The organism is Kitasatospora sp. NPDC056273, assembly GCF_042268845.1.
GTDB lineage: Bacteria > Actinomycetota > Actinomycetes > Streptomycetales > Streptomycetaceae > Kitasatospora.
Genome location: NZ_JBHJSJ010000003.1, coordinates 1 through 57,671, shown reverse-complemented (window position 1 = coordinate 57,671; position 57,671 = coordinate 1). Strand labels below are relative to the sequence as shown.

The following is a 57,671-nucleotide window of genomic DNA, read 5'->3' as shown; positions in this document are numbered from 1 at the left end:
CGTCGCCCAGTCCACTGCACCAGGAGGACCGTTGAGCACCACCCCCAGCAGCTGGCTCGCCAGCGCCCAGGACTCGCCGTTCGGCGTGCACAACCTGCCGTACGGCGTCTTCACCGCCGCCGACCAGCCCGGGCGGCGCCGGATCGGCGTGCGCGTCGGGGACTTCGTGCTGGACGCCGGGGCGGCCGCCCGCGCGGCCGGAGCGCCGTCGGTGCTGCTGGACGCGGACTCGCTCAACCCGCTGATGGCGGCGGGGCGCCCGGTCTGGAGCCGGGTGCGGGCGGACCTCACCACCTGGCTCACCGACGAGTCCTTCCGCGAGGCCCTGTCGCCGGCGCTGCTGCCGGCCGACGAGGTGGAGCTGCACCTGCCGTTCGAGGTCGCCGACTACGTCGACTTCTACGCCTCGGAGCACCACGCCACCAACCTGGGCCGGATCTTCCGCCCGGGCTCGGAGCCGCTCACCCCCAACTGGAAGCACCTGCCGATCGGTTACCACGGGCGGGCGGGCACGGTCGTGGTCTCCGGCACGCCGGTGGTGCGGCCGTCCGGGCAGCGCAAGGCGCCCGCCGACGCCGCGCCGACCTTCGGGCCGTCGCGCCGGCTCGACATCGAGGCCGAGGTCGGCTTCGTCGTCGGCACGCCGTCGGAGCTGGGCCGGCCGGTCGCGCTGGACGACTTCCGCGAGCACGTGTTCGGCGTCTGCCTGCTCAACGACTGGTCGGCGCGCGACATCCAGGCCTGGGAGTACGTGCCGCTCGGCCCGTTCCTCGGCAAGTCCTTCGCGACCTCCATCTCGCCGTGGATCGTGCCGCTGGACGCCCTGGACCACGCCCGGGTCACGCCGCCGGAGCGCGACGTCGAGCCGCTGGCGTACCTGGACGACCGGGGCGGCGAACCGTGGGGCCTGGACCTGGCGATGGAAGTCCGGCTGAACGGGCACCAGGTCTCCCGGCCGCCGTTCGCCACCATGTACTGGACGGCGCAGCAGCAGCTGACCCACATGACGGTCAACGGCGCCTCGCTGCGCACCGGCGACCTGTTCGCCTCGGGGACGGTCAGCGGGCCGGAGCGGGACACCCGGGGCGCGCTGATCGAGCTGACCTGGAACGGCGAGGAGCCGCTGAAGCTCCCGGACGGGACGACCCGGACGTTCCTCGAGGACGGCGACGAGGTGACCATCACCGCCACGGCGCCCGGGCCGGACGGCACCGTGATCGGGTTCGGCGAGGTCACCGGGCGCGTGCGGGGCTGAGGGCTCACGACCAACAGCTGACAGATAACAGCTGACAGATTTCATCATCTGTCAGCTGTTATCTGTCATCCCACCGCCGGCGGCTCCCGCCTACAGCCGCGAGCCGCCGGTGGCGTCGACCACGCGCCCCGTCATCCACCGCGCGTCGTCCGAGGCGATGAAGGCGACGACGTCCGCGATGTCCTCCGGCGCCCCGACCCGGCCGAGCGCGGCGACCGAGGCCGCCCAGGCCCGCGCCTCCGGATCGCCCAGGAACTCCGCATTGAGGTCGGTGTCGATGATCCCGGGCGCCACGGAGTTGACGGTGATCCCGCGCGGCCCGAGCTGCTGGGCGAGGTTGAGCGAGAAGGTGTCCAGCGCGCCCTTGGTGGCGCCGTAGGCCATGATCTCCGGCATGGCGAGCCGGGCCAGGCCGCTGGAGATGTTGATGATCCGGCCGCCGTCACGCAGTCGCTCCAGCCCGTGCTTGACGATGAAGAACGGTGCGCGGACGTTGACCGCGAAGACCTCGTCGAACTCCTCCTCGGTCAGGCCGGCGAGGTCGGAGCTGCGCCCGATCCCGGCGTTGTTCACGATGATGTCGACACCCCCGGCCGGCGCGTACTCGCCTATCCGCACGTCGAAGGCCTCCCACAGCGCGACGGCGTCGCCGTGCCGCCCGAGCGCGGCGGGCAGCGCGAAGGCCCGCCCGCCGTCCGCCCGGATGCCCGCCACCACCTCCTCCGCCGCCACCGCATCGCGGGCGTAGCCGACGGCGACGGTGGCGCCGTCCCGCCCGAGTCGGCGGGCGATGGCCCGGCCGATCCCCCTGCTGCCCCCCGTGACCAGTGCCGTCTTGCCCTGAAGCCTGTCCGCGCCCATGTCCGAGCCCCCTCCTGCCGCGTCATTTATTTCTTGAGCGATCGATCAAGAAATACGCTAGCACACACTTCTTGAGTGAGTGCTCTAAAATTCAGCGCATGACAGAGGCGCACGCGGCGACAACGGCATCCCCGGACGGGCCCACCGGCCCGCCGCGCACTCCCCGTCGCGGACGCCCGCCGGCCTTCGACCGCGCCGAGGCCCTGGCCGCGGCCACCCGACTGTTCTGGCAGCACGGCTACGAGGCCACCTCCGTCACCGACCTCACCACCGCCATGGGCATCCGCCCCGGCAGCCTGTACGCGGCCTTCGGTGACAAGCGGTCGCTGTTCGAGGAGGTGGTCCGCCAGTACGGCCACTCCCCCGCCGGCGAGTTCGCGGCCGTCGCGCTGGCGGAGGAGCCCACCGCGTACGGCGCCTTCGCCCGCATCCTGCGCGAGGCCGCCGCCGTCTACGCCGACCCGTCGCATCCGGCCGGCTGCCTGGTGATCTCCGCCGCCACCAATGTGACCCCGCAGGACGCCGTCATCCAGGACCAGCTGCGCGAGCGACGCAACGGGAACCTGCGCACCTTCGAGGAGCGGCTGCGCCGGGCACAGCAGGACGGCGAACTGCCGCCGGAGGCCGACCCGAAGGGGCTGGCCGGCTACTTCGGTGCGGTCCTCCAGGGCATGTCCCAGCAGGCCCGCGACGGCGCCACCCCCGCCGACCTGGCCCGCACCGCCGAACTCGCCCTGCGCGCCTGGCCGTAGCGCCTCCCGCGCACCGCGGAGCGCCCCTGGAGCGCCCGTCGGGAACATGATCGCCGGGCGAGTGATCACAACGGGCGCCCGCCCCGGTACGGTGGACGGCGGGAATCGGCATCGCCGACGACATCACCGAGGAACGGGAGCGGGCCCGATGAACGCAGAGGTGGCGGAGGTCCAGGCGTTCCTGGACGGCGGCGTCGGACGGCTCGTGCTGAACCGCCCCCGGGCGCTCAACTCGCTGACCCACGGCATGGTCACCGCCCTGCGCGCCACCCTGGACGACTGGGCCGCGGACGACCGGATACGCGCCGTCGTGCTGACCGGCGCGGGCGAGCGCGGCCTGTGCGCGGGCGGCGACATCCGCGCGATGCACGACGACGCCAAGGCGGGCGGGGCCGGCACCCGGGCGTTCTTCCGCGACGAGTACCGGCTGAACGCGCTGATCGCCCGCTACCCGAAGCCGTACGTCGCGGTCATGGACGGCATCACCATGGGCGGCGGCGTCGGCGTGTCCGCCCACGGCGCGGTGCGGATCGTCACCGAGCGGTCCACCGTCGCGATGCCCGAGACCCGGATCGGGATCGCCCCGGACGTCGGCGGCAGTCGGCTGCTCGCCCACGCCCCGGGCGAGTTGGGCACCCACCTCGGGCTCAGCGCGGCCTCGATGGGCCCGGGCGACGCCCTGCTGTGCGGGTTCGCGGACCACTTCGTGCCCTCGCGGCGCATCCCGGACCTGCTCGACGCCCTGGGCCGGAGCACCGCCACGGCGCCCGACACCACCACCGCCGGCACCACCGCCGTCGCCTCCGCCGTCGCGGCCGTCGTCGCCGCGCACGCCGAGCCCGCGCCGCCCGCCGCACTGGCCGCCCAGCGCCCCTGGATCGACGCCTGCTACGCGGCCGACACGGTCGAGGAGATCGTCGACCGGCTGCTGAACTCCGGTGTCCCGGAGGCGAAGGAGGCCGCCGAGGCCGTCCTGGCGAACTCCCCCACCGCCGTGAAGACCACCCTGGCCGCGCTGCGCCGCGCCCGTGCGCTCCCCTCGCTGGAGGCCGTGCTCGACCAGGAGTACCGGATCTCCTGCGCCGCGCTGGAGGGCCACGACATGGTCGAGGGCGTCCGCGCGCAGGTGATCGACAAGGACCGCAACCCCCGCTGGAAGCCCGGCACCCTCGCCGAGGTGACGGAGGCGGACGTCGCCCGCTTCCTCGCCCCGCGCGAGGGCGACGAACTGGGCCTGGCCTGAGCCCCACCCCTTCCCCACTTTCACGGCACACCTGGAGCCCGCCATGAACCACCCGGTCCCGCCGCCGACTCCGGCCGGGGGCACCGACCCGCTGTCCCGGGTGCCGCTGGGCGAGCAGGTGCGCGGGCTGCTGCTGGAGGGCCTGCTGAACGGCCGCTGGCAGCCCGGGGACCGGATCGTCGAGCGGCGCCTGGCCGCCGAGTTGAACGTCAGCCAGGCGCCGGTCCGCGAGGCGCTGCGCGCGCTCCAGACCCTCGGGCTGCTCGACGCCGAGCCCAACCGGGGCGTGCGGGTGCGCGAGATCGGACCGGCCGAGCTGCGCGAGGTCTACCAGGTGCGGGCCGCGCTGGAGCGGCTGGCCGCCGAGTCGGCGGTGGTCCGGCTGGCCGGGGACACCACCGCGCTGGAGCGGCACGCCGAACGGATGGCGGCGGCCGCGGCGGCGGGCGACGCCCTCGGCCAGGCCCGGCACGGGGTGGCCTTCCATCGCGAGATCGTCGCCGCCTCCGGCAACGGGACGCTGCTGCGGGCCTGGGAGGGCCTCGGGGTCGAGGTGTGGACGGTGCTGTCGCTGCACCGGGTCCGGCCGGAGCTGCACGAGAACGCCGCCGACCACCGGCCGCTGATCGAGGCCTTCCGGCGGCAGGACCCGGCGGTCGGCCGGCTGCTGGCCGAGCACGTCCTGGAGTACGCCCGGCACTCCGACTGAGCCGCTCGGGCCGGGGTTGCCCTTCCGCATAAAGTTCGCATAGAGATGATCGATCATCGCTCAAACTACCCGCCAGTAGCGGTTGACGGGCCACCCGATCACTCTCTACCGTCCAAATAGTTCCATGGAGAGAAATGCTATTCCGCATCCTGGAATAAGCACCCTGAAGCGCACCGGTAAAGGGGAACCACCCGTGTCCCAGCTCGACCAGCTTCCCGACCACGACCCCGAGGAGATCGCGGAGTGGCGCGCGTCCCTCGACGCCGCCCGCGACTTCGGCGGACCGAACCGCGCCGCCCACCTGCTGCGCCGCCTCGTCGAGCACGCCGAGCTGCAGCGGCTCGACGTCCCTCCGCTGCTGGACACCCCGTACGTCAACACCATCCCCACCGCCGCCGAACCGGAGTTCCCCGGCGACGAGGAGATGGAGCGCCGGATCACCGCCTGGAACCGCTGGAACGCCGCCGCCATGGTGACCAGGGGCAACCACCGCGGCGGCCTGGGCGGGCACATGGCCACCTACGCCTCCGCCGCCTGGCTGTACGAGGTCGGCTTCCAGCACTTCTTCCGCGGCAAGGAGGCCGACGGCTCCGGCGACCAGCTGTACGTGCAGGGCCACGCCGCCCCCGGCGTCTACGCCCGCGCGTTCCTGGAGGGCCGGGTCTCCGAGGCCCAGCTGGACCGCTTCCGCCAGGAGGCCGGCGGCGACGGCCTGCCCTCCTACCCGCACCCGCGCCGGCTGCCCTGGTTCTGGGAGTTCCCGACCGTCTCGATGGGCCTCGGGCCGCTCTCCGCGATCCACCAGGCCCGGTTCAACCGCTACCTGACCGCGCGCGGGATCAAGGACACCTCCGGCTCGCACGTGTGGGCCTTCCTCGGCGACGGCGAGATGGACGAGCCCGAGTCCACCGCCGCGCTCGCGTTGGCCGCCCGGGAGGGCCTGGACAACCTCACGTTCGTCGTCAACTGCAACCTGCAGCGCCTGGACGGGCCGGTGCGCGGCAACGGCAAGATCGTGCAGGAGCTGGAGCGCCGCTTCCGCGCGGCCGGGTGGAACGTGGTCAAGTCGTTGTGGGGCGAGGCCTGGGACGAGCTGCTGGCCCGCGATACCACGGGCGCACTGGTCCGCCGGCTCGGCGAGGTGCCGGACGGGCAGTTCCAGACCTACGCCGCCTCGGACGCCGGGTACGTCCGCGAGCACCTCTTCCACAGCTCGCCCGAACTGCGGGCGCTCGCCGACACCGTGGACGACCGGCGGCTGATCGAGACGGTCGCCACCTCCCGGGGCGGCCACGAGCCGCGCAAGGTGTACGCGGCCTACCGTGCGGCGCTGGAACACCGGGGCGCGCCCACCGTGGTGCTGGTGCAGACCGTCAAGGGCTGGACGCTCGGCCCCGGCTTCGAGTCCCGCAACGCCAACCACCAGATGAAGAAGCTCTCCGGAGCCGAGTTCCGGGCCATGCGCGACCTGCTCGAACTCCCCATTCCGGACGCCGCGTTGAACGACCCGCTGCCCCCGTACGCGCACCCCGGCCCGGACTCGCCGGAGGCCCGCTACCTGCGCGAGCGCCGCGCCGCACTGGGCGGGCCGGCGCCCGCCCGCAGGGTGCGCTTCACCCCGCTGCCCACCCCGCCCGCGAAGCCCTTCGAGACGCTGTTCAAGGGCTCCGGCAGCCAGGAGATCGCCACCACCATGGCCTTCGTCCGGCTGGTCAAGGACCTGTTGCGGGACAAGGCGACCGGCCACCGCTGGGTGCCGATCGTCCCGGACGAGGCGCGCACCTTCGGCATGGAGTCGCTCTTCCCGACCGCCGGGATCTACTCCCCGCTCGGGCAGTCCTACGACCCGGTCGACCGCGACCAGCTGCTCCACTACAAGGAGTCGGCGACCGGCCAGATCCTCAACGAGGGCATCACCGAAGCCGGTTCGATGGCCTCGCTGACCGCCGCCGCGACCTCGTACGCGACCCACGGCGAGCCGGTCGTCCCGTTCTACATCTTCTACTCGATGTTCGGCTGGCAGCGCACCGCCGACCAGATGTGGGCGATGGCCGACCAGTTGGGCCGCGGCTTCCTGATCGGCGCCACCGCCGGCCGCACCACCATGACCGGCGAGGGCCTCCAACACGCCGACGGGCACTCCCAGTTGATCGCCTCCACCAACCCGGCCGCGCTCTCCTACGACCCGGCGTTCGGCTACGAGGTGGCCGTGATCGTCCGCGAGGGCCTGCGCCGGATGTACGGCGGCAGCGAGCAACACCCCCACGGCGAGGACGTGTTCTACTACCTCACCGTCTACAACGAGCCGCTGGTGCAGCCCGCGCTCCCGGACGGCGAGGAGGTCGTGGACGGCATCCTGCGCGGCCTCTACCGCTACCGCACAGCGGACGCCGCCGCGTCGTCCGCCACCCCGGCCGTCGACCTGCCCGCCGACCCGCCGCGGCTCCAACTGCTCGCCTCCGGCACCGCCGTGCAGTGGGCCCTGACGGCGCAGCGGCTGCTCGGCGAGGAGTGGGGCGTGGCGGCCGACGTCTGGTCCGCACCCTCCTGGACGGAGCTGCGCCGCGAGGCGCTGGACTGCGACGCGGCCAACCTGGCGCAGGCCGCGGCCGGTACCGGCGCGGCGGCCCGCGTCCCGTACGTGACCAGGGCGCTGGCCGGGGCACCCGGGCCGGTGCTGGCGGTCAGCGACTGGATGCGCGCGGTGCCGGACCAGATCCGCCCGTGGGTGGAGCAGGACTGGACCTCGCTGGGCACCGACGGCTTCGGCCTCTCGGACAGCCGGGCGGCGGCGCGGCGGCACTTCGGGGTGGACGCCGAGTCGGTGACGGTCGCGGCGCTGGCCGCGCTGGCCCGCCGCGGCGAGGTGAAGGCGGAGACCGTACGGCAGGCGGCGGAGCGCTACGGCGTCCGTTTCTGACCGGCCCGGCGTCCGTCCGGCCGGCACTCCGTCCCGGCGCCGCCTCCGTCCCGTCGCCCGTGCCGCCGCCTCCGTCCCCTGGTGACCGGCGTCTCGCATACCAAGACTGGCGCGAGGCGGGGCGCGTCGTAGATCGTTGGGTGGTCAGGGCGCGCCCACGGGCGCCGAGCAGCGGAAATGGGAGTCGACGGCGATGACCGAGACCGAGACCTACGAGACGATCCTGGTCGAGCGCAAGGGCCGGGTGGGGCTGATCACGCTCAACCGGCCCAAGGCGCTCAACGCGCTGAACACCCAGCTGATGAACGAGGTGGTCGCCGCCGCGACCGCCTTCGACCGGGACCCGGAGATCGGCTGTCTGGTGATCACCGGCTCGGAGAAGGCCTTCGCGGCCGGCGCCGACATCAAGGAGATGCAGGGCAACCGGTTCCCGGACGTCTACCTGGACGACTGGCTGGGCCCGTGGGACCGGCTCGGCGCCCTGCGCAAGCCGGTGATCGCGGCCGTGGCCGGGTTCGCGCTGGGCGGCGGCTGCGAGCTGGCCATGCTGTGCGACGTCCTGCTGGCGGCGGACACCGCGAAGTTCGGGCAGCCGGAGATCAAGCTCGGCGTCATCCCGGGCATCGGCGGCTCGCAGCGGCTGACCCGGGCGGTCGGCAAGGCGAAGGCCATGGAGCTGTGCCTGACCGGTCGGATGATGGGCGCCGAGGAGGCCGAGCGGGCCGGACTGGTCTCCCGGATCGTCCCCGCCGACCAGCTGCTGTCCGAGGCGCTGGCCACCGCCGAGACGATCGCGGCGATGTCCGCCCCGGCCGCGATCATGATGAAGGAGAGCGTCAACCGCGCCTTCGAGACGACGCTCGCCGAGGGCGTCCGCTTCGAGCGCCGGCTCTTCCACGCGGCCTTCGCCACGGCGGACCAGAAGGAGGGCATGACGGCCTTCGCCGAGAAGCGCCCGCCGGAGTTCCAGAACCGCTGACGGCCGAGGACGGCTGACAACTGACGGCCGACGGATAACAGCTGACAGATTTCAGATTTCAGATGTTGAAATCTGAAATCTGTCAGCTGAACCCCGTCCGAGGACAGCCCCGCTCAGCCCTGCTCCTCCACCGCCACCGTGTTCAGCCGGGCGAGCCCGCTGCGGGTGGCGGCGACCACGATCTGGTCGCCCGGGGCGAGCCGCCGGGTGCGGTCGGGGAAGTTCCACTGCAGCTGCCCGCCGTGGGCGAAGCGCACCGCGATCACCCGGACGCCGCCCGGGTCCTCCAGGTCGTGCCGGTTCAGCCCGATCAGCCCGCTGCCGTCCTCCACCGTCAGCTCGGCGATCAGCAGCACGTGCCGGAGCACCGACAGCGTCCCGCGCACCTCGCGCCCCATCAGCGCCGCCGCGAAGGCGGGCGCGGCCAGGTAGGACACCGACCGGGAGGCCGCGTTGTCCAGCGTCTTGTAGAAGTGACTCGCGAAGTCGTCCTCGAACAGCCGCACCACCACCCGGACCTCGGGATTGCCGTGGCGCGCTTCCAGGGCCGCCTCCAGGTTGGTGGCGTCGTCCCCGCTGACCGCGACCAGCGCCCTGCTGTGCTTCAGCCGGGCCCGGCGCAGCTGCTGTTCGAACGGGCCGTCGCCCATCACCACCGGGATCCCCAGTGCCCGTACGGCGGCGATGCCGCGCGCCTGCGGGTCCCGCTCCATGCAGACCACCGGCACGCCCATGGTGTGCAGCTGGGTCGCGACCCGGGTGCCGACGTTGCCGAGGCCGACGACGATCACGTGGTCCCGGGTGCCCGCCCCGGGGTTGCGCGGCTGCCCGCGCCGCCCGGAGCCCAGCACCTCGACCGCGATCGCGGTGGCGACCGGCGCGAAGGTGATCCCGCAGATGGTGATCACCACCTGCGCGACCCGCTGCCAGAACCCGCCGGTGCCCGCCCCCGTCCCGGCGGCGACGTCGGAGAGCTGGTCCGGCTGGGCGGCGCCGGCCAGGTCGAGCAGCGCGATGTAGACGGTCCAGCCGAAGTTCCGGTTGAGGTACCAGAGCACGCCGAAGGCCAGCAGCACCGCCGCGAGGGCGGTGAGCAGCACCAGGCGCATCCGGGCGCTGGTGAAGAAGCGCATGGTGTCGAGCAGCCGCCAGCGCAGCCGTCTCATCCAGTCGATCGGTTCCCGGGGCTCGATCCGCAGCACCTGGAGCGCCGCCCGGCCGCCCGGCTCCCCCTCCCGGGCGGGGCCGGGCGACGGCACCGGACCGGCCGCCGGCATCGGCCCGGCCGAAGGCTCCGGTTCGGCCGAAGGCTCCCGGTCGGCCGCCAGCGTTGGTTCGGCCGCTGGCGCCGGTTCGGGCCGTACGCCACCGGGGCGGATCGGCCCCTGGTCGCCGAACTCGGCGGCGAGCCGGACGAATTCGGCCGAGTCGCCCTGCTGCTCGGGCAGCAGCCGGATCCTTCCGAGGTCCTGCCGGTCGATCTGGTCGGCGACCACGCAGATCCGGTCGGAGGTGATGTCGTCGTCGAACGCGATGTGCAGGTAACGCCCCTCGATCTCCACCGAGTTGGGCCGCCCGAGCGCCGCGGAGGCGAAGGCCGGGGCGGCGGTGGCGGAGCCGGAGAGCGCGGCACCGTTCCTGAGCAGCCGTTCGATGTTCTCGCCGAGCCGCTGGTTGAACATCCGGAACACGATGCGGATGTCCGGGTTGTGGTTCTGCGCGCTGAGCGCGGCGTGGATGTTCTCCTGGTCGCTCCCCTCGACCAGGGCGAGACCGCGCGCGGTGCCGATGGACACCGCGCGCAGCGCCTCCTCGGTGACGCTGGTGTACTCCACGACCGCCGCCACGCCGGAGAGTTGCTCGATCTGCGGCGCGTGGTCGCGGGTCCGGTCGGCGACCAGGACGACGACCGGCACCTCGTAGTGCTCGACGAGTTCCAGGACCAGTCGGTGTGCCAGCGCGTTGCCCCCGCAGACGATGTAGTGCTGGCTGATCGGCTCGACCGGAGGGGTCCCCCACCCTTCAGAAGTCATACCGACGGATGGTATCGACGGCAAGTGTCCGGAGGGTGACGTTCCGGCGACCGCGGCGAATCCCCCGAACGGCCGTATCCGACGCGCGGTCCGACCGTGGCGCGGAGAGGCTGGGGTTCGTTCCCTGCCCGTCAGCCGGCCGCCCCGGCGTCAGCCCCGAGGAGTACGCCACCGTGGCCCCTCCGATCATCACCCCCGACGGCACCCCGGTCCAGGGTCCGCTCGGACTGCTCGCCAAGGCCGCCTGGCAGGTCCTGCTGGTCGCCGGACTCGCCTCGCTCGCCCTCGGGATCGTGGTCTTCGCCTGGCCCCGGGAGACGCTCCTGGTGGTGGGCGTGCTGTTCGGCCTCTACCTGCTGGTGATCGGCATCGTGCAGCTGATCGCCGCGTTCGGCACCCACTCCACCACCGCGCTGCGGGTGCTGGCCTTCATCAGCGGCGCGATCTGCGTGCTGCTGGGACTGCTCTGCTTCCGCAGTGCGGTGCAGTCGCTGCTGCTGCTCGCGCTCTGGATCGGGATCGGCTGGCTGTTCCGCGGCATCACCCAGCTCGCCGCCGCGATCTCCGACCCGATGATGCCCGCCCGGGGCTGGCAGGCCTTCGCGGGCGTGGCCAACACCCTGGCCGGTGTGCTGCTGATGGTGTGGCCGGTCGGGTCGATCACCGCGCTGGCCGTACTGTCCGGGTGCTGGCTGGTGATCCTGGGCCTGGTCGAGATCGTGACGGCGCTCCAGGTCCGCAGCCGGGCCAAGCAGATCCCGTCCGGGGTCTGACAACAGCCGTCCGGTACACCGAGGCCGCGTCCCGCCGGGGCGCGGCCTCAGCGCTGGGCGGAACGGCTCACGGACGCGGAGCGGCTCACGGGCACGGAACGGCTCACGGACGCGGGGCGTAGCCGATCCGGAAGGTCGCGGCCTCCAGCCGTTCCGGGTCGAGCCGGACGTCGGTCAGCCGCTCGGCGAGCGCGAACGCGGCTTCGCCGCACAGGTCGTACGCCTCCGTCTCCAGCTCGAAGCCGCAGGCGGTCAGCAGCTCGGGGATGCCGGGCGCCTCGGCGTCCGTGCCGTCCCGCTGGTCGGGGAAGAGCGGCTCGAAGTGCAGCCGCTGGATGCCGTGCTCCCACCAGTGGAAGTGGTCGGCCCCCAGGGCGTTGCGGTAGTGCGAGACCAGCCGGGTGCCCTCGGCGAGCCGGAGGATCTCCGCGTCCAGGGTGCCGAGGTAGCCGAAGGGCTCCACCGCGAGCGCCCAGCCGTCGAGTTCGGTGACGGCGACGAGCAGCCGGTCCTCGGCGGGGTCGAACAGCTCCCTGGCCTCGGCGTCGGCCCCGTTCGTGTAGGAGCTCCAGCGGGCCACCACCTCCTCCAGCCCGACGGCGCCCGTCCCCGGCAGGGCGTTGAAGCGGCACAGCAGTTCACCGGCCTCGAGCCCCTGCACCTGGGTGAGGCAGCAGGCCTCACCCAGGACGGGGTAGCGCCGGGTGAACCAGGTGTAGTCCGTGGCGTGTGCGGTCATGACGGCGATGCTGCCAGACGCCTCGGACAGCGCCCGCCCGAGGCCGTCAGAGCCAGACCGGCTCGTCCGTTCCCCAACGCCCCGGCGGGCGCGACCAGTCGGCGGGCGCCCCCTCGTACCCGATCGGCGGCAGGGCGTGGCGCAACCGCCCGTACGGGGAGTCGACCTCGGCCAGCCGGCGGGCGGGGTCGTAGGGCTCGGACGGGCCTCCCCGCGGCGTCTCCGGTTCGATGCCGTGCAGCAGCCAGGAGGCCGTGCCGGCGAGGGAGAAGCGCAGGTGGCGGCCGCCGGGGCGGCGGGTGCGCTGGTCGGTGAGGGAGCGCAGCACGGCGGCGGCGACGAGGTAGCCGGTGCCGTGGTCGAGGGCCTGGGCGGGCAGCACGCCGGGGCGGCCGCCGGTGGCGGATCCGGTCTCGGGGGCGGCCTCGTGGGCGGCGATGCCGACACCCGCCTGGACCAGGCTGTCGAAGCCGCGCCGCCCGGCCCAGGGGCCGGTCCAGCCCCAGGCGCAGAGCTGGGTGAGGATCAGGTCCGGGCGACGGGCGAACAGCGCGTCGGGGCCGAGGCCGTGGGCGTCGAGGGAGCCGGGGCGGTACGCGGAGACGACGACGTCCGCGGTGGCGAGCAGGCCGTCGAAGACGGCGCGGTCGGCGGGCTCGGCGAGGTCGAGGCGGGTGGAGCGCTTGCCGAAACCGGTGTCGGCGTGGGCGTCGTCGGCCTCGGGCAGCCGGGGCGAGTCGACCCGCAGGACGTCGGCGCCGAGCAGGGCGAGGGTACGGGTGGCCACCGGTCCGGCGATCACGCGGCTCAGGTCGAGGACCCGGATCCCGGCGGCGGGCCGGTCCACCGGGGCCTGGCCGAGCGGGCGGACCGGCGCGGTTCCGGCAGCGGCGCCGACCTCCAGGTGCTCCACGAGGGGGTGCACGGCGCTGCTCACCGGCACGACGGCCACCGCGAGCGCTCCCGCCGCGTACGCACGCTCCTGGATCCGCTCGGCCGGCAGCCTGCCGAGCACCTCGGCGAGCTGCTCGGGCCCGGCGTCCGCGGCGAGGCCGAGGGCGGAGAGCAGCCGGGTCCGGTGGTGCGGGTAGTTGGCGTGGGTGCGCACCCAGCCGTCGGCGGTGCGCCAGAAGCCGGAGTGCGGGGCGAAGTTGACGGGCGCGCGGCCGTCGACCGTCAGGTGCCGCTCACTGACGAAGGCGGTGGCGACGGCCCCCTGGTCCACCCGGACGGCGGGGACGGACGCGGCCAGGGGCGCAGAGCCTCCGGTGCGGTGGGACGCGAGCTCGGCGGCGGCCAGCGAACAGACCGCCACGGTGGCCCGGGCGAGCCGGCGCACCGGCAGCCCGGAGGGCAGGACGTCCTCCGGGCCGTGGAAGGTCACCCGCTCCAGCAGCTCGGGCGGTCCGCCGAGAGCCGCCCAGGCGTGGGCGGTCGGGCGGTCGACGGCTCCGGCGGCTGCCGCCGTCCCGGTGGTTCCAGTGGCCGCGGTGGTTCCTTCTGGCAACGGGCGCTCGGTCATGCCCGGCATTGTGCTCCCGTTCTCAGGCGCTCGCTGTGACGCCCGCCACCAGCATCAACAGCACCGCCGAGACCATGGTCATCCGGCGGGCCGCCTGCGGGGTGCCGCCGAACCGGCCGCCGAGCCGCCCACTGGCGTACGCGACCAGCCCGTACACCACCGCGCAGGCCAGCACGTTGAGCGAGCCGAGCGCGAGCACCTGGCCGCCGACCGGCAGGGCGGCGTCCGGGTCGACGAACTGCGGCACCAGGGACAGGTAGAGCAGCAGGCCCTTGGGGTTGAGCAGCGCGGTCAGCATGCTCTGGCGCAGCACCGTCGCGGTGGGCTGCGGCTTGGGCGCGGTGAGGGCGGCCGCGCCCCCGCTCTTGCGCAGCGCCAGCAGCATCATGACGGCCAGCACCAGCAGGTACGCGGCGCCGGTGAGGCGCAGCACGGGCAGGGCGGCCGGGACGGCGCGCAGCGCGGCGGCCAGTCCGGCGCTGGAGAGCAGCGTGTGGACGGCGTACCCGGCGCAGACCCCGCCGACCGCGATCAGCGCGGCACGGCGTCCCTGGCCGAGGCCGCGGGCGGCGATGTAGAGCCAGTCGGGGCCCGGGGTGCAGACCAGCAGGAGGTCGACTCCGAGGAAGAGGAGGAGGGCGTGGGTGTCCATGGGCGTGGGCGTGGCCTGTCGTGCTCGTCGCGGTGTGGGCCCGGCGGATCGGCCAGGGGTCGTTCCGGCGGGTCGGCCGGAGGTTGTTCCAGCGGCCTGCCGGGGTGCCCCGGGGATCTGCCGGAGTGACCCGGCAGCGGGTTCGGTCACTGAAGGTAGCCGGATCGGGCTGGCACGCGATGGCGACTTCGTGCTGGTCGGAGCGGCGTTTTGGCAGAATGTTGCGCCATGGACCGAATCGACCGCAGAATCCTCCGCGAGCTCCAGCAGGACGGGCGCCTGACCAATGCCGAGCTGGCCTCCCGGGTGGACCTCACCCCGTCCCCCTGCCTGCGCCGGGTGCGCCAACTGGAGCAGGACGGTGTGATCCGCGGCTACCGGGCGGTGCTGGACGGCGCGGCGGTCGGGCGCGGGTTCCAGCCCTTCGTGACGATCACCATGCGTCACGAGGACCAGGTGACGGTCGCCGAGTTCGAGCGCCGGGTGGCCGAGCTGCCGGAGGTGGTGGAGGCCCACCGGCTGTTCGGCGAGCCCGACTACCTGCTGCGGATCGCGGTGGCCGACATCGCCGCGTACGAACGCTTCATCACCGACGTGCTCTCCGGCCTGCCGGGCATCGCGCAGGTCAACTCGCACCTGACGATGAAGCAGGTGAAGGCCGACCGGGGGCTGCCGGTCGGCGGGTAGGGTGCGAACGGGGGGCCCGCGCGGCCGCCCGTACGGGGGCAGAGCGACGCACTGCGACATGGGGGCTGAATTGCACGTGATCCGCCGTCTCGACCTGGGGTACTTCGTCCGACCGGCCACCGAAGTGGGCGGCCCGGAGCCGCGCGTGGAACCGGTGCTCGCGTACCTGGTCCGGCGTCCGGAGGGGCTGCTGCTGTTCGACACCGGGATCGGTGGCGGCGAGCCGGAGACCGAGGCGCACTACCGCCCGGTCCGCCGCCCGCTGCCGGAGGCGCTCGCGGCGGCCGGGGTCGCCGTCGCCGACATCGACCTGGTGGTCAACTGCCACCTCCACTTCGACCACTGCGGCGGCAACCCGCTGTTCGCCGGCACGCCCGTCCTGGTCCAGGCCGAGGAGCTGGCCACCGCCCGGCGCGGCGGGTACACCATCGACGCGCTGGTCGACTTCCCCGGCGCCGAGTACCGCGAACTCGACGGCGAGGCCGAGGTCTGGCCGGGCGTCCGGGTGCTGCCCACCCCCGGCCACACCGGGGGCCACCAGTCGCTGCTGGTGGACCGCCCGGGCGGCGGGCCGGTCCTGCTGGCCGGGCAGGCCTACGACTTCGCCTCCGAGTACGGGCAGGCGGTGCTCGCCCGGCGGGCGGTGCGCGAGGGCGTGGCCCCGCCGCTGCCCGGGTACCGGGCCTGGCTCGACCGGGTGGCCGAGCACGGGCCGCACCGGGTGCTGTTCGCGCACGACAACGCGGTCTGGGAGCCGGCCGAGTAGCCGCCGGAGCCCCGGCCGTCCGGAGGGGACCGGTCGCTCAGGAGGCCCGGAGCGTCCGGGGCGGCCTGGACCTCCGGGGCGCCCAGGGTGGCCGGGGCAGCCGGGACATCTAGGGCGGCCGGGGCGCTCAGGAGGCTCAGAAGGTGAAGCGCAGCGAGCGGACCCGGTGGTCGAAGCTGGACGGGACGAGCTGCGGCTCGCCGACCGACCGCGCCTCGGGAAGGCGGGTGAACAGCTCGCGGAACAGCGTCGTCATCTCCTGCCGGGCCAGGTGCGCGCCGAGGCAGTAGTGCGGACCGCCGCCGCCGAAGCCGAGGTGGGCGTTGGGCGTGCGGGTGATGTCGAAGACGTCGGGGTCGGGGAAGACCTCCTCGTCGCGGTTGGCCGAGCCGTAGAACAGCGCGACCTTCTCCCCCGCGCGCAGCAGCGGGCCGCCGGAGCCGCCCAGCTCGTGGTCGACGGCGAGGGTCCGGTTGAACTGGATGATCGGCGTGGCGTGGCGGACCATCTCGTCCACCGCGCCGCCGAGCCGTCCGTCGAGGTCCTCGAGCAGCAGGGCGCGCTGCTCGGGGTGGACGGTCAGCAGGTGCAGGCCGTGGGCCAGCGCGTTGCGGGTGGTCTCGACCCCGGCGACCAGCAGCAGGCTGAAGAAGGCGCCCAGCTCGCGTCCGGTGAGCCGGCGGCCGTCCACGTCGGCGGTGACCAGCGCGGAGATCAGGTCCTCCTCCGGCCGGCGACGGCGACGGCGGCCGATCCCGGTGACGATGCCCTGCATCCGGGCGAGCGCCCGCAGCCCGCGCCCCGGCACCCGCAGCCGGCGGCGCAGCGGCCGGGCCACACCGATGTCCTCGGAGGTGCGGTTGACCAGGTCGAGGATGGTGCGGCGCGGCCGCTCCGGGATGCCCATCATGGTGCAGATCACCTGGAACGGGAGTTCGGCGGCGACCGCAGTCACGAAGTCCTCCGGCCGCTCCCGCTCGATCCGGTCGACCAGCTCGGTGCTGATCCGCCGGACGTCCTCCTCGACCCGGTCGAGCAGCCGCGGGGTGAACGCCCGCGAGACGATCCGGCGCAGCTGGGCGTGGCGGGGGTCGTCCAGGTTGACCATCGAGTCGCCGAACAGCAGCCGGACCCAGCGGGCCGGGACGGGGGTGGTCACACCGGGGCCGCTGAGGAAGACGGCGGGGGTGCGGCTGGCCTCGACCACGTCGGCGTGACGGACCAGGGCGTGGAAGCCGCGACCGGTGGCACGGTCGCCGAAGAACACCGGACCGGGGCGGCGGCGCAGCTCGGCGAAGGCGGCGGCGCGGTCGGGGGCGGGCAGCTGCCAGAAGCCGGGGTCCGCGAGGTCGACGGACGCGGGCAGGGCGGCGGGCTCGGTCGGCTTCGCGGGCTCGGCCGGGGTGGCGGCCTCGGCCGACTCCGCTGCTTCAGCCGGGGTGGCGGGGTCAGCCTCGTCGGCGGGCTCGGTGGATCCGGGTGGGTCGGCCTGCTCTGCGGCCTCGGCCGGTTCAGCGGCTCCGGCCGCGTCCGCCGCTTCGGTCGGCTCTTCGGCTTCAGCCCGCTCCGCGGCTTCGGCTGGTCCGGCGACGTCGGCCGACTCGGCGGATTCGGCCGGGGCGGCAGCTTCCTCAGCCTTGGCCGACTCCTCTGCTTCAGCCGGCTCGACGGCTTCGGCCGGTTCGACAGCTCCGGCCTGCTCGACAGCTCCGGCCGGGGCGGCGGCTTCGGCCTGCTCGCCGAGTTCCTCGGCTTCGACTTCAACCACGGCCGTCGCCTGTTTCCGGCCTGTCGCCTGCTGCGGGACGGTCGGCTCCGTGGGGGCAGCGGACTTGGCATTGTCGGCAATGGGCGCCGAGGTATCCGTCGGGGTCTCCAAGGCCGGACCTCCCTGCTTCTGAACAGCGTCGTCCCGATACGCACCGTACGGGGTGGTGCACATTAAGTGAGCAATGGGGTACGTGCTGTCAAACCGCCCCGATGGTCCTACGAGCCGTTGTTCGGTTCGTCGCGTCAGGTCGGCGGGCCGAACCGGGTGGTGATCCGGCGGGCTCCGGGGGCCGGCGGCCGGGCATGGTCTCACGGCACAGAACCGGCCATGACCGGAGGGTGCGCTACGGGCCGGGCAGGGCGGGTGCGACGATGAGTGCCATCGTGATGACCGACCGGATCCGCCTGCTGCGCGCCGTGGTCTTCGCCGCGCTGTGCGTGGCGATGGCCGCCACCGCGCACGTCGCCATGGCCGGATCCGGAGTCTCTCCGACGGTGCTGGCCGGCGGGTCCGGGGCGGTCCTCGGGCTGACCTGGCTGCTCGCCGGGAAGCGGCGCGGACTCGGGGTGATCAGCCTCTGGATGGTCGTGGCGCAGACCGCGCTGCACCAGTTGTTCGAACAGGCCGCGGCGTTCTCCCGAGGGGGCGGCGGCCTCGGCCGGCTCGCCACCACGGACTGGGCCGCCCTCCTGCTCTGCAACCCCGACCGGGCGCCCGGCGGGCTCTCCCCGGTCGAACTGGCGCGGATGGCGGGCATCGACCCGGACGTCCCGCCGGCCACCGGCGGTCTGCGGCCGGCGGCCGGGACGCACCACGGGGGCTCGGGCGCGACCGCCGTGGACGCGGGCCTGCCCGGGATGACCGGGATGCCCGACGGACCGCACATGATGCCCGACGGCGCGTTGCACGGCGGCGGGTCGTACGGCGGCGGGTCGTACGGCACGGCGCAGGACCTGGTGAGCGCACCGGCGCAAGGACCGGCGCACGACATGGCGCACGGGATGTCCCACGGCATGTCACCGGGAATGGCCGCCGCCCACGTGCTCGCCGCGCTGGCGTGCGCGCTCCTGCTCTGGCGCGGCGACGCGGCGCTGGTCCGGCTCTTCGAGCTGCTCGGTGCGCTCGGCGCGGTGGTCGCGGGCGCGCTCCTGCTCCCGCTGCTGGCGCTGTTCGCGCGCCCCTTCGGCTACCGGGCCCCGGCACCGTCCCGCCCGGCCGACGACCGGGCCCGGCCGCCCCGGTCGGTGCTGCTGACGCATGCCGTGGTCCGGCGCGGGCCGCCGGCGTTCGCCCTCGCCTGCTGACGCGCCCGCCGCTGCTTCTCCCCGCCCGGCCACCTCCGGCCACCGGGACCCCGCGACGGGCAGGTCGCCCTGCCGTACGGCCGCGCCCCGCGCCGTCGTGCCGTCAGGGTGCGGGCCGTCGTCCGCCGCCGCGCCTCCCCAGGGCCGGCGTGCCGCGCGGCTGCCCATGGACGCCGACGGTGCCGCCCTGCGCGGTGCCGCTCCCCGCCTTCCCCTCGGGACCTTCCCATGCCTGACTTCGACGGCGCACCGGCTCCGGCCGGCGCCACCGTCCCGCCGTTCCCGCTCCCCCGGACGCGCCCGCCCCGCCGGGCACGCCCACCGCGCCTAGCGCTCGACGGACCGCGGTCCGTCCGGAGCACGGCCTTCGGGGCCGCCCTCGCCCAGCCGGGCCAGCAGCCGGGCCGACCACTCGGGCGAGGGCCCGTCGGTGGCGCCCGCCCGCACCCGGCCGTGCAGCTGCTCGGCCCTGGCCAGCCACTCCCGGCAGCCGGCGCAGCGCGCGACGTGCCTGTCCAGCCGTACCTCCGGCAGACCGCTCGGTTCGCCGTCGAGCCGGGCGGACAGAGCGGTACGGAACTGCGCGCATCTCATACGACCATCGTCCCGCATGGCCGTGCCGCCGGGACCGGCCGGGCAGGGGGCCGCCGTGGATGACGAGCAGCTCACCGCACTGGCGCTGACCGCCCGCTCCGGACGGGCGGCCGACGTCGAGGCCTTCGTCCGGGCGACCCAGCGGGACGTCTGGCGCTTCGTCGCCCACCTGACCGACGTGCAGTCCGCCGACGACCTCGCCCAGGAGACCTTCCTGCGCGCACTGCGCGGCCTGCCCGCGTTCGCGGGGCGCTCCTCCGCCCGCACCTGGCTGCTGTCGATCGCCCGGCGGACGGTGATCGACCGGTACCGGATGGCCGCCGCCCGGCCGCGCTGCGCGGCCCTGCCGGACTGGCAGGAGGCGGCGGAGCGGCAGGGCGGCGCACCGACGGCCGGGTTCGAGGACGGCGTCGCGCTCGGCGACCTGCTCGACCGGGTGCCCGCCCAGCGGCGCGAGGCCTTCGTGCTGACGCAGGTGGTCGGCCTGAGCTACGCCGAGGCGGCCGAGGTCGCCGGTTGCCCCGTCGGGACCGTCCGCTCCCGGGTCGCCCGGGCGCGGGAGGAGCTGGTGGCACGCCTGCGCGCCGCCGAGGCCGGGGAGCTCGCGACCGCCTGCTGAGCGGCGGGCGGGCGGCTGGCAGCGGGCAGCGGCGGACAACTGACAGCGAACAGATAACAGATTTCGAAATCTGTTATCTGTTCGCTGAAAGCTGTCGTCTGTCGTCTGTCGTCTGTCCGTTGTCCGCTGCCAGCCGTCAGCTTCCGGCTATCGAGAAGAAATCCCCCAAGTGTTCGGAACCGGAGCCCCCTCGCCACCGACTGCTGTACCGGACCCCGCCGCCGAGGCGGCGTCCGGTACAGCAGTACGGGAGACGGAGGGACTTCATGACGGCGCAACCAACCCCGACCGCCTCATCTCTGACGGAGCGTCAGCAACCACCGGCGGACCGCTGGAGCCTGGTCGTCGCCGCCGGACTGCTGTCCTTCGTCGCCATGCTCGACATGAACGTGGTCAACCTCGCGCTCACCGACATCTCGGCCGGCCTGCACGTCTCCCCCGGGGTCGCCCAGTGGGCCGTCCTCGGGTACCAACTCCCGCTCGTCGCCCTGCTGTTGCCCGCCGGTCGCTGGCTGGACCAGGTCGGCACCCGCTCGGCCCTGCTGCTCGCGGTCGGCTGCTTCGCCCTGTGCAGCGTGCTGGCCGCCTGCGCCCCGTGGGCCGGTTGGCTGATCGCGGCCCGGCTGCTCCAAGGCGCCTTCGGGGCCGTGCTCTTCGTCCTGATGCCGGTGCTCGCCGCGACCTCCGTCCGGCCCGAGCTGCGCGGCCGGGCGATGAGCGTGCCCGCGACGCTTGGTCCGCTCGGCGCCGTCACCGGGCCGGTGATCGGCGGTCTGCTGCTGGACCACCTGGGCTGGCGGGCGATCTTCCTGGTGAAGCTGCCGGTCTGCCTGGCCGCCGTGCTGATCGTGCGGCGCCACGCCCCGCGCCGAGGCGGACTGCGGCCGCCCGACCGGTCCTCGCTCGGCGACGCCGCGCTGATCGGCGCCGCCGTGGCCGCCGTCCTGCTCGGGCTCACCCTGGCCCCGAAGTCCGCGCTGTGGCTGCTGCTCGTCCTGCCCGCCGTTCCGCTGGTGCTGCTCTGGCTGCACCGCCCGGGCGGCCGACCGGTGGCCGAGGTGCTGCGGGCCGCCGGGACCGCCGGGGTCAACGCCTCCGTGCTGGCGCTCGCCGCCGGATTCGCGGCCTGCCACTACCTGCTCGCCCAGCACCTGCGCGGCCCTCGGGGCGAGAGCGCCACGGCCACCGCGCTCACCATGCTGGCGTTCCCGCTCGGCATGGTGCTGGCCGGCCGGGTCGGCGGCCGGCTGGCCGACCGCTGGGGCGCCCGCCCGACCGCGCTCACCGGCGCCGCCGTCACCACCCTCGGCCTGGCCCTGCTCGTCCCGCTGGACACCGGCTGGTCCGCCCCCGAGATCGCCGCGCGGCTCGCCCTCGCCGGTGCCGGGATGGGCCTCAACGGCGGCCCCACCCAGGCCCTGGTGATGTCCGCCTCCCCACCCGGGAAGCTCGCCACCGCCGGCTCCGCCGTCCAACTCGCCCGCAGCCTCGGCTTCGCGCTCGGCCCGGCCCTCGCGACCGCCACCGCCCTGGCCGGGGCCCGCGACACCACCGGGACCCGGGCCGGAATCGCCCTGGCCGCCCTCGTCGCGGCCACCGCCGTCGCGCTGCTCGCCCTGCACCGCCGCCCCAGGCCCTGACCGCCCCACCCCGCACTGCACCGCACCGCGCCGCGCCGCACCCGCCCGAGCGCACCCCACCACCACCCCCTCCCCACCGAAGGACCGCTTCAGATGACCGACACGATCCCCGACCCGGCCGCCACCGACGACGCCCCGCGCTGCCCGTACGGGTACGACCGGCTGCCCTCCCCCGTCCCGCTGTACGGTCCGGAGTACAAGCGCGACCCGTACCCGCTCTACCAGCGGATGCGCGAGGCCGGGCCGGTGCACCGGGTGGAGTTCCCCAGCGGCATCCACGCCTGGCTGGTCACCGGCTACCGGGCCGCCCACGCGGCCCTCAACGACCCCCGCCTCGGGAAGAACCACAGCCTCGGCAACGACAACTGGCGCCGGCTCGCGTCGATCATGCCCGAGCCCCAGCACTCGCAGCTCCAGGTCCACCTGCTCCACCAGGACCCGCCCAAGCACACCTCGATGCGCCGGCTCGTGCTCGACGCCTTCGCCCCGCGCCGGGTGGAGTCGCTGCGCCCCCGGTTCCAGGAGCTGGCCGATGCCCTGGTGGACGAGCTGCCGGAGTCCGGCGGCGCGGACCTGGTGGCCGGCTTCGCGGCCCACTACCCCTTCCGGGTGCTCGCCGAAGTCATCGGCCTGCCGCCCGAGTTGGCGGACCGCTTCGACCGGGACTGGGGCAAGGTGGTCCAGCCGGTCGGCCCGCAGGACCCCGGCCGCCCGGCGTACGAGGCCCGACTGCGCGGCCTCCAGACGTACATCGCCGACGTCGTCGCCCGTAAGCGCGCCGACTGCCGCGAACCCGGCTGGGCGGCACAGGAGGACCTGCTGGGCCGGCTCGTCGCCGCCCATGACGCGGGCGAGTTGAGCCGCGCGGAGCTGGACTCGATGGTGTTCCAGCTGCTGGTCGCCGGGCAGGAGCCGGTCACCAACCAGATCACCACCATGCTGGTCACCCTGCTGCGCCGCCCCGAGCAGCTCGCCCGGCTGCGCGAGGGCGTCGACGAGCCCGGCCGGCTCGCCCGGGCGGTGGAGGAACTGCTGCGCCACGACGCCGCGTTCGAGCTCACCACCTGGCGGTTCTTCGCCGAGGACAGCGACCTGTTCGGCACCACCGTCCCGGCCGGCGACTCGGTGATCGTCTCGCTCTGCGCCGCCAACCGCGACGACGCGCAGTTCCCCGAGCCCGACCGCCTCGACCTCGACCGCACGCCCAACGCCCACCTGGCCTTCGGCCACGGCATCCACTACTGCCCCGGCGCCGCGCTGGCCCGGGCCGAACTCCAGGTCGCCCTCGCCACCCTGCTCACCCGGCTGCCCGGGCTGCGTCCGGCCGAGGCGCCCGGCGACGGCCTGGCGGACCTGGCCTGGGTCCCCGCCGTCCTGGCCCGCGGGGTGAACCGGCTGCCGGTCGCCTACGCCCACCGCCGCTGATCCCCGGGCGCACCGCGCCCCGGCTCCGACCGTCCGGCTCCGCCCGCCCGGAGCCCGAAACCCGTACCGCACCGCCTTTCGTGGAGGACCCACCATGCCGCCCGTCGGCACCGCCCCTGCCGTCATCACCCCCGACGCCCTCACCACTGCCACCGGCGCCCCCGACACCGGCACCACCGCCGCCGCCCTCGCCGCCCGCGTCCTCGGCCTGCTGCTGCCGCACCGCCGCGCCGCGGACCCGGAGTTCGACGCCCGCCCGGAGCACTTCCCGCTCCAGCTGGCGCAGTTGGCGGACTTCATCGCCGCCGGCGAACCGATCGTCCTGACCCTGCCCGGCTTCCCCTGCAAGTCGCCGAACCCCGCGAAGGTGCTCGGCCACCTGCCCGACGAGGGCGAACGGCTGTCGCTGACCTTCCTCGACGGCCTGTGCGCCGAGATCGGCCGCCTGCACGCACCCGGTGCGCGCATCCTGATCTGCTCGGACGGGCACATCTTCGGCGACCTGATCAACGTCCCGGACGACCACATAGACGCCTACTCGGACGCCCTGACCGCCATGATCGCCCGCGAGGGCCTGGCCCACCTCGACACCTTCGACCTGCGGGCCGTCCTCGGCGACCTCCCGTACGACGAGAAGCGCGCCCGGGTGCACGCCCGGTACGCGCCGAGCGTCGAGGAGCTGCGCGAACAGGTGCTGACCGAGGAGGAGACCCTGCGGCTCTACCGGGGCATCACCCGCTTCCTCACCGAGGACACCGTCGGCTTCACCGGCACCCGCTCCGCCCTCCAGCGGGAGTGCCGCCGCCGCGCCTACGGCGTGATCCAGCGCAGCCGCGCCTGGGGCGAGTTGATCGCCGAACACCACCCGCGCGCCGTCCGGCTCTCCATCCACCCGCAGCCGGCCGGGGCGTCCAAGTTCGGCATCCGACTGCTGGCGGCGGCCGACTCCTGGACCACCCCTTGGCACTCCTCCGTGCTCCACCGCGCCGACGGCCAGCGGGAGTTGCTGCGCAGCGACGAGGCCGCCCGGCTCGGCCGACTGGTCCTGCGGGACGGCCGGCCGAGCCACTACGAGTGCCGCTAGGCCGCGGTCCCGTACGGGAAGGAAGGAAAACCTAGCGCCCCGGCACGGCGGCCTCCGCCGCCGCTGCCGGGGCGCGGTGGTCGAAGGCGATCAACGGGTCGCCGGTGAGCGGGTGTTCGACCACCGCGGCCCGCACCCCGAAGACCTCGGCCAGCAGCTCGGCGGTCAGCACCTCGCGCGGCGTCCCGGAGGCCACCAGGGCGCCGCGGTGCAGGACGTGCAGCCGGTCGCAGACCGAGGCGGCGGCATTGAGGTCGTGCAGGGCCACCAGGGTGGTGCGGCGCTGCTCCCGGAGCAGGGCGAGCAGTTCGACCTGGTGCCGGACGTCCAGGTGGTTGGTCGGCTCGTCCAGCACCAGGACGTCCGGCTGCTGGGCGAGCGCCCGGGCCAGCAGCACCCGTTGCCGTTCCCCGCCGGACAGTTGGGCGAACCGGCGGTCGGCGGCCCCGGCCATGCCGACCCGGGCCAGCGCCTCGGCGGTGATCCGGCGGTCCTCGGCGTCGTCGGCCGCGAAGGCCCGCTTGTAGGGCGTGCGGCCCATCGCGACCACCTCGCGGACACTCAACTCGAAGTCCCCGCCGCGCTCCTGGGGCAGCGCCCCGATGTGCCGGGCGGACTCGGCGGGCCGTAGCTCCGCCAGGTCCCGCCCGGCCAGCAGCACCCGCCCGGCGCTGGGCCGCAGGTGCCGGTAGACGGTGCGCAGCAGGCTGGACTTGCCGCTGCCGTTGGGGCCGACCAGTCCGGCGATCTCCCCCTCCTCGGCGATCAGGTTGGCCCCGGCCAGCACCGTCCGGCCGGCCAGGGCGACACTCAGGTCCTCCACGGCGATCCTCAACTGCGCTCCAGTCGTCGGTCCAGCAGGTAGAGCAGGGTGGGGGCGCCGAGGACGGCGGTGACCACGCCGATCGGCAGTTCCTGGCCGTCCAGGGCGGTGCGGGCCACCGTGTCGACGACGACCAGCAGCAGCGCCCCGGTGAGCGCGGACAGCGGCAGCAGCCGCCGGTGGTCGGCGCCGACCACCAGCCGGCACACGTGCGGCACCATCAGCCCGACGAAGCCGATCGCCCCGGAGACGGCGACCAGCACCCCGGTGAGCACACTGGTGACGACGAAGACCTCGCGGCGCAGCCGGGCGACGTCCACACCGAGCCCGGCGGCCGTCTCGTCACCCATCAGCATCGCGTTGAGCCCCCGGGCGCGGGCCTGGAGCAGGGCCAGCCCGAGCGCCACCGCGACGGCCGGGACGGCGAGTTGGGCCCAGACAGCGCCGCCGAGGCTGCCCATCAGCCAGAACAGCACGCCCCTGGTCTGCTGCTCGTCGCGGGTCTGCAGGACCAGGTAGCTGGTGATGCCGCCGAGGAACTGGGCGATGCCGATGCCCGCGAGGACCAGGCGCAGCGGGGAGAAGCCGCCACCGCGCCGGGCCATCAGCCAGACCAGCGAGAACGCGGCGAGCGCGCCGGCGAACGCCGCCAGGGAGACGGTGAGGCCGAGCGCGCTGCCGAAGGAGAGCTGGAGCCCGAGGGTGGTGCCGAGGACGATCGCGGCGACCGCGCCGAGCGAGGCCCCGGAGGAGATGCCGAGCAGGTACGGGTCGGCGAGCGGGTTGCGGACCAGAGCCTGCACGGCGGTGCCGACCAGGCCGAGCCCGGCGCCCACCACGGCCGCCAACAGGGCACGGGGGACGCGCAGTTGCCAGACGATGAGATCACGGGTGCCTGGCTCCGGGGCCCGGCCGGTGAGCCGGCGGGCGACCACCGACCAGACCTCGGCGGCCGGGACGTCCACCGAGCCGAGCGAGACGGCGGCGGTCAGCGCGAGCACCAGGGCGACGACGAGGACGGCGGCCAGCGGCCCGGCCCGCAGGATGCGGGCCGGGCGGACTTCGCCGCGCTCCTTCCGAGCGGTGGCCGACGTCACCGGCTACTGCCCGTTCTTGGCGAGGTCGGGGGCCTTGACGAGGTCAGGGTGGACGGTCGCGGCGATCTGCCGGACGGCGTCGGCGTTGCGCACCCCCGCGATGGTCGTCACCTCGGAGCCGAGCCGGACGAAGTGCCCCTCCTGGACGGCCTTCAGGCCCTGGGTCGCGGGAAAGCCCTTCAGGAAGGCCTCGGCCTCGTCGAAGGCCTTACGGGTGGCCTCCTCGCTGCCCCGGTTGCGCACGGCCAGCTGGATCCAGTCCGGGTTCTTGGCGACCACGTCCTCCCAGGAGCCGGGCTTGAAGTCGGCGTCGCAGTCGGCGAACACGTTGCGCGCCCCTGCCTGGGTGATCACGGCGTTGGCGACCTGCCGGCCGCAGACCGCCACCGGCTGCTTGGTGCCGGCGTCGAAGTCGAAGACGAAGTAGCTCGGCCGCTGCCCCTCCGGCACGGCGGCGAGCGCGGTGCGGACCTCGCCGAGCTGCTTCTCCATCCCCGCGACCAGCTCCTCCGCCCGCGCGGCCGTGCCGGTGACGGCGCCGAGCCGGCGGACGTCCTCCTCGATCCCGGCCAGGTCGGTGCGCGGCGCCTTGGCGGCCTTCGGCGTCCCGGCGCAGGCGGTGGAGAGCAGGTAGACGTGCTGGATGCCGGCCGCCGCGTACTCCTCCTCGCTCGGCCCGGTGGCGCCGCCGCCCATCATCGGCATCGCGCCGAAGGTGTCCACGTAGAGGTCGGCGCCGGAGCCGAGGAGCTTCTCCTTCGGGATGCTCTTGTCCCCGAGTACCGGCACCTTGGCGCCCTGCTCGGCGAGCGCGGCGGGCAGGGTGCCCTTGCCGGGCGGGAAGCCGGTGCCGATCACCCTCTCCCCCGCGCCGAGTCGGAGCAGCAGCTCCAGGCTGGAGGCGTTGCTGGTGACGATCCTGCCGGGCGCCTTGGCGATGGTGGTCTCCTTGCCCGCGCAGTCGGCGACCGTGACGGGGAAGCCACCGCCGGCGTCGGGCCGGACGGTGACGGAGGCGCTCGGCCCGCCCCCGGTCCCGCTTCCGCAGGCCGTGGCGAACAGGGCGACGGCGGCCGCGATTCCGCAGACGACACGAGGGCGCATGACAACTCTCCTGGTCGGTGATGGTGCTCGGTGACGGTCCCGGGTGACCGGGCTCGGTCCTGGCACCGGGTGGTCGTACTGAGGGCCCGTGCTGCGGACCCGGACCAGGTAGTCGGACGGCCCGGGCGATGGGTTCCCGGCGGTTGGTCTCCGGCGATGCACGGCCGGCAGCGGGTTCCCGGCAGTGGGTCTCCGGTGCCACGCGCGGCCGGTCGCCGTCCGCACGCCCCGTCGCCGGGGGCCGGACGTAGGCTGACCGGATGGCCGACCCCACCGCCCCGCGCGACGACCTCGACCTCCCCGTCCGGCTCGGACCGCGCCCGCCCCGCCGGGTGGTCTCGCTGGTGCCGTCACTGACCGAGGCGGTCGCCGCCACCGCACCCGGCCTGCTGGTCGGCGCCACCGACTGGTGCAGCCACCCCGCCGACCTGTCCGTCACCCGGATCGGCGGCACCAAGAACCCGGACGTCCCGCGCATCCTCGCGCTCGCGCCCGACCTCGTCCTCGCCAACGACGAGGAGAACCGGCGCCCCGACCTGGACGCGCTGCGGGCGGCCGGCGTCCCGGTCTGGGTCACCGACATCCGCACCCTGGACGACGCCTTCCGCTCCCTGCACCGGCTGCTGACCACCGCCTGCGGGCTGCCCCGGCCCGCCTGGCTGGACGAGGCGGAGGCCGCCTGGGCCTCCGTCGGGAGCGGCGGCGCGCCCCCGGAGGCCGACGGCCCCCGGACCGTCGTCCCGATCTGGCGCCGCCCGTGGATGGTCCTCGGCCGCGACACCTTCGCCGGGGACCTGCTGCGCCGCCTGGGCCTGCGGCTCGTCCACGCCGACCACCCCGAGCGCTACCCGGCCGTTCCACTGCCCGAACTGCTCGCCTGCCAGCCGGAGTTGGTGGTCCTGCCGGACGAGCCGTACCGCTTCACCGCCGCGGACGGCCCGGAGGCGTTCCCGGGCACACCGGCGGCACTGGTCAGCGGACGGCACCTGACCTGGTACGGACCGTCGCTGGTGACCGCCCCGGCCGTACTGCGGCACGCCCTCGACCACCCCCTCGGTCCGGGCGGTCCGGACGCCTCGTAGGACGACCGCCCGTGACACCTGGGGACCGGCGTACGTCGCCACAGGGCGCCCCGGAACACGACAGGGCCCGGGACGCGTGCTCGCGTCCCGGGCCCTCGGCCTGTGTGGCCGTACGTCGTCAGCCGCGCGCGGCGGCCACGGCGGCGCCCAGCGCCTCCTTGATCCGGGGGCCGAGACGGGCGAAGCCCAGCTCCTTCATGGCCGCCCGCAGCAGCTCCTCATCGGTCCGCTCGGCACCGTCGCCGTCCACCCACCGCACGACGGCGAGCAGCTCGTCGGCGGAGTAGGCGGTCACGGGGCGGCCGGGCGTGAAGTCCGGCTTCGCGGGACGGGCGTCGGCCTCGGGCTCGGCGGTGGGCGCCTCGACGGCGGCGACGGCCTCGGGCTCGGCCTCGACGACCGGCTCCTCGACAGCGGAGACGGGCTCGGGCTCGGCCTCGGGCTCGACGGCGGGCTCCTCGGCGACGGCTTCGGGCTCGACGGCGGGCTCCTCGACCTCAACCGCAGGTGCTTCCACGGCAGCCTCGGGCTCGGCCACCGGCTCCGCCACCTCTTCGGCCACAGCCTCGGCCTCGGCGACGGGCTCCTCGACAACGCTCTCGGGCTCGGCCTCGGCCTCAACCACAGTCTCGGCTTCAACCGCAGGAACGGCGGCCGGCTCCTCGACGGCGGGCTCCGCCACAACGGCCTCGGCCTCGACCACAGGCTCGGCCTCGGCCTCAACCACAGTCTCCGCCTCAACGGCAGTCGCGGTGGCCGACTCCTCGGCGGGCTCCACCACAACGGCCTCGACGACCGCCTCGACCGTAGCCTCAGCGACGACCGCCTCGACCTCAACCGCAGGCTCATCAGCCTTCACGGCCGACGCCTCGACAGCGGGCTCCACCGCAACGGCCTCGGGCTCGGCCTCGACAACCGGCTCGGCCACAACCTCGGCCTCGACGGCAATCTCAGCGGCCTCGACAACCGGCTCCTCGACCGCGACCTCGACCGCGGTCTCCTTGACCTCGACGGCCTCGGCGACCGGGGCAGCCTCCGGCTCCGTGTCCACCGTCGTCTCGTCCGCGGCCGCAGCCTCGGCCAGGGCGGCGGTCGCGGCGGCCACCAGGTCGTCGGCTGCCGGGGAGGGCGCCGGGAGGGAGACCACAGCGGCCGGGGTCTCCTCCTCGGCCTGCGCCGCCGCCGGCTCGTCGTCAGCGGCAACCGCGTCCGATGCCGGTTCGGCCTCGATCTCGACCTCGGCCTTGGTCTCGGTCTCGGTCTCGGTCTCTTCCTTGGTCTCGGCCTCAGCCTCGGCCACCGCAGTCGCAGTCGCCGCAGCGGTCTCCTCGGCGTCCTCCACCGGAGCCGTCACCGCGGCCGGGGCCTCTTCCACGAGCCCGTCCCGCTGTCCGCCGGCCAGCGCCTGCAGGGCAGCCGCCTCGGCGTCGGCCCGGTCGGTCGGCTCCTCGGTCCCGGGCTCCTCGACCGCAGCCTCCTCCGTACCGGTCGCACCGTCGGCATCGGCATCGGCATCGGCCACAGCACCGGCAGCGTCCTCGGCACCCGGCTCCTCGACCGGCGCCGCCTCGACAGCAGCGGCGCTCTTCTCCGCCAGCCCGTCCCGCTGCCCGCTCACCAGCGCCTGGCGGGCCGTGTACGCGGCCTCGGCGGCGCGGCGGTCGGCCTTGGCGGTGGCGAGTTCGGCGAGCAGGTCGGCGAGGCCGGCCTCCTCGAGGCCGGCGCGCAGGCCGCGGATGGTGGGCAGGCGGTAGAGGGTGCCCTCGTCGGCGGCGAGGCGCTCGACCAGGTCGATCAGCTCGGCGAAGGGCAGCCCGTCGAGGTCGTGGTCGGGCAGCAGGCGGGCGAGGCCGCGCAGGCCGGTGTTGATCGTCTCGAAGGCCTGGGCGGTGCGGTCGACCAGGGCGCCGTCGGTGGGCACGCGCGGGAGGGTGCCGGCCGGGGCGAGCGCGGCCCAGGCGCGGCGCTCGATCTCGGCGGAGGTGAGGGCCTCGTGCAGGTCCTCGCGGCGGATGCGGCGGTCGGTGGCGAGCGCGACGGCCTGCTTGCGCAGCGAGCGGCCGCGCAGCCAGGAGAGCTTGACGCCGTTCTCGCGGCGCCAGGTGCTGTCGGCGGTGGCGGCGGCGAGGGCGCCGAGGTCAGCGTCGTACGCGGCGGGGAAGAGGGCCGCGGAGGTGCGGTGCACCCGCTGGAGCATCTCGACCAGCAGCGCGGTCTTGGCGACGGTGTCGGGCTCGTCCAGCTTGGTGTCGGCGGCGAGGGAGAGGACGGCCTCCCAGGTCTGCTGGAGGTCGCTGCCGCGCAGTTCGGCGAGGGCCGTGGAGGCCGCGCGGGCGTCCTCGGGGGTGGCGACGGTGTCGACGGCCGCGTACCAGGCGTGGGTCTCGGCGGTGAGCGTGAAGGCCCCGAGCTCGGCGTAGCGGCCGAGGTCCTCGCGGAGGTCGGGCTCCGCGGCGGCGTCCTGGGGGTCCTTGACGTCTGCGGCGTCGGCGACGTCCGCCGGGTCGGCTGCGTCGGCGTTGCGCGAGTGAAGCACTGTCATGTGAGGTCCGGTTCTGGGCGTCGACGGCGGGGCTGGCGGCGAGGGGGCGGCGGACCGGGTGCGCGGGGTCGCCCCTGGGGCGGGGCTAGGGGGCGCGCGGTCGGGCTGCCGGTGTGGACGCCCAGAATACGGGTGCCCGTTCGAGCCTTGCACGCACCCACCGCCCGGACGGGCGGGTGTCGTGTGCCATACCGCCCGCCTGGCCGCCACTCGGGCGGTCCGACCGGGTGGTCCGGCGCCGCTCCGGAGCTGGTCCGGAAGTGGCCCGGCATTGGTCCGGACGGGTGTCTCCGCTGCTCACGGCTCCACACCGCCGGCCCTCATCCCGCGTCCTCCCGCCGCTCTCCGCCGGAGGGCCCGGGCCGCCTGTCCGGCCGCATGTCCGGCCGCCGGTCGGGCCACCTGCCGGGCCGACGGAACCGCTCCAGCGGTACGTCCCGTACGCCGCGTCCCCGTGCCGGTCCCCGTCGGCCGAGCGGCGGCCGGTACCCGGCCCGGCCGACGGCGTGCAGATCGACCGGAGCGAGGTACTCGCCGAGCGCGGTGCGGTGCCACCACGCGCCGGTTTCCCGCAGTTCGCGCCAATCGGTGAACCGGTAGAGGTAGAGGGTCGCCCGGACGTGGGTCGGCGGGGCGTCCGGGAACGGGTTGTGGCGCAGCAGGCGCAGGGTGGCCCGGTCGCCGGACAGCAGGCGGGTGACGAAGGGCAGGAACCAGGGGCGGGCGTAGGCGGGCGAGATGCCGGCGAACCACATCAGCCAGTCGAGCCGCAGGTGGTAGGGCGCGAACTGGCGCGGGAGCCGACGGACATCGCCCGGCTTGCCCTTGAAGCCGTACTCGCGCCAGACGGTGTGCGGGGTGAGCACGGCCTCGTCGGTGCCCTCGACCACCACCTCCTGGCGGAGCCGGTTGACGCTGCCGAAGGCGCCGTAGGTGTTGACGAGGTGGAGCCGGTTGAAGGAGCGGTTCATGGCCTGGGCGCGGGAGAGCATGTTGCGCACCGGCCAGTAGCTGAGCACTACGACGATGGTGGTCAACGCGATCACGAGCGCCTCGTACCAGAGCGGCGCGCCGGGGTACGCGCGGGCGTGGACGGGCAGGCCCAGGCGGGCCGGCTGCACGGCGGCGAGGACGAGGACGATGGTCAGCCAGTTGAGCCAGGCGAAGTTGCCGGAGGCGACCAGCCAGAACTGGGTGACGAGGACGGCGCAGGCCGCGTAGCTCGCGATCGGTTGCGGCAGCAGCAGGCCCACCGGTACGACGAGTTGGACGAAATGATTGGCGGCGGCCTCCACGCGGTGGACCGGGGCGGGCAGGTGGTGGAAGAACCAGCTGAGCGGTCCGGGCATCGGCTGGGTCTCGTGATGGAACCGGAGACAGGTCAGGTCCCGCCAGCAGCTGTCGCCGCGCAGCTTGATCAGTCCGGCGCCGAACTCGACCCGGAAGACCAGCCAGCGCATCAACCACAGCACCAGGGTGGGCGGGGCGGTGTCGGCGTTGCCCAGGAAGGCCGCGAGGAAGCCGGCTTCGAGCAGCAGGGACTCCCAGCCGAAGGAGTACCAGGTCTGCCCGACGTTGACGATGGAGAGGTAGAGGACCCAGAGCACCGCCCACAGCAGGACGGACGCCCAGAGCGGGACGGCGTCGCCGAGCCCGCCCACCACCGCGGCGGCGAGGGCGGCGCCGCTCCAGGCGACAGCGGCGAAGAACCGGTCGCTGTAGTGGAGGTGGAACAGGCCGGGGGATCGGCGGAACGGGACCCTGGCGGTGAACCGGGGCACCGGCAGCATGCCGTCGGCGCCGATCAGGGCGCGGAACTGCGCGGCGGCGGCCAGGAATCCGATCAGGTAGAGGGCGGCGAGCAGGCGTTGGACGAGCAGCCGGCTCAGCCAGTAGTCGGGGGCGGCGAACCAGTCCATGCGGCCCATGCCTACCACCCGGCACCCCGGGCGCGGGCCCGGTCGGGGCGGCGGAGCGGGGACGGTTCACCCGCTCGGCCCGGCGGAATCCTGGGGGGATCCCGCAGGCATCCCGGCGAACCCCCGATACCGGACGGCGCCGGACGGCACCGGACGATCTCGGACGGGCCCGGGCGGTACCGCGCCGACACCATCGGCACCGCACCGACACCGTGGCGGGGTCCTCTCCACGGGGGTGAGAGGCGCCCCGCCACGGCGGTGGGCGGTCCGCACCGGCCGGGGTTCAGCCGGGCAGGACGGGACCGGCCTCGCCCGCGATGGCCGAGCGTCCGGGCACGGAGCCGCCGCTCTGCTGGAGCCGGTCGACGAGCAGGGCGGCCAGCGTGCCGAGCTCCTCCTCGGTGCGGGACTGGGCGGTGATGTCCATGCCGACGGTGAGGACGCCGTTGATCCGGCCGGTGAGCGCGGCCCGCAGCGGGGTGCAGGTGAAGCTGAAGACCTGCCGGCCGCGCTGGGCGTCCGGGCGGGCGGCCTGCATCCGGACGTTGTCGAGGACGGCGGTGCGACCGGTGCGGTACGCCTCCACGACGGTCTGTTCGAGGCCCGCCGCGCCGAGCTGCGGGTACGCGGCGCCGATCGTCCCGTACGCCGTCGGCGCGCCGAAGGTGTCGGCGTGCTGGGCGTTGGCGTAGCGGATCTCCTGACCCGGGCCCTCGGTGAGCAGGATGGGGTACGGCGAGCCGTCGAAGGCGGCGAACATCTCCTGGCGCTGGGCGAGCAGGCTGTCGCGCAGCCGGATCTCGGAGAGCAGCGCCTCGGCGAGGTGCTGGATGTCGCGCAGCCGCTCGCGCCCCCACTGCCGGGGTTCCCGGTCGAGCACGCAGACGGTGCCGATGACGGTGTTGGTGTCGTCGACGAGCGGGGCGCCGAGGTAGGCGCGGACGCCGAGTTCGTCCACCACCGGGTTCCCCGCGAACCGGGGGTAGGCGAGGATGTCGTCGAGGGCGAGGGGGGAACGCTGGGCGACCACGTGCGGGCAGAAGCCGTGGCTCAGCGGCATCTCGCGGGTGGGGAGGTCGAAGGCGATGCCGCGTTCCGCCCAGGACGATCCGTCCTCGGCCGCGGCGTCGGCCGAACTTGGCGGAATGTAGAGCCCCCGGAACATCTGGCGTTCGTCGTTGATGAAGTTGACCATCGCGATGGGAGCGCGCGTGATACTGGCTGCCAGGTGGGCGAAGCGGTCGAAGGCCTCGTCCGCGGACGGGTCGTTGAGCCCAAGGCCGCGCAGCCTGCGGGTTCGCGCGGACTCCCCGGAGGCACCCGGGAACTGGCCTTGAGTGCTCATCACATCTGTCATGGCGCACATGTAACCAGACATCAGAACGCCCGGGCGGGTCCGATCGACCGTTCTTCAGTCCTGCCGATGTCCTTCCGGAGTCCTTCCAGCGCCCGGCCGGAGCCGCACCGGAGCCTTGCCGATGGCTCGTCAAAACCGCATGTGGACGACCGGTCGACGGACCGTCACGGAAGCGAAGATCGATTCCCGCCCGGCGCCCGGACGAAACCCCTCCCGACGGGGACGGGCCGAATCGCGCCAATCCAAGATCGACTCTGGGATGCCCCGGTACCCCATACAACAATGAGCCCTGCCGAAGACACGGACGGTTCCCGTCACCGGGACACCGCCCGGTGACGCATGCGCCGATCGCACCGGGGCGACCGGCCGACACCCCCGCACACCCACCGCCCCCCGTAGGGGTCGCCGGAGCGGCATCGACGGCACGGACGGAGGCACGGCACCACACGTATCGAGAGGACCGGAGCATGGCGATGGACTACTTCACCGACGAGCGTCACGAGGGCCTTCGCGCCGAGGTCCGTGACTTCGCGGAGAAGGAGGTGCGTCCGCGGGTGGCCAGGATGGAGGCCGAGCGGACGATCGAGGTCGAGCTGGCCAGGGAGATCGCCCGGCAGGGCTGGATCGGCGTGACGATTCCCCGGGAGTTCGGCGGCCTCGGGCTGGGGCACGTCGCCAAGACCGTGATCATCGAGGAGCTGGCCCGGGTCAGCGGGGCCGCGGGCTCGATCGCGCAGGCCTCCCAGCTGGGCGTGGCCAAGGTCCTCCACTACGGCTCCCAGGCCCAACGCCGCACGTGGCTGCCGAAGTTCGCCTCCGGAGAGTGCCTGCCGACCATCGCCGTCACCGAGCCGGAGTCCGGCGGGCACGTGCTCGGGATGACCGGCACCGCGATCCGCGACGGCGACGAGTACGTGCTCAACGGCCACAAGTGGTTCGTCGGCAACTCCCACATCGGGGACGTGCACGGCGTGGTGCTGCGCACCGGCCAGGGCAGCCGGGGCCTGTCCGCCTTCCTGGTCGAGAGCGACCGCCCCGGGTTCCGGACCGGCTCCCCCGGCTCCCAGAGCGGGCTGCACGGCTTCAGCTTCGGCGAGATCATCCTGGAGGACTGCCGCATCCCGGCCGGAAACCGGCTCGGCCGGGAGGGGCGGGGACTGGACGTCGCCTACTCCTCCTCCACCCTCTACGGCCGGATCAACCTCGCCGCCGTCGCGCTCGGCATCCACACCGCGATCGTCGAGGACACCGTCCGGTTCGCCGAGGGGCGCGTCCTGTACGGCCGGCCGATCAACCAACTCCCGAACATCATGCTCAAGTTGGGTGAGATGCAGTCCCGGCTGATGACCGCCAGGCTCGCCGCCTACCACGCCTCCCACCTGCTCGACCACGGCCGCGCCTGCGACGCCGAGCTGATGAACGCCAAGCTCATCAACACCGAGTACGCGCTGGACTCCGCGCGCAACGCCATGGAGATCCACGCCGCCCGCGGCCTCCAGCCCGAGTTCCGTATCGAGCGCTACCTGCGGGACGCCACCCACGTCTACCCGCCGGCCGGCACCTCGGACGTCCAGCGGCTGCGGCTCGGGCAGTTCGCCTCGGGCACCTACGGCAAGCAGTGGTCGGCGGAGCTGTCCGAGCTGACCAGCTGGCCCTGGAGCGAACTCGCCGCCCAGCGGGAGGCCCACGTGGAGAAGCCGCCAGGCCTGGGCGGACGGGTGCTGCCGATGCCGCTGGCGGGCTGAGATCCCGCCCGCCGCGGCGCGACTTGACCTGTTCCTGTCGCATCCTTGCCGTGGCCGTCCCCGACCTCCGAGGGCCGTCGGCCCGACCCGACCGAGGGCCGTGAGCTGCGGCTTCGCGCCGGCGGAGCGTCCGGCGCGGGCACCGTCGCGAGGCCATCGGCCTTGTGCGCAGAGCCAGTTGATATTGCGCCGACCGCACCACGGGCTGATAGCGTTCCGTGCCGTCGGCGGCCGTGCTGCACCCCGCCGGACCGGTGACACCACGTCACCGGCTCCGACGGATCCCGGCCCCGGCTCCCTGCGACCCGGCCGCGCCGTACGGGTCGGCCCGCCGCTCGGACCCACCGGTCCGAACCGGCGCGCCGGTCCCGCGGCCAGGCCCCACGACCCGGTTCCAGGACCGGGTTCCACGACCCGGCCCCGCGGTCGGGTTCGACGGCCGGGTTCCACGACCCGGCCCCGCGACTCGGCCCTGCAGCAAGGAATCAGATGCCAGGCATACCGGCCCCCCGCACCGGCCACCGCGCCGGGCGGTCCGGCTCGCTCCGCAGCCCGCTCCTCGCCGCCGTGCTGGTCCCCAGCCTGGGCCTCGCCGCCGCCTGGGGCTACGCCGCCTACCTGCTGCGCGACTCCGGCCAGCGCACCGCGCTGCTGGCCGGCAGCGCGGTCGTCGCCGCGGTGGTACTGATCAGCCTGGTCCGCGGCATCCGGACCGCCTGGGCACTGTCCGCGCGGCTGTCCGAACTGCGGGCCGACACCATGGCGCTCGCCGAGCAGGAGATCCCCGAGGTGGTCGGGCGGCTGCGCGCCGGGGAGCAGGTGCCCGCCCCGGCCGCCTGGACACCCTCCCGACGGACCGGCGACGACGTCCAGCAGGCCTCGGAGGGCCTCGCCGCCGTCCGGCAGGCCGCGGTCGCCGCCATCGTCCACCAGGCCCAGGGCCGCGAGGGGACGAAGAAGGTCTTCCTCAACATCGCCCGGCGCACCCAGATCCTGATCCACCGGCAGATCAGCATGCTGGACGCGCTGGAACGCGAGCACGAGGACCCGGAACTGCTGCGCGAACTGTTCGCGGTCGACCACCTGGCCACCCGGATGCGGCGCAACGCCGAGAACCTCGTCATCCTCGGCGGCGACCTCCCCGCCCGGCGCTGGCGCAACGCCGTACCCGTGGTCAACGTGCTGCGCAGCGCCGTCTCGGAGACCGAGAGCTACTCCCGGGTCGTCGTCCGGGGCGTGCCGCGCGTCTCGCTCGGCGGGCAGGCCGTCGCCGACGTCATCCACCTGGTCGCCGAACTGATCGAGAACGGCACCACCTTCTCCCCGCCGTACACCCAGGTGCAGGTCTCCGCGAAGGAGGTGCCCGAGGGCCTGGCGGTCGAGGTCGAGGACCGCGGACTCGGCATGACCGAGACGGAGTACCAGCGCCTCAACGCGTACCTGGCCGACCCGCCCGACCTGGACGTCTCCGCGCTCGGCGACGACCTGCGGCTCGGCCTGTTCGTCGTCGCGCACCTGGCCGCCCGGCACGACGTCCGGGTCACCCTGCACCCGTCCCCGTACGGCGGCACCCGGGCCGCGGTGCTGGTGCCCTCGGCGCTGCTGGAGCAGGCGGCGCAGTCGGCCGCGGTGTCCGGGCTGCCCTCGGGGGCCCGGATCACCCGGGCTCCCGTGACCGACGTGGGGGCAGGGGCCGGAGCGGGAGCGGGAGCGGGAGCGGACGCTGGGGCGGGGGCGGGGGTCGGGGGCGGCTCCGGGTCCGAAGCCCTCGGGCAGGAGCCGCCGGGTGCGACGGCCGCAGGGCACGGCGGGCTGCCGGACGGGAGCCAGGCGGCCCCGGGACCGTTCGGCACCCCGGGGGCCCCGGCCGTCCCCTACGGCGCGGACGGCGCGGACGGCGCCGGGACGGGCGCCGGGACGGGCGCCGCCGGGGTCGGCGGTGCCGAGGCGCCCGCCAACGGAGGCCTGGCCGTCGGCGCCGAGATCCCCGGACTGCCCGGCGCGGTCGTCGTGCCCCGGCCCGTGCTGCCGCGCATGTACGACCTGTCGGGCAGCCCCGCGGTGGACCAGCGCCGCCCGGCACCACGGCCCGACGACGGCTCGGACGGTGCGCCGCACACCCAAGCGGCCGTGCCGCAACGGGCCCGGGACGCCGGCCCGGCCGGGCAGCTCGGCCCGGCGACACCCGTGTACGGGGCGCAACACCTCGCGCCGTCCGTCCCTTCCGCCCCTTCCGCCCCTTCCGCCCCGCAGCGGGCCTCTGCGGACTCCCCCACCGTCCGGGAGGCCGAGGAGTGGCGGTGACGCTGCTTCGACCTACGCTTCGACCGCTCGGCGCTGGGCGCGGTCAAGGTGCTGCCGGACGATCCGGGCCGGGCGGACCGCTTCCGTGGGCGGCCCGCCTCGGTCTCAGCCGTCGGTGCGGGGCTCAGGCGTTGGCGTGGACCGGGTGGAGTTCGGCGAGCGACCCGACCAGCGGGGCCAGCTCCGGGACCTCGGTGGCCTCGGCCAGCGTCGCCTCCAGGGCGGCGTCGTGCACCGGGCGAGCCGCCGTCAGCAGGTCGCGGCCCTCGGGCGTCAGCTCGGTGTAGATGCCGCGCCGGTCGTCCGCGCAGAGGAACCGGCCGAGCAGGCCCCGGTCCTCCAGGCGGCTCACCAGCCGGGTGGTCGCACTGCTGCTCAGCGCCGCCGCGCGGGCCAGCTGCTGCATCCGCATGTGCCAGCCGTCCTGGCGGGAGAGCGCCTCCAGCACCGTGTACTCGACCACCGAGAGCTTGAACTCGGCCTGGAGCGCCTTCTCCAGCGCGGTGTCGATCATGCCGTGCAGCGCGGCGAGCGTCCGCCAGCCGCGGGCCCGGATCTCGGCCGCATCGTCGCGGATTCCCATGACGCCTACCCTTCCGTCGCGCTGCTCGTGCCGTGTGCCGGACGCGGCCCCACGTGAGGTTTCTCGTCCGGGGTCTCGTACGAGGTTTCGTCCCGTGTCTTCCTGTGACAAGTATGCCATTTGGCGCGGAATATCGGACTGTGCAAATAGTTCGGCTTATACCTCCGTCGGTTCCCCGTCGAGGGCCTCCGCTCCGGGCCGTCAGCCGCCGCGACGGCGGGGCGGAGGCCGTCCTGCGGTGAGCGACCGGACCCCGCACGAGGGTCCGGCCCGCCCACCGCCCGGGGCGTCGAAGGACACCACGGGGCCGCACACGACCGGCTCCTCACCCCTCCCTGGACCAGGCCGACGCGCACAGCGCCGTGGCCAGTTCCTCGGTGTAGGAGGCCGCAGTCAGCCAGGCGGTGGCGAAATCCTCGTGGTCGTCGGTGACGATCCGGCCGAAGACGTCGCGCTGCTGGTTGGCGGCGGAGGCCCGCAGGCCGTCGAGGAGTTCGGCGGCGGTGGCCAGCCCGGCGGCGCTCAGCAGACCGCGGTCGGCCGCCGCCGAGGCCTCGCTCGGGGCGAGGGCGTGCCGACCGGTGGTGACCGTCTGCTCGACCCGGCGGCCGAGCACGTGGACGGGCGGGCCGTACGGTGCCGGGGCAGTCGATCCGTCCGCCGGTTCCTCCGCCGACCCGTCCGCCTGCTCGCCGACCGTGGCGGAGGCCGTCGCGGACGCGGCGAGGTCGGCGGTCTGGAGGCGTTCGAGGCCGAGGTTGACCCGGCCCGCCCGGTCCGCGGACAGGGCGAGCGGGTCGGGGGCGGCCGGGGGCGTACCGATCGCGAGCAGACGCAGCTCCGGACGGTCCGCGCGCTCCAGCCGCCCGATCACCCGCAGTCGCAGGCCGGGGGCGGTGGCGAGCAGCGCGAGGTTCGCCCGGAACGGCAGGTCGGGGTGCTCGTGCGCCGGGCGCAGGACGATCACCGGACCGCCCTGCGCACCGCTCGCCGTGCAGCACGCCAGTAGTTGCGGTGCACCGCCCGGGCCGGGGGCCGTACCCAGCAGGGTGACGTCCAGGAAGAGCAGGTCGCTCCCGGCCGGGCGGCTCTCGTACGGCAGTTCCTGCGCCGCGAGTGCCCGGGCCACCTGGGCGGAGGCCGGTTCCGACCAGAGCCGGGCGGCCGGCTCCGCCGTCCATGCCGCGCCCGTCGCCCGCACCGCCCGGACCGAGGCCCCGGCGCCCAGCCGACCACCACCGGACCTGGTCGCACCCTGGACGGCCAGCCCCGCGCGGCTGAACTCGCGGTGGCTGAGCGCGGCGTCGCCCAACCGGACCGTCCGGTTGCCCGCCCCGACCGCCTGTGGGGCGGCGGCCGCCGCGTCGTCGTGCGGCATCACCTCGGCGATCGTGCTGAGGCGCCCGTCGGCGTCCACCGCCCAGCTGACCGCACCGGCATGGGTGGCCGTCAGCACCGGCTCGGCGAACAGGCCGTAGAGCCGCAGACCGCCCTCCTCCCGGTAGGCCTGGCGCGCGGTGCCGCGCAGCTCGGCGACCGGGGCGGTGCCGGTGGCCAGGGCGGTGGTGAGGCCGAGGAGTTCACGCAGGCCCGCGACCAGGTCCGCCAGGCGGTGGTCGGGCGCGCCGGAGCGTGCCGCCCGGACCCTGGTCGCGACGGTGACGGCCGCCGCGGCCGGGCGGTGCAGGCCCGCGAGGCGCGCCCGGTGGGCGGCGCGCAGCAGTTCGGCCTGGGAGACGGCGCCCGCCCCGCTCACCCCGGCGGCCAGGACGGCGGCCGCGGCCCGGTGGAGGTGGCGGACGGCGGCGAGTTCGACGGCGGTGAGCGGGTCGCCGGCGATCGGGTCGCCGGCGATCGGGTCGCCGGCGATCGGGTCGGCGGCCGGCCGGTCGTTCGGCTCCCCTGACGCGCCGTCCGTGTCACTCCTGGGCTCGGGCTCCTGCTCGGGCTCCGGCCCCGGCTCGGCCTCGGCCTCGGCGAGCGGGCAGAGGGTGACCGCCGCGGCCCGGTGCACGCAGGCCGGGGCGAGCAGGCAGCCGCAGCGGACGCCGGCCTCCGCCGCGACCACCCCGCCCGGGGCGTGCAGCACGAGCACCGTCTCCTCGTCCACCTCCACCCGCCACTCGTCGCCCTCCCGGGCCACCGGCCGCTCCGCCAGCTTCGCCGCCGCGCCGTCCAGCCGCTTCTGCAACCGGGCACTCAGCCCGGCCACCACCTCGGCGACCACCTCGGGCCGCACACCCGGCCAGTCGCTCGTCCGCGCCGTCACGCTCATCGCACCTTCTCCCCCACCCAGCGGGCCAGTTCCAGCGGGCTCAACGCCGCCACGGGCATTCCGGCCGCGACCAGTTGGCCCGCGACCGCCTTCGAGTAGCGGGCCGTCCCGGTGTCGTCCAGCGCCGCGCAGCCGAGCAGGTGCACGCCAGAGTCCACCAGGGCCCGGGTCTGGGCCAGCAGCCCTCCGACCGGCCCGCCCTCCTCGAAGTCGCTGACCACCGCGACCAGCGTGCGGGACGGCACCGTCACCAGCTCCCGCGCGTAGCGCAGCCCGCTCGCGATGCTGGTGCCGCCGCCGACGCTCACCTCCAGCAGCAGGCCCAGCGGATCGTCCACCCGCTCCGTGAGGTCCAGGACCTCGGTGGAGAAGGCGACGAAGTGGGTGCTCAGGGAGGGCACCCCGGCCAGGATCGAGGCCGTCAGCGCGGCCCACACCGTGGAGGCCTCCATCGACCCGGAGACGTCCACGACCAGGATCAGCCGCCAGTCGTTGGCCTGCCGCGCCCTGGTCCGGAAGACCGGGCGCTCGGGCACGATCAGGGTGCCGCCGTCCGGCGCGGGGCGGGCGGTGGCCAGGTTGGCCCGGATGGTCCGGTCGAGGTCCAGCCCGCCGCCCGGGCGGCGGGACGGGCGCGGCACGGCGATCCCGGTCAGGGCCGGGCGCAGCCGGGTGGCCAGCTCCCGGCTCAGTTCGTCCACCAGGCGCCGCACCAGCGGGCGCAGCCGGGCCACCCGGGCCTCGGGCAGACCACCCGCGTGGTCCAGCACGGTGCGCAGCAGCTCGACGGACGGGCGGACGGCGGACGGGTCGATCGTCTCCAGGACGTCGGTGCGGCCCTGGGCGACGGCGGCGGCCAGCACCTCCTCGCGCACGCCGGGGCCGAACAGCGACTCCAGTTCCTCGGCCCACTCCCGCACACCGGGGTACGGGGCCTCGCGGCCGCCCTTGCCGCCCCGGCTGTCCAGGCCCGGGCCGGAGCCCTCGCCGTGGCCGCCGCCGTACAACTCGTCCAGGGCGGTGGCGAGTCGGGCACCGCGACCGGTCAGGCCGCCGCTGCCGGGGCGGCCGAGGAGCAGCCGCCAACGCTCGGCGGGGGCGAGGGTACGGGCGGGGTTGGGGACGGGAACGGGGTCGGAGGCAGGCGGCGGGGCCGCGGGCGACGGCGCAACGGCCGCGGGCTGCGCGGGCGTTGCGGGCAGGAGGCCGCGACGGGCGAGCGCCGCACGCGCCGCGAGGTCCGCGCGCACCCAGCCGGCGAGCACAGCGGTGCCGGCCTCCTCGGGCAGGGCGGCGAGCCGGGCGCCCAGACGCTCCTCGACCAGGGCCAGCAGCCGGTCCCGGGCGGCCGGGCTGAGCGTGTCGAACCCGCCGCGCAGCGCGGGCAGCCGGTCCAGGAAGGCGTCGTCGGGCAGCGAGGTGACCCGCTCCAGCAGCGGTTCCAGTGCCTGCGGCGCGGAGTCGAACAGCCCCTCCGCGGCCGTCAGCAGGCCGACCAGCGCCCGCCCGAGCGCCTGTCGCGCCTCCGGAGCGGTCGCGCCGTCCACCCACGAGGCGGCCCGGCCGCCCAGCACCTCGGCCGGCTCCTGGCCGAGCAGCACCCGCACCGCGCCGGCCGCACCCCGCACCAGCGGGCTCCCCTGCTCGGCGAGTCCGGCCAGCACGTACGCCAGCCGCACCCCGCCGAGCCGGTCCGCCCGCCGTACCAGCTCCACCAGCGCCCGCGCGTCCTGCGGGTCGTCCGACCCGCCCAGGCCCTCCAACTGCCGCACGGCGGCGACGGTGAGCACCTCCCCGGCCGCGACGAGCACGGGCGGGCCGGCCACGGGGGCGCCGGCCACCGGCGTGCCGTCGTCTGCGGCGACGGGGCCTTCCTCCGCTCCCGCCGGGGTGTGGCCGGGGAAGTGGCCCGCGGTCAGGCGGTCGAGGAGGGCGAGGGCGTCGAGGAGGTCGGGGAGGGTGGCGGAGGCGGGGAGGAGGGTGGTGAGTTGGGTGAGACGGGCCTCGGTGAGGGCGGGGAGGGCGCAGGAGGCGGCGGCGGTGAGGCCGTCGATGATCTCGCGCGGGGTCGGCTGGTCGGTGAGGCGGGCGCGCAGGGCGCCTTCGGCGGCCTGGGCGGGGGTGACGCCGCGGGTGCCGGCGACGGTGAGCATGGCGGCGGTGGCGGGCGTCCAGTGCAGGCGCCAGCGGGTGCCGAGGGTTTCGGTGCCGCCTGCGCCGGTGGTGGCGACGGGCTCGCCGTAGGGGACCTCGCAGGCGGTGAGGCGGTGCAGGAGGATCTCGCGGCGGCGGTCGAGGCCGCTGCGCAGCGGGTCGAGACGCAGGTCGCGCGGGCCGGGGTCGCCGGGGCCGGGGAGGCCGAGGTCCGTGAGGAGGGTCTCGACGGCGGGGGCGAGTCCGCTGCGCGGGGCGGCGGGGGTCGGGCGGCCGGTGCGGGTGCCGACCAGGACCTGTTCGAGGGCGCGGGCGACGGCCCGGCCGCGGCCGAGGGGCTCGCCCTGGGCGAGCACGGTCTGCACCGCTTCGACGAGTTCGCCGCGGCCGGGGGCGGCGTGGCCGCGCAGCCGGGCGAGGTCGCCGGCCAGCCGGACGATCTCGCGGGCGTCGGCCGGGCCGCTGGGGTGGTCCTGGACGCGCAGGGCGGCGCAGATCCGGACGGCGGTGGTGGTGAGCGCCTCGGCGAGGCGTTCCGGGTCGCCGCCGGCGTCGAGGACGGTGTGCTGCCACTCCGGGTCGCGGATGCCCGCCGGGTAGCCGGAGCGGGCGTCGAGCAGCGGGTAGGTGTACGGGATCAGGGACAGGATGTGCCCGGGGCCGTCCGGGTGCGGCGGCTCCTCGGTGGCGAGGGGACCGTCGAGCAGGGCGGGGGCGTGGAAGGCGCCGATCACGGCGGCGACCCGGCGCCCGCCGGCCGAGGCGGCCTGGATGCGGGACCGCATCCACGCCTCGCGGCGCAGGTCGTACGGGTCGACGCCGGGGCCGGTCTCGGCGTCCCGGCGCAGTGCCCAGCCGACCAGCAGGGCGGCGCGGCGGACGGCCTCGGGGGTGGAGCCGGGGGCGGCCGTCTCGACCAGGCGGTCCCACAGGTCCTCGTCGGAGTCCCGGCCGGTGAGGCGGTGGCGCAGCGCGTCGGCGACGCCGGGTGCGTCCGGGATCCGATCGGTGCGCCCGCGCTCCGCCGTGCGGGCGGCGCGGTGGGCGAGCGGGAGGTCGCAGGCGACGGCCTCCACCCCGTTGCGCCGGGCCCAGCGCAGGGCGGCGAGCTCCGGGGAGAAGTCGGCGAACGGGTAGAAGGCGGGCCCGGCCGCCTCCTCGGGCCCGGCCGGGGCCGCCGCGAGGGCGACCGGGGCCCGGGTGGCCTCGTCGGCGAGCGGGCCGAGCCAGGGCTGGAACTCGGCGGGCAGCTCGACCAGGACGACGTCCGGCCGGGCGGCGTCGAGCAGCGCGGGGACCACCGCGCTGAGGGACGGCGCGTGGTGGCGCACGCCGATCAGGTAGGGGCCGGGGCGACCGGTGCCGGCGGCGGCCAGCCGGTCGGCCTCGGCCCGGACAGCCTGGTCCGCGTGCTCCGCCTGGTCCGCGTCGTCCGGGCGGGTGGTCTCCGCGCTGCTCATCGGATCAGGCCTCCAGTGCCGGGCGGAGGTCCCACAGGGTGCGCCAGGTGGCGGCGCCCTGCTCGGCGCGGCGGCGGACCGGGCCGTCCCAGTAGCCGAGCAGCCGGGCCGCGTCGGACGGCTCGTCCTTGCGGACCACGCCGAGGAGCTGGCCGGGCAGCCGGCCGAGCAGGTCCCCGCCGTCGGGCAGGTAGGCGGCGCTGACGCCGAGCGCGGTGGCGACGGAGACCGCCTCGGCGGTGCTCATCACGGTGGACGGGCGTTCGACGTCCCAGCCTTCGGTGGACCGGCCGCTGCGCAAGTCCCGGAAGGCCGTGACCAGGGCCTCCAGGACGGCGTCGTCCACCGCGTAGGCGGCGCCGGCCCGGGCCACGGCGGCGGTGGACTGGCGGCGGACCAGGTCGACCTCGGCGGCGAGGCTGCCGATCGGGCCGACCGTCTCGAAGTTGAACCGCCGCTTGAGCGCCGCGGACATCTCGCTGACGCCCTTGTCCCGCAGGTTGGCGGTGGCGATCAGGGTGAAGCCGGCCGCGGCGTGCAGTTGGCCGTCCGGGGTGCCGGCCAGTTCGGGGACGGCGATGCGCCGCTCCGAGAGCAGCGAGACCAGCGCGTCCTGCACCTCGGGCAGGCAGCGGGTGACCTCCTCGACCCGGGCGACCGCGCCGGTGGTCATCGCGGTGAGCACCGGCGAGGGCACGAGGGCCTCCCGGCTGGGCCCCTTGGCGAGCAGCAGGGCGTAGTTCCAGCCGTACTTGAGCTGGTCCTCGGTGGTGCCGGCGGTGCCCTGGACGGTGAGCGCGCTGCTGCCGCAGACGGCGGCGGCGAGCAGCTCGGAGAGCATGGACTTGGCGGTGCCGGGCTCGCCGACGAGCAGCAGGCCCCGCTCCCCGGCGAGGGTGACGACGCAGCGTTCGACCAGGGCGCGCTCGCCGACGAACTTCGGCTCGATGACCAGGCCCTTGCGCCCGGCCTTGAGCTTCTCGCCGCCGCTGCCCATCACGAAGGTGACCACGGCGCGCGGGGTCAGGAGCCAGCCGGGCGGGCGCGGGCCGCTGTCGTGGGCGGCCAGGAACTCCAGTTCGGCGGCGTACTTCTCCTCGGGCGGGACGGTCTGCCGGTCGGCCGCGGCGGGGGCGGCGGCGCCCTTGGTGGTCTCGGTGGCGGTCATCGGCGGGCCTTCCTGCGCTTGCCGGTCTGGAGCTCTTCGTATCCGGGGGCGTCGCCGTCGACGGTCCGCTGCCAGGCCCGGGCGAACAGCTCGGGGACGGGCAGGGGGACCAGCGCGGGCCGGTGGGTGGGCAGTTCGTAGAGGGCGGCCTTCCATGTCTCGGCGGGCAGGGCGGGCGACTTGGCCTCCTGCCAGCCGCCGGGCAGGAAGAGGCTGCGGCCGGCCCGGGAGCGCTTGGCCTCCAGCACCAGGCCGCTGGCGGCGAGTTCGGCGCGGGCCTTCTTCAGCCGGGCGGGCTTCCAGCCCGTCCAGCGGGCGGCGTTGCGGTCGGTCGGGTCGGGCAGGGCGAGCAGTTGGAGGTAGAGCGTGGCCGCGTCCTCGCCCAGGCCGTGGGTGCGGGAGACCTCGGCGACCAGCTCGGGGACGGACAGCAGGGGGTTCTGCAGCCAGGCCGGGCCCTCACCGGGGGCCGGCACCGAGGCGGCGGAGGCGGCCAGTTGCTCCGGCTCGCCGCGCAGCACGGCTTCGATGGCGCCCCGCTCGGCGGAGAACCAGTAGCTGCTGGAGAGCCCGTCGAGCAGTTCGAGCAGTGGGTCGTCCGGGCCGGTGAGGGCGGCCGGGCGCAGCCAGATCCGCTCGTAGTCCTCGTGGTACGGCGTCAGGACGAGTGCCGGGCCGCAGTGGACCAGGCCGTCCCGGTCGGCCCCGCCCTCGGCGGGCAGGCCGAAGTGGGTGCGCAGGACGGCGGCCAGCGAGGCGCCCTTGACGGTGCGCACCAGGTCGAGGTCGAGCAGCAGCTCCGGGTCGGCGAGGCGGTCGCGCAGCGCGGCGGCGGCGGTGGGCAGCAGCGGGCGCAGCGGGCTGTCGGCGGGCAGGTGGTAGGCGAGCCAGCGCAGCGCGGCGATGGTGGAGCCGAGCGCGCCGGTCTCGGGGACGGCGGACTCGTCCTCGGGCGTCAGCCGCTGGCCGACCCCGTCCACCTCGGTGAACCGGAAGCCGGTGCGGCCGGCCAGCCACGGGGTGTGGGCGGGGTTGAGCACCGCCTCGACGGTGTCGATGGACACGCCCTGGACGGTGGCCAGGGCCTCCTCGGGGAGGGTGACGAGCCGTCCGAAGCGCCGGATCCACTCCTCGGCGCCGGCGGCGATGTCGGGGCCCTCGGTCCACAGGGTCTTCGGGTCGGCGGGCAGCAGGGCGCCCCAGACGGCGGCGAGACCGTTGTGGTCGTGCCCGCGCAGCCAGGCCCGGGCGGCCTTGAACTCGGCGGCCTTGAGGCCGAGTTCGGTGGGCGCGGAGATGTCCGTCCAGTACAGCAGGCCGGACGGCGGGCTGAGCAGCAGGGCGGAGCGGGCGGTGCCGATGCCGGTGAGCTCGTTGAAGGCCTCCGCCCTGGCCGCGTCCCGGGGGACGAATCCGTGCAGCGCGGCGACCCTCCAGAACTTGGCGACCCAGGCGGCGTCGACCAGTTCCTCGGTGCCGCGCTCCTCGAGGGTGGTGAAGTGCGCGACAGGGCCGAACTCCCCGCTCGGGTCGTGGTCGACGGCGAGCCAGTGCACCCAGCCGTCGGCGAGCTGTCGCTGGTGGCCGATGATGACGACGGTGCGCCCGCCGTGCCGCAGCACCTCGCCCTCGCGGGGCGTGACCGGCCGGGGGCCGGTGGCGTTCGGGGCCGGCGGCACCTGCTCGGCGAGGACGATCTCGCGCAGGGTGGCGCCGCGGTCGGCCAGCGGGCCCCTGGTCAGCTCACCGAGCAGCAGGACCAGCGAGGAACGGTGGGCGGGCTCGGTGAACGGCGAGGCCACCGCGTAGGCCAGCGCGTGGATCCGGCCGAGCAGTTGGAGCCAGCCGTAACTGACGCTGCCGTTGTGCAGGGTGACGGTGGCGGGGCTGGTCCAGCCCTCGCCCTCGGCGGCGGGCGGGGCGGCCAGCACGGCGGTGACGGCGCGCAGGTTGTTGAGCACCCGGCAGCGCTCCTCGGAGCCCCAGTTGTTGCCGAAGCCGCCGATCTCGGGCAGCACGGCGCGCACGGCGTCGCGCAGTTCGTGGTCGCGGCCGTGGTCGGGCCGCCACTCGGCGTTCTTCGCCTTGCCGGGGCGCTCGGCCTCCGGCTGCGGGACGAACCGGGCGACCCGGTCCAGCAGGTCGGCGGCGGTGCGGGCGAGCCCGGCGACGCCGGCCAGCAGCCGCGGGTGGGCGATGCCGGGCAGGATCGCGCCGACCTCCGGGACAGGCAGGGTGCGCGAGGTGCGCCGGGCGAGCGGGCGGCGCACGCCCTGGACGGTGAGCCAGCACTGTTCGCCGTCCGGGACGGGTTCGGTGTCGACCGGCCAGGCGGCATCGACCAGCCGGGCGGCCTGCTCGGCGGTGACGGCGCGCAGTGCCTGCGAGCCCGCCTCGTCGCGCGGGCGCAGGGCGTGCCAGTGCGGGTACGGCGGGATGAGCGGGGTGCCGGCGGCGGAGAGCTCGCCGGAGCGGCCGGGGCGCAGGTCGACGGTGCGGTCGGCCTGGCCGGTGAGGTCGGGCAGGTTGAGCGAGAAGTGCTCGCCGGAGGTGTGGCTGACCACCGGGGCGGCCGCGCCGGGCAGGGCGAGCCGGGCCACCGGGACGGTGTCCGTCCGGTGACCGGCCAGCGGCAGCTCGATGCGGTGGCCGTCGGCCGTGAAGGCGGTGACGGCCTTGCCGGGCTCCGTCCTGACCCAGTTGCCGAGCACGGTGCCGTCGGTGCCGAGCGGGGTCCGCTCCAGGCCGGGTTGGAGCGGCAGCAGCCAGGTGCTGCGCTGGACCAGCCGGCCGGCGTGGGCGGTGGCGGCGATCACCGGCGGTTCGGCGGTGCGGCCCAGGGTGCCGGTGGCCGGGTCGAGTTCGCGCAGGACGGCCTCGCCCTCGGTGGTGCGGCGCATCGTCCAGTAGCCGGTGCCGTCGCCGAGGACGGGGTGCTCGTGGGGCATCCGGGTGTCGCCGGCGTGCAGCGGGCGCTCGCCGGTGGTGCGGCCGCCGCCGGGCAGTTGGAGGGAGGGCGCCTCGGGTTCGCGGTCGCGGTAGTAGTAGCCGGCGATGGTCTCGCCCTCGAGCTCGAACCGCTCGTCCGGGCGGCTGGACCAGTACGCGAGCTGCTTGCCCTCCTCGGACCAGACGACCAGCAGTTCGCCGTCGACGAAGCGCAGCCTGGTTCGGTTGCGCTCGTGCGACGGCCGCTCGGGCAGCCGCAGGGTGTGCTCCAGCACGATGCCCTGCGGGCCGACCACGACGGCCCGGTCGAGGCGGGCGAGGATCAGGTGCGGCCAGGCGTCCTCGATGAGCAGGTCGCTCAGGCCGGCGCCGGCCAGGCTGGGGACGGGGTGCTGCGGGGCGTCGTCGGCGGGCGGGTCGGCGAGCTTGCCGAGCGCCTCCTCCAGGGCGGGCCAGCCGAGTTCGTCCAGGATTCCGGCCCGGAGGGCGTCGGTGAGCAGCGCGGTGACGTCGAGGGCGGCGATCCGCTCGGCGACGGCCGGGGCGACCGTCCGGATGGCGGTGTGGTACTGGCCGATCGACCGGACCAGGTCGGCGGCGCCGGCCAGGCCGCGGGCGGCGGTCAGCTCCTCGGCGCGCTCCTCGGCCCACTCCGCGAACAGCTCGTTCAGCAGCGGCACGGCGGGTGCCTGGCGCCGGACGGCCGTCTCCCAGGCGGGCGGGGTGGCCCGGCGCAGCAGCGGCCGGTAGCGCTCGTCGGCGCCGACGGCGGTGAGGGCGGAGCTGTCGGGGCCGCTCTGCGCCGCCCAGTCGCGCAGGTCGAAGCCGAGGCCGCCGGGCGGGTCGGCCACCGGCACGCCCGCGGCCAGCAGCAGGTCCAGCAGGTCGATCCGGGTGTGGCTGGCGCGGATGCCGGTGTGGAGGTCCACCGGGACGGCGTCGGCCTTCAGCCGCTCGACCATCCGGCCGACCAGCGCGAGGGTGGCCGGGCAGCTGGGCCGGTTGCGCCAGCCGCGGCCGTGGTGGTGGCACCAGCGCTGGAGCCATGCGGCGGCGGGCTCGGCGCCCTCGGCGCGGGGGCCGGTGAGCAGTTCCTCGGCGCCGGTCTCGGCGAGCACCGCCAGCCAGGCGGTGTCGTGCGGGGCCGGGTCGGCGGAGGCCGGGTCGGGCAGCAGTTCCAGCAGTCGGGTGCGGACCGCCGTGTCGTCGCGGCCGAGCTCGACCAGCGCGCCGTGCCAGGACTTCCAGAACGCGGCGGGCGCCCGGTTGACCGCCGGGGAGTCCAGCAGCTCGGCGAGCAGCGCCCGTTCGTGCTCGGTGCGGTCCAGTCCGGCGGCCTTGACCAGGGCGCGGGCGTCCTCGGCGATCCCGGCGTACGGGGCCATGCCGGCCGCGGAGCGCTCGGTGCACAGCTGGCGGAAGCGCTGCCAGGCGGTCAGCGGGTCGAGCCGCTGGGCGAGCTCCTTGACGTACTGGCGCAGCGACTTGACGGTGAGCGCGCCGGCCAGGGCGAACTCCAGGAAGACGGCGCGCAGCCGCTCCTCGTCCACCGTCAGGCCGTGGGTGCGCTCGGCCTCGCGGGCCTTGCCGAACCAGGCGGCGGCGTAGGTCTGGTTGCCGTGGCCGAGGAAGATCCGGCCGACCTCCTCGCAGAAGGTGGGCAGGAAGTGCGGGACGGCGCGGCCGAGGCGGGTGGCGAGCTCGTCGAAGCCGTCCTTGGCGGCGCCGGGCTTGGAGGCGGCCTGGCGGGCGATCCGCTCCAGCTCCTTGACCAGGGCGAGCGCGTGGTGGCCGTTGGCCGGGTCGTGGACCAGTGCCCAGGCGGGGAAGCCGAGCGCCTCCTGGCGGACCTGGCCGACCTCGGCGGCCCCGGCCTCCGGCGCCAGGCCGAGGAAGTCGAGGGCGAGGTCCTCGGCCGGGCCGAGCGCGCCGGGGACGAGCCGGACGATCCGGCGGCCGTCGAGCGCGGGGTGGGTGTAGGTGCGGGCGGTGAGCACGTCGGCGGCGCTGTCGGGGCGGCCGGCGTCGGGCAGGGTGCCGGACGGGAGCACGGCCCCGGCGTCGAGCAGCTCCTCGGGCGTCGCGGCGCGGTCGGCGCCGTTGCCGCCCGGGTTGGTGGTGGTCGTGGTCAGGCCGGTGGCGGTCATGCGGCTTCCTCCCCCTGGATCGTGCGGCCGGCGTACAGGGCGGCGGCCATCCGCATGCCCTCGGACCAGGCGACCGGTCCGACCTCGGTGAGCGGCAGGGCCCGGCCGTCCGGGCCGGCCCAGCTGAGCGCGCCCGTCTCGCACGCGTCGTACTCGTAGTAGTCGCCGACCCAGACCCGGGCCTCGACGGTGCGCCCGCCCTCGGTGACCGACTGGACGGCGGAGCCGCCGCGGACCCGGCAGCCGAGCCGGTTGCAGCGCCCGACCAGCTCGCGCAGCTCCCGGTAGCGGCCGCCGGCGTAGGTGGTGACCTCGGTGCCGGCCGACCCGTCGGCGGGCCGGTGCCAGACCTCGCGGTAGAGCTGCTGGACGCGCTGGGAGACGCCGAGCTCGACGGCGAACTCGCGCAGCTCGTCGAGGTCTTCGAGCAGGACGGGGTGCGGTATCAGCACCTCGCCGTCGGTGAGGCGCACGGTGTCGCCGTCCAGGTCGACCAGGCCGAGGCCGCGCTCGGCGTCGGCGCCGCGCAGGAAGCCGGCCACGGAGCCGTCCACGGCGGTGACCACGAGGTCCTTCAGGACGCCCTGCCAGGCCTCGTCCGGCCACACGGCGGTGAGCACCGCGGCGGGCACCGGCAGCGAGCGGACCATCCAGCGCTCGACGTCCTCCAGGCAGCCCCGCTCGTGCGCGGCCAGCCACTCGGCGAGCTGCTTGAGCTGGACGACCACGCGGTCGTCACCGAGCTTCGACGGCAGGGACTTGAGGTCTCGGCCCGCCGCGTTGCGGCACGCCACCCTGCCCTCCCCGTCGAGCGCCACGCGGTACCCTCCCGCGTCCGTCTCCACCCATGCCACGGCCGTACTCCTCCCACCGGGAAACACCTGTCGATCGCCTGCTGACCAGCGATGCGAGGAACGTAGCGAGGTCCACTGACAACGCGACGGGCGGGGTGAACTCCGGCCGTGACATGCAGACTTCAAACCACTCGAACGGGTGATCGAAGAGACGAAAAAGGCGGGGCGGCTGCCCCCACGCAGCCGCCCCGCCCGTCCTTCCGCCCCGCCCGTCCCCCGGCCCCGGCGACCCCCTCCGTCCCCGCGACCCGACGACCCCTCGGCCCCCGCCCCGTCAGCCCAGCGGCGCCCGGGGCACGATGACCGGCGCGCCGTCCCCCGGCGCCGCGAGCACATGGCTGTCGATGTCGTACAGCGCCCGCACCAGCGGAGCGTCCACCACCTCGCGCGGCGGCCCGCAGGCCACCACCGCGCCGTCCCGCAGCGCGACCAGCAGGTCCGCGTACCGGGCGGCCGCCGCGAGGTCGTGCAGCACCATGACCACCGTCCGCCCGCCCGCCGCGACCCGGCGGACCAGCTCCAGCACCTCCACCGCGTGCCCGAGGTCGAGCGCGCTGGTCGGCTCGTCGAGCAGCACCACCGGGGTGTCCTGGGCGAGCACCATGGCCAGCCAGCAGCGCTGGCGCTGGCCGCCGGAGAGCCGGTCGAGCCGGCGGTCGGCCAGCTCCGCCACGCCGGTGGCGCGCAGGGCCTCGGCGGTCAGCCGCTCGTCCTCCGCCGACCACTGCCGGAAGAGCCCCTGGTGCGGATGGCGGCCGTAGCGGACGAGTCCGGCGACGGTCACCGCCTCCGGGGCCTGCGGGCTCTGCGGCAGCAGCGCGACCCGGTGGGCGGCCTGGCGCGGGCGCAGCCGCCACACGTCCTCGCCGCCGACCAGGACCCGCCCGCCGTCCGGCCGGTGCAGCCGCGCGACGGAGCGCAGCAGGGTGGACTTCCCGCAGCCGTTCGGGCCGACCACCGCCACCACCCGGCCGGCCGGGACGGTGAGGTCGACGCCGCCGAGCACCGGGCGCCCCGGCCCGTAGCCGGCGCTGAGTCCCTGGATCGTCAACTCCATGGCAGCTCCCCCTCGACCGGCGCCCGCTCAGCTGCCGCCGAGCGCCTTGGCGAGGTCGCCGATGACGACGTCCGCGGCGAGCGGGCCGCCCCGGGTGGACCAGACCGAGCCGTCCACGGTGACGGCGTGGTTGTTCTTCACCGCGCCCAGCTCCTGGTACGCGGGCTTGGACTGGACGTCCTTGAGCGCGGTCTTGCCGTCGTCGGTCAGGGTGGAGAGGAACAGCCAGTCGCCGTCGATCTCGTTGAGCTTCTCCAGGCTGAGCGCCGGGCTGTGGGCGTTGCCGTCCTTGTCCTGCGCGGCCGGGCGGGTCAGGCCCATGTCCAGGGCGACGCCGCTGGCGAACTGCTTCTTCTCCATCCAGCTCGGGCCGGTGGGGTTCCAGCGGACGATGGAGACGGCGGCGCCCTTGTTCTTGCCGAGCTCGCCGCCCGCCTTGGCGGCCTTGGCCTCGTACTCGCCGATCACCTTGTTGGCCTGGTCGAGCTTGTTGACGGCGTTGCCGATGCCCCGGAAGGCGAGCTTCCAGTCGTCGGTGGGCGCCATGGTGACCAGCGTGGCGGGGGTGATCTCGCGCAGCTGCTTGAGCACCTGCTCGTCCTGCATGTCGCCGGCCAGGATCAGGTCGGGCTTGGCGGCGATCACCTTGTCCATCACGGGCTGGAGCAGGTTCCCGACCACCGGGACGCCCTGCACCTTGTCCTTGAGGTACGCGGGCGGCTCGGCCAGCCCCTGGCCGTTGGTGATGCCGGCCGGCTTGACGCCGAGGGCGAGCACCGCGTCCAGGTCCTCCTGGGTGAGGGTGACGATCCGCTTGGGCTCGGCGGGGACCTCGACGGCCTTGCCGGTGGCGTCCTTGACGGTGCGCTTGCCGGTGTCGCCGCCCTTTCCGCCGCCCGCCGCGTCGGCCGCCGGGGAGGCGGCCGTGGACGAACCCGAGGAGGAGGAGCCGGAGGAGCCGCAGCCGGTGAGCAGGAGCGCGGCCGCCCCGGTGACGGCCAGCGCCTGGGCCGCACGGCGGCGGACGGGGCTGAGCGGGCGACGGGCGAACGGCATGGGTGCCTCCGGGCAACGGTGGTACGGGAGTTGAGCAGCGTCCGGGTCGTTCGGCGGGGCGGAGGGGCCCCGCGGGACGGACTCGACCATTAGGTTAGCCTTACCTTATGACATTGTCGCAAGCCGGCGTCACCAAGGCGCCCCCCGCCACCGCGCCGGAGCCCCGACGGCCCGGGGGCCGCCCGGAGGGGCCCGGGGGCCGCCCGGAGGGCACCCGCCCCACCTGGCCGGCCGTCACGGCGGCGGTGGTGCTCCTGCTCGCCCTGGCCGCGCTCTCGCTGTCGGTCGGCGCCGGCGAGGTCGGCCCCGGCCGGGTGCTGGACTACCTGCTGAACCACGACGGCGCCCGCGCCGACGGCCGACTGGCCCTGGTCGTCGGCGACCTGCGACTGCCGCGCACCCTCACCGCGCTGCTGGTCGGCGCGGCGCTCGGCGTCGCCGGGGCGCAGCTGCAGTCCGTCACCCGCAACCCGCTGGCCGAGACCGGCCTGCTCGGCGTCAACGCCGGCGCCTCGCTGGGCGTGGTGCTCGGCATCGCCGTACTCGGCGTCCAGAGCTCCTACGGCTACCTCGCCTTCGCCTTCGGCGGCGCCGTGCTCGCCAGCGCGCTGGTGCTGCTGATCGCGGGCAGCCGGGGCGGCGGCTCGCCGATGCGGCTGGTGCTGGGCGGCTCCGCGGTCGGCGCCACCTTCGGCGGGCTCACCGGTGTGCTGATCGTCAACTCGCCAGAGGCCTACGACCGTTACCGGGTCTGGGTGCTCGGCTCACTGGCCGGGGTGGAGGGCTGGAGCACACTCGCCAGGCTCACCCCCGTCCTCGGCGCCGGCTTCCTGCTCGCCGCGCTCACCACCCGGCCGCTCACCGCCCTGGCACTCGGCGACGACCTGGCCCGCGGCCTCGGCCACCGCCCCGGCGCCACCCGGGCCGCGGTCGCCGTCGCGGTCACCCTGCTGACCGCCTCCGCGGTCGCCCTGGCCGGGCCGGTGTCCTTCCTCGGCCTGCTGGCCGGCTTCCTCGCCCGGTCCCTCGCCGGTCCGCGGATCGGCCGACTCACCCTGCTCGCCGGACTGTTCGGCGCGGCCGTGCTGACCGGCGCCGACGTGCTGGCCCGGGTGGTGGCCAGGCCGTACGAGGCGCCGGTGTCGGTGATCGTCGCCCTCGTCGGCGCCCCGGCCCTGATCGCCATCGTCCGCTCCCGGCGCTCCGCCGCGCTCGCCCTCAGCGACCCGGCCGAGGCCACCCCGCCGGCCGGACGGCGGGCCGAACCGCCCGCCCCGAAGCCTGACCTGGCACTGCGGTACGGCGCCTGGTCGCTGCTGCTCCCCCGCCGGGCGCTGGCCGCCTCGCTCGGCCTGGCCGCCGCCCTGCTCGCCGCCGTGGTGGTCGCCGCCCACGCCGGACAGAGCGAACTCGACCTCGGCCGCACCTTCCAGGCCGTGTTCGGCTACGGCGACCGCCTCGACGTGCTGCTGGTGCAGAAGTTCCGGCTCGGCCGGATCGTCGCCGCCCTCGCCGCCGGGGCCGCGCTCGGCCTGGCCGGCTGCCTGACCCAGACCCTCGCCCGCAACCGCCTGGCCACCCCCGAACTCCTCGGCGTCAACGACGGCGCGACCGCGGCCGTGCTGATCTCGGCCACCGCCTCCGGCACCTTCGGCGCCTGGTGGGCCGGACCGCTCGGCGCGCTGGCCGCCGTCCTGGTGGTCACCCTGGTCTCCGGCGGGCTCGGCGCGCGCGGCTACCGGGTGCTGGTCGTCGGCCTCGCGATGTCCGCGCTGGCCTCGGCGGTGATCCAGGTCGCACTGGCCCGCCGCTCGCTCAACTCAGCCGGATCGCTGTACGTTTGGACCTCCGGCAGCCTCAACGGCCGGGACCTCGCGATCGCCACGCCCGTCCTGGTCGGGCTGGCCGTACTGGTGCCGCTCGCCCTGGTGGCGGCCCGGCGGCTGGCGGTGCTGCGCTTCGACGACAGCGTCGCCTCGGCGCTCGGCGTCGACCCGGGCCGGGTGCGGCTCGCCTGCCTGCTGCTGGCCGTCGCCCTGGCCGGACTGGCGGTCGGCGTCTGCGGGCCGGTCGGCTTCGTGGCGCTGGCCGCGCCGGTGGTCGCCGGGCGGCTGGCCGGACCCGCACGGGTGCCGGTGCTCGGCTCGGCCCTCACCGGCGCCCTGCTCGTCGTCCTCGCGGACACCCTGGGACGGGTGCTGCTCGGCGGGGTGGAGATCCCCGTCGGCATCGTCACCACCGTCCTCGGCGGCCCGTTCCTGCTCTGGGTGCTGCTCAGCCGCAAGGGCAGCCCCGCGTGACCACCCCTGGAGAACCCACCGTGGAAGCCCCGCCCGTCGTCGCCCTCGACCCCGACGACCCCGCCTACCGCCTGGTCACCTTCACCCACCGGGAGGCCGACTGCGACGGCGTGCTCGCCCTGCTGCACACCGTCACCGACAAGGACCGCCACGCCGGGGACCTGACACCGCACCTGATGGAGCGTCAGGCCGACGGAAGCTGGTCGATCACCTACCGGCTGCGCGAGGACCACCGCGCCTCCTACCAGCTGTACCCCTTCCGGGGCGAGGCCCCCGGCACCACCCGCGCCGACTGGCTGCGCGTCCTGGACCGGGCCCGCCCCGACCCGTACGACACCGAACCCCGGCTGCCCGCCCGCGACGGCCGGCACCCCTCCTCCGTGCTCAGCCTGCCCGCCGCGCCCGCGCAGCCGTACGTGGTGCGGCGCGAGGGCGTGCCGCGCGGGCGGACGGTCGCGCACACGGCGGCCGGCCGGCGGGTGGACGTCCACCTCCCGGCCGGGCACCGCGCGGACGGCGGACCGTACCCGGTCGCGGTGCTGCTGGACGGCGAGATGTGGGGCGGGGTGCTGTCCGTCGGCGACACCCTCGACAACCTGGCGGCGGACGGCGCGATCCCGCCGACCGTCGCCCTGCTCGTGCACACCATGGGCCCGCAGCGGCCGGACGACCTGAGCTGCAACCCGGCCTTCGTCGACCTCCTCGCCGACCGCCTCCTCCCCTGGGCCGCAACGGAGTTCGGCGCGAGCGCCGACCCCGCCGACACCGTGGTCGCGGGCCAGAGCGCGGGCGGCCTCACCGCCGCCTACGCGGCCTACCGCCGCCCGGAGCGCTTCGGCAACGCGCTCTCCCAGTCCGGCTCCTTCTGGTGGCCCGACGAGACCGAGTTCGACGTCGGCAGCGAGTGGCTGACCCGCCGCCTCGCCGCCGAACAGCGGCGCCCGGCCCGCTTCTGGATCGAGGTCGGGCTCCAGGAGTGGATGCTGCTCGCCCAGAACCGCCACCTGCGCGACGTCCTCACCGCCCGCGGCTACGACCTCGCCTACCGCGAATTCAACGGCGGCCACGACTACGCCTGTTGGCGCGGCGGCCTGGCCGACGGGCTCGCCCACCTGCTGGGCGGCCGGTGACCTGCGGACCAGCCGGTCCGCGGGCGGTCGGCGGCGGTCCGGGACCTCACCCCTGATCGCCGCCGGCGGTCGCGGTCGGGATCCGGGAACGGCGTCACCGTCTTCTTCCGGGGTCCACGACCGGGTAGAGCGGGAAGCCCATCCGCGGGTAGTCGCGGATGGGGGTGCCCCCCGAGGAGGTTTTGGGTGTGTTTTTTTAAAAAAAAAAACGGGCCCCCAAAATTTTTGTGTTTTTAA

The 57,671-nt window shown here is 75.2% G+C and carries 41 protein-coding genes (1 of these 41 running past the window's edge); 20 read left to right on the top strand and 21 right to left on the bottom strand.

Translation table 11 applies throughout. From position 1 onward, the window contains the following. Both ACFCY1_RS03490 and fahA read left to right on the top strand, forming a co-directional pair. Positions 1–35 carry the 3' end of a hypothetical protein gene (locus ACFCY1_RS03490; protein WP_375873343.1) on the top strand. The gene continues 877 nt to the left of window position 1, outside the view, so 35 of the gene's 912 nt are visible here — the last part of the coding sequence; the start codon falls outside the window, past its left edge; it ends in the stop codon at positions 33–35. Then, entirely contained in the window at positions 32–1,255 is a 1,224-nt protein-coding gene (gene fahA / locus ACFCY1_RS03485) for a fumarylacetoacetase (protein ID WP_375873342.1), read from the top strand. The genes ACFCY1_RS03490 and fahA overlap by 4 nt, the downstream gene beginning before the upstream one ends. Before the next feature lie 90 nt (positions 1,256–1,345). On the opposite strand, the gene ACFCY1_RS03480 is transcribed toward fahA, so the two are convergent. Next, on the bottom strand, positions 1,346–2,116 hold the full coding sequence (locus ACFCY1_RS03480; RefSeq protein ID WP_375873341.1) for an SDR family oxidoreductase: 771 nt from the start codon (positions 2,114–2,116) through the stop codon (positions 1,346–1,348). A gap of 98 nt (positions 2,117–2,214) precedes the next feature. Between ACFCY1_RS03480 and ACFCY1_RS03475 the strand changes: the two genes are divergently transcribed. The 5 genes from ACFCY1_RS03475 to ACFCY1_RS03455 all read left to right on the top strand — a co-directional run bounded on the left by ACFCY1_RS03475 (position 2,215) and on the right by ACFCY1_RS03455 (position 8,719). Continuing rightward, positions 2,215–2,868: a TetR/AcrR family transcriptional regulator gene (locus tag ACFCY1_RS03475; protein ID WP_049659275.1), complete on the top strand. Its 654-nt coding sequence runs from the start codon at positions 2,215–2,217 to the stop codon at positions 2,866–2,868. Positions 2,869–3,016: 148 nt separating this feature from the next. Continuing rightward, a complete protein-coding gene (locus ACFCY1_RS03470; RefSeq protein WP_375873340.1) occupies positions 3,017–4,111 on the top strand; it encodes an enoyl-CoA hydratase/isomerase family protein in 1,095 nt (364 codons plus the stop codon). A gap of 43 nt (positions 4,112–4,154) precedes the next feature. Next, positions 4,155–4,820: a GntR family transcriptional regulator gene (locus tag ACFCY1_RS03465; RefSeq protein WP_049652728.1), complete on the top strand. Its 666-nt coding sequence runs from the start codon at positions 4,155–4,157 to the stop codon at positions 4,818–4,820. Positions 4,821–5,013: 193 nt separating this feature from the next. Further along, positions 5,014–7,740 carry a pyruvate dehydrogenase (acetyl-transferring), homodimeric type gene (aceE, locus tag ACFCY1_RS03460; protein WP_375873339.1) on the top strand — a complete coding sequence of 909 codons (2,727 nt, stop codon included), beginning with the start codon at positions 5,014–5,016 and terminating at the stop codon, positions 7,738–7,740. A 193-nt stretch (positions 7,741–7,933) separates the two neighbouring features. Then, entirely contained in the window at positions 7,934–8,719 is a 786-nt protein-coding gene (locus tag ACFCY1_RS03455; protein WP_074004199.1) for an enoyl-CoA hydratase, read from the top strand. Between the two features lie 113 nt (positions 8,720–8,832). On the opposite strand, the gene ACFCY1_RS03450 is transcribed toward ACFCY1_RS03455, so the two are convergent. Beyond that, positions 8,833–10,752: an NAD-binding protein gene (locus ACFCY1_RS03450; RefSeq protein WP_375873338.1), complete on the bottom strand. Its 1,920-nt coding sequence runs from the start codon at positions 10,750–10,752 to the stop codon at positions 8,833–8,835. A gap of 173 nt (positions 10,753–10,925) precedes the next feature. On the opposite strand from ACFCY1_RS03450, the gene ACFCY1_RS03445 reads away from it, so the two are divergent. Further along, complete coding sequence (locus ACFCY1_RS03445) at positions 10,926–11,525, top strand: HdeD family acid-resistance protein (protein WP_049652737.1); 600 nt, start codon at positions 10,926–10,928, stop codon at positions 11,523–11,525. A gap of 103 nt (positions 11,526–11,628) precedes the next feature. Here ACFCY1_RS03445 and ACFCY1_RS03440 read toward each other — a convergent pair whose 3' ends face one another. From ACFCY1_RS03440 to ACFCY1_RS03430, 3 genes are read right to left on the bottom strand one after another with little or no spacing between them, the layout of a single operon-like run. Continuing rightward, positions 11,629–12,264, bottom strand: a complete 636-nt coding sequence (locus ACFCY1_RS03440; protein ID WP_375873337.1) for a DUF6461 domain-containing protein — start codon at positions 12,262–12,264, stop codon at positions 11,629–11,631. A 46-nt stretch (positions 12,265–12,310) separates the two neighbouring features. Continuing rightward, entirely contained in the window at positions 12,311–13,786 is a 1,476-nt protein-coding gene (locus ACFCY1_RS03435; RefSeq protein ID WP_375873336.1) for a CoA transferase, read from the bottom strand. A gap of 22 nt (positions 13,787–13,808) precedes the next feature. Next, positions 13,809–14,438 (bottom strand): LysE family translocator, encoded by a 630-nt coding sequence (locus ACFCY1_RS03430; protein ID WP_375873335.1) that lies wholly within the window; start codon positions 14,436–14,438, stop codon positions 13,809–13,811. Positions 14,439–14,666: 228 nt separating this feature from the next. Here ACFCY1_RS03430 and ACFCY1_RS03425 point away from each other — a divergent pair, with 228 nt between their 5' ends. Next, on the top strand, positions 14,667–15,125 hold the full coding sequence (locus tag ACFCY1_RS03425) for an Lrp/AsnC family transcriptional regulator (protein ID WP_049652743.1): 459 nt from the start codon (positions 14,667–14,669) through the stop codon (positions 15,123–15,125). Between the two features lie 58 nt (positions 15,126–15,183). Beyond that, complete coding sequence (locus tag ACFCY1_RS03420) at positions 15,184–15,891, top strand: N-acyl homoserine lactonase family protein (protein ID WP_049652745.1); 708 nt, start codon at positions 15,184–15,186, stop codon at positions 15,889–15,891. A gap of 136 nt (positions 15,892–16,027) precedes the next feature. Here the strand turns inward: ACFCY1_RS03420 and ACFCY1_RS03415 are convergent, their stop codons facing one another. Continuing rightward, entirely contained in the window at positions 16,028–17,257 is a 1,230-nt protein-coding gene (locus tag ACFCY1_RS03415) for a cytochrome P450 (protein ID WP_375873494.1), read from the bottom strand. Between the two features lie 776 nt (positions 17,258–18,033). Between ACFCY1_RS03415 and ACFCY1_RS03410 the strand changes: the two genes are divergently transcribed. Beyond that, positions 18,034–18,966 (top strand): hypothetical protein, encoded by a 933-nt coding sequence (locus tag ACFCY1_RS03410; protein ID WP_375873334.1) that lies wholly within the window; start codon positions 18,034–18,036, stop codon positions 18,964–18,966. 327 nt (positions 18,967–19,293) lie between these two features. Here ACFCY1_RS03410 and ACFCY1_RS03405 read toward each other — a convergent pair whose 3' ends face one another. Continuing rightward, positions 19,294–19,560, bottom strand: a complete 267-nt coding sequence (locus ACFCY1_RS03405) for a zf-HC2 domain-containing protein (RefSeq protein ID WP_375873333.1) — start codon at positions 19,558–19,560, stop codon at positions 19,294–19,296. Between the two features lie 16 nt (positions 19,561–19,576). Here ACFCY1_RS03405 and ACFCY1_RS03400 point away from each other — a divergent pair, with 16 nt between their 5' ends. From ACFCY1_RS03400 to ACFCY1_RS03385, 4 genes are all read left to right on the top strand, one after another. After that, positions 19,577–20,179, top strand: a complete 603-nt coding sequence (locus ACFCY1_RS03400) for a sigma-70 family RNA polymerase sigma factor (RefSeq protein ID WP_049651662.1) — start codon at positions 19,577–19,579, stop codon at positions 20,177–20,179. A gap of 266 nt (positions 20,180–20,445) precedes the next feature. Further along, on the top strand, positions 20,446–21,819 hold the full coding sequence (locus ACFCY1_RS03395; protein WP_375873332.1) for an MFS transporter: 1,374 nt from the start codon (positions 20,446–20,448) through the stop codon (positions 21,817–21,819). 93 nt (positions 21,820–21,912) lie between these two features. Further along, positions 21,913–23,244 carry a cytochrome P450 gene (locus ACFCY1_RS03390; RefSeq protein WP_375873331.1) on the top strand — a complete coding sequence of 444 codons (1,332 nt, stop codon included), beginning with the start codon at positions 21,913–21,915 and terminating at the stop codon, positions 23,242–23,244. 94 nt (positions 23,245–23,338) lie between these two features. Further along, on the top strand, positions 23,339–24,328 hold the full coding sequence (locus tag ACFCY1_RS03385; protein WP_375873330.1) for an L-tyrosine/L-tryptophan isonitrile synthase family protein: 990 nt from the start codon (positions 23,339–23,341) through the stop codon (positions 24,326–24,328). 31 nt (positions 24,329–24,359) lie between these two features. Here the strand turns inward: ACFCY1_RS03385 and ACFCY1_RS03380 are convergent, their stop codons facing one another. The 3 genes from ACFCY1_RS03380 to ACFCY1_RS03370 are packed head-to-tail and all read right to left on the bottom strand — an operon-like array spanning position 24,360 to position 27,352. Then, positions 24,360–25,163 carry an ABC transporter ATP-binding protein gene (locus ACFCY1_RS03380; protein WP_375873329.1) on the bottom strand — a complete coding sequence of 268 codons (804 nt, stop codon included), beginning with the start codon at positions 25,161–25,163 and terminating at the stop codon, positions 24,360–24,362. After that, positions 25,160–26,248, bottom strand: a complete 1,089-nt coding sequence (locus ACFCY1_RS03375) for a FecCD family ABC transporter permease (RefSeq protein ID WP_375873328.1) — start codon at positions 26,246–26,248, stop codon at positions 25,160–25,162. Before ACFCY1_RS03375 ends, ACFCY1_RS03380 begins: the two co-directional genes overlap by 4 nt. A 3-nt stretch (positions 26,249–26,251) precedes the next feature. Further along, complete coding sequence (locus ACFCY1_RS03370; protein WP_375873327.1) at positions 26,252–27,352, bottom strand: ABC transporter substrate-binding protein; 1,101 nt, start codon at positions 27,350–27,352, stop codon at positions 26,252–26,254. A 260-nt stretch (positions 27,353–27,612) separates the two neighbouring features. Between ACFCY1_RS03370 and ACFCY1_RS03365 the strand changes: the two genes are divergently transcribed. Beyond that, positions 27,613–28,434: a helical backbone metal receptor gene (locus ACFCY1_RS03365; RefSeq protein WP_375873326.1), complete on the top strand. Its 822-nt coding sequence runs from the start codon at positions 27,613–27,615 to the stop codon at positions 28,432–28,434. A gap of 118 nt (positions 28,435–28,552) precedes the next feature. On the opposite strand, the gene ACFCY1_RS03360 is transcribed toward ACFCY1_RS03365, so the two are convergent. The 3 genes from ACFCY1_RS03360 to ACFCY1_RS03350 all read right to left on the bottom strand — a co-directional run bounded on the left by ACFCY1_RS03360 (position 28,553) and on the right by ACFCY1_RS03350 (position 34,252). Further along, positions 28,553–30,976, bottom strand: a complete 2,424-nt coding sequence (locus ACFCY1_RS03360; protein WP_375873325.1) for a hypothetical protein — start codon at positions 30,974–30,976, stop codon at positions 28,553–28,555. Positions 30,977–31,296: 320 nt separating this feature from the next. Continuing rightward, on the bottom strand, positions 31,297–32,895 hold the full coding sequence (locus ACFCY1_RS03355; protein WP_375873493.1) for a lipase maturation factor family protein: 1,599 nt from the start codon (positions 32,893–32,895) through the stop codon (positions 31,297–31,299). A gap of 283 nt (positions 32,896–33,178) precedes the next feature. Further along, a complete protein-coding gene (locus tag ACFCY1_RS03350; RefSeq protein ID WP_079272425.1) occupies positions 33,179–34,252 on the bottom strand; it encodes a GAF domain-containing protein in 1,074 nt (357 codons plus the stop codon). A gap of 467 nt (positions 34,253–34,719) precedes the next feature. Between ACFCY1_RS03350 and ACFCY1_RS03345 the strand changes: the two genes are divergently transcribed. Together ACFCY1_RS03345 and ACFCY1_RS03340 are read left to right on the top strand one after the other, a co-directional pair. Next, entirely contained in the window at positions 34,720–35,997 is a 1,278-nt protein-coding gene (locus ACFCY1_RS03345; protein WP_375873324.1) for an acyl-CoA dehydrogenase family protein, read from the top strand. Positions 35,998–36,486: 489 nt separating this feature from the next. After that, positions 36,487–38,301 (top strand): sensor histidine kinase, encoded by a 1,815-nt coding sequence (locus ACFCY1_RS03340; RefSeq protein WP_375873323.1) that lies wholly within the window; start codon positions 36,487–36,489, stop codon positions 38,299–38,301. A gap of 124 nt (positions 38,302–38,425) precedes the next feature. Here ACFCY1_RS03340 and ACFCY1_RS03335 read toward each other — a convergent pair whose 3' ends face one another. The 8 genes from ACFCY1_RS03335 to ACFCY1_RS03300 form a co-directional block, all read right to left on the bottom strand. Beyond that, entirely contained in the window at positions 38,426–38,884 is a 459-nt protein-coding gene (locus ACFCY1_RS03335; RefSeq protein ID WP_049660429.1) for a MarR family winged helix-turn-helix transcriptional regulator, read from the bottom strand. Positions 38,885–39,209: 325 nt separating this feature from the next. Continuing rightward, positions 39,210–41,159, bottom strand: coding sequence for a hypothetical protein (locus ACFCY1_RS03330; RefSeq protein WP_375873322.1), 1,950 nt, complete (start codon positions 41,157–41,159; stop codon positions 39,210–39,212). Next, positions 41,156–44,773 carry a DUF5682 family protein gene (locus ACFCY1_RS03325; protein ID WP_375873321.1) on the bottom strand — a complete coding sequence of 1,206 codons (3,618 nt, stop codon included), beginning with the start codon at positions 44,771–44,773 and terminating at the stop codon, positions 41,156–41,158. Before ACFCY1_RS03325 ends, ACFCY1_RS03330 begins: the two co-directional genes overlap by 4 nt. A gap of 4 nt (positions 44,774–44,777) precedes the next feature. Further along, positions 44,778–45,941: an AAA family ATPase gene (locus ACFCY1_RS03320; RefSeq protein ID WP_049659767.1), complete on the bottom strand. Its 1,164-nt coding sequence runs from the start codon at positions 45,939–45,941 to the stop codon at positions 44,778–44,780. Beyond that, positions 45,938–51,037, bottom strand: coding sequence for a hypothetical protein (locus ACFCY1_RS03315; RefSeq protein ID WP_375873320.1), 5,100 nt, complete (start codon positions 51,035–51,037; stop codon positions 45,938–45,940). Before ACFCY1_RS03315 ends, ACFCY1_RS03320 begins: the two co-directional genes overlap by 4 nt. Then, the gene (locus ACFCY1_RS03310) at positions 51,034–51,891 is read right to left on the bottom strand and encodes a DUF4132 domain-containing protein (protein ID WP_049658519.1); all 858 of its coding nucleotides are present in this window, start codon (positions 51,889–51,891) and stop codon (positions 51,034–51,036) included. The genes ACFCY1_RS03315 and ACFCY1_RS03310 overlap by 4 nt, the downstream gene beginning before the upstream one ends. 274 nt (positions 51,892–52,165) lie before the next feature. Further along, positions 52,166–52,948, bottom strand: coding sequence for an ABC transporter ATP-binding protein (locus tag ACFCY1_RS03305; RefSeq protein WP_117490785.1), 783 nt, complete (start codon positions 52,946–52,948; stop codon positions 52,166–52,168). A 27-nt stretch (positions 52,949–52,975) separates the two neighbouring features. Then, positions 52,976–54,004 (bottom strand): ABC transporter substrate-binding protein, encoded by a 1,029-nt coding sequence (locus tag ACFCY1_RS03300; RefSeq protein ID WP_375873319.1) that lies wholly within the window; start codon positions 54,002–54,004, stop codon positions 52,976–52,978. Between the two features lie 107 nt (positions 54,005–54,111). Between ACFCY1_RS03300 and fhuB the strand changes: the two genes are divergently transcribed. Together fhuB and fes are read left to right on the top strand one after the other, a co-directional pair. After that, positions 54,112–56,304, top strand: a complete 2,193-nt coding sequence (gene fhuB, locus ACFCY1_RS03295) for a Fe(3+)-hydroxamate ABC transporter permease FhuB (protein WP_079272422.1) — start codon at positions 54,112–54,114, stop codon at positions 56,302–56,304. 20 nt (positions 56,305–56,324) lie between these two features. Beyond that, positions 56,325–57,434: an enterochelin esterase gene (fes, locus tag ACFCY1_RS03290; protein WP_375873318.1), complete on the top strand. Its 1,110-nt coding sequence runs from the start codon at positions 56,325–56,327 to the stop codon at positions 57,432–57,434. The last annotated feature ends 237 nt before the right edge of the window (positions 57,435–57,671 follow it).

Excerpts from the sequence above, each read along its gene's own strand:
- ACFCY1_RS03305 (WP_117490785.1), bottom strand. The coding sequence starts at position 52,948 with ATGGAGTTGACGATCCAGGGACTCAGCGCCGGCTACGGGCCGGGGCGC.
- ACFCY1_RS03330 (WP_375873322.1), bottom strand. The coding sequence starts at position 41,159 with ATGAGCGTGACGGCGCGGACGAGCGACTGGCCGGGTGTGCGGCCCGAG.
- ACFCY1_RS03425 (WP_049652743.1), top strand. The coding sequence starts at position 14,667 with ATGGACCGAATCGACCGCAGAATCCTCCGCGAGCTCCAGCAGGACGGG.
- ACFCY1_RS03335 (WP_049660429.1), bottom strand. The coding sequence starts at position 38,884 with ATGGGAATCCGCGACGATGCGGCCGAGATCCGGGCCCGCGGCTGGCGG.
- ACFCY1_RS03470 (WP_375873340.1), top strand. The coding sequence starts at position 3,017 with ATGAACGCAGAGGTGGCGGAGGTCCAGGCGTTCCTGGACGGCGGCGTC.
- ACFCY1_RS03350 (WP_079272425.1), bottom strand. The coding sequence starts at position 34,252 with ATGACAGATGTGATGAGCACTCAAGGCCAGTTCCCGGGTGCCTCCGGG.
- ACFCY1_RS03300 (WP_375873319.1), bottom strand. The coding sequence starts at position 54,004 with ATGCCGTTCGCCCGTCGCCCGCTCAGCCCCGTCCGCCGCCGTGCGGCC.
- ACFCY1_RS03320 (WP_049659767.1), bottom strand. The coding sequence starts at position 45,941 with ATGACCGCCACCGAGACCACCAAGGGCGCCGCCGCCCCCGCCGCGGCC.
- ACFCY1_RS03450 (WP_375873338.1), bottom strand. The coding sequence starts at position 10,752 with ATGACTTCTGAAGGGTGGGGGACCCCTCCGGTCGAGCCGATCAGCCAG.
- ACFCY1_RS03385 (WP_375873330.1), top strand. The coding sequence starts at position 23,339 with ATGCCGCCCGTCGGCACCGCCCCTGCCGTCATCACCCCCGACGCCCTC.
- ACFCY1_RS03325 (WP_375873321.1), bottom strand. The coding sequence starts at position 44,773 with ATGAGCAGCGCGGAGACCACCCGCCCGGACGACGCGGACCAGGCGGAG.
- ACFCY1_RS03400 (WP_049651662.1), top strand. The coding sequence starts at position 19,577 with ATGGCCGTGCCGCCGGGACCGGCCGGGCAGGGGGCCGCCGTGGATGAC.
- ACFCY1_RS03475 (WP_049659275.1), top strand. The coding sequence starts at position 2,215 with ATGACAGAGGCGCACGCGGCGACAACGGCATCCCCGGACGGGCCCACC.
- ACFCY1_RS03455 (WP_074004199.1), top strand. The coding sequence starts at position 7,934 with ATGACCGAGACCGAGACCTACGAGACGATCCTGGTCGAGCGCAAGGGC.
- ACFCY1_RS03355 (WP_375873493.1), bottom strand. The coding sequence starts at position 32,895 with ATGGACTGGTTCGCCGCCCCCGACTACTGGCTGAGCCGGCTGCTCGTC.
- ACFCY1_RS03420 (WP_049652745.1), top strand. The coding sequence starts at position 15,184 with ATGGGGGCTGAATTGCACGTGATCCGCCGTCTCGACCTGGGGTACTTC.
- ACFCY1_RS03365 (WP_375873326.1), top strand. The coding sequence starts at position 27,613 with ATGGCCGACCCCACCGCCCCGCGCGACGACCTCGACCTCCCCGTCCGG.
- fhuB (WP_079272422.1), top strand. The coding sequence starts at position 54,112 with ATGACATTGTCGCAAGCCGGCGTCACCAAGGCGCCCCCCGCCACCGCG.
- ACFCY1_RS03435 (WP_375873336.1), bottom strand. The coding sequence starts at position 13,786 with ATGACCGAGCGCCCGTTGCCAGAAGGAACCACCGCGGCCACTGGAACC.
- ACFCY1_RS03405 (WP_375873333.1), bottom strand. The coding sequence starts at position 19,560 with ATGAGATGCGCGCAGTTCCGTACCGCTCTGTCCGCCCGGCTCGACGGC.
- ACFCY1_RS03465 (WP_049652728.1), top strand. The coding sequence starts at position 4,155 with ATGAACCACCCGGTCCCGCCGCCGACTCCGGCCGGGGGCACCGACCCG.
- ACFCY1_RS03360 (WP_375873325.1), bottom strand. The coding sequence starts at position 30,976 with ATGACAGTGCTTCACTCGCGCAACGCCGACGCAGCCGACCCGGCGGAC.
- ACFCY1_RS03370 (WP_375873327.1), bottom strand. The coding sequence starts at position 27,352 with ATGCGCCCTCGTGTCGTCTGCGGAATCGCGGCCGCCGTCGCCCTGTTC.
- ACFCY1_RS03480 (WP_375873341.1), bottom strand. The coding sequence starts at position 2,116 with ATGGGCGCGGACAGGCTTCAGGGCAAGACGGCACTGGTCACGGGGGGC.
- ACFCY1_RS03440 (WP_375873337.1), bottom strand. The coding sequence starts at position 12,264 with ATGACCGCACACGCCACGGACTACACCTGGTTCACCCGGCGCTACCCC.
- ACFCY1_RS03315 (WP_375873320.1), bottom strand. The coding sequence starts at position 51,037 with ATGACCGCCACCGGCCTGACCACGACCACCACCAACCCGGGCGGCAAC.
- ACFCY1_RS03390 (WP_375873331.1), top strand. The coding sequence starts at position 21,913 with ATGACCGACACGATCCCCGACCCGGCCGCCACCGACGACGCCCCGCGC.
- ACFCY1_RS03395 (WP_375873332.1), top strand. The coding sequence starts at position 20,446 with ATGACGGCGCAACCAACCCCGACCGCCTCATCTCTGACGGAGCGTCAG.
- ACFCY1_RS03345 (WP_375873324.1), top strand. The coding sequence starts at position 34,720 with ATGGCGATGGACTACTTCACCGACGAGCGTCACGAGGGCCTTCGCGCC.
- ACFCY1_RS03430 (WP_375873335.1), bottom strand. The coding sequence starts at position 14,438 with ATGGACACCCACGCCCTCCTCCTCTTCCTCGGAGTCGACCTCCTGCTG.
- ACFCY1_RS03410 (WP_375873334.1), top strand. The coding sequence starts at position 18,034 with ATGAGTGCCATCGTGATGACCGACCGGATCCGCCTGCTGCGCGCCGTG.
- ACFCY1_RS03340 (WP_375873323.1), top strand. The coding sequence starts at position 36,487 with ATGCCAGGCATACCGGCCCCCCGCACCGGCCACCGCGCCGGGCGGTCC.